The 52,999-nt window shown below is 64.3% G+C and carries 64 protein-coding genes and 1 other RNA gene (2 of these 65 running past the window's edge); 32 read left to right on the top strand and 33 right to left on the bottom strand.

Translation table 11 applies throughout. The features are described 5' to 3' along the window. Together CTR53_RS09015 and CTR53_RS09020 are read right to left on the bottom strand one after the other, a co-directional pair. Positions 1-968, bottom strand: the 5' portion of a protein-coding gene (locus tag CTR53_RS09015) for a MaoC family dehydratase (protein ID WP_290811701.1). It extends 58 nt beyond the left edge of the window; only the first 968 of its 1,026 coding nucleotides appear in the window; it begins with the start codon at positions 966-968; the stop codon falls past the left edge of the window. A gap of 119 nt (positions 969-1,087) precedes the next feature. Further along, positions 1,088-1,960 (bottom strand): CoA ester lyase, encoded by an 873-nt coding sequence (locus tag CTR53_RS09020; RefSeq protein WP_290811704.1) that lies wholly within the window; start codon positions 1,958-1,960, stop codon positions 1,088-1,090. 146 nt (positions 1,961-2,106) lie between these two features. On the opposite strand from CTR53_RS09020, the gene pdxY reads away from it, so the two are divergent. Further along, on the top strand, positions 2,107-2,976 hold the full coding sequence (pdxY, locus tag CTR53_RS09025) for a pyridoxal kinase (protein WP_290811707.1): 870 nt from the start codon (positions 2,107-2,109) through the stop codon (positions 2,974-2,976). 2 nt (positions 2,977-2,978) lie between these two features. Here pdxY and CTR53_RS09030 read toward each other — a convergent pair whose 3' ends face one another. From CTR53_RS09030 to CTR53_RS09050, 5 genes are all read right to left on the bottom strand, one after another. Beyond that, positions 2,979-3,485 (bottom strand): PAS domain-containing protein, encoded by a 507-nt coding sequence (locus CTR53_RS09030; protein WP_290811709.1) that lies wholly within the window; start codon positions 3,483-3,485, stop codon positions 2,979-2,981. Positions 3,486-3,595: 110 nt separating this feature from the next. Beyond that, positions 3,596-4,081, bottom strand: coding sequence for a DoxX family protein (locus CTR53_RS09035; protein WP_290811712.1), 486 nt, complete (start codon positions 4,079-4,081; stop codon positions 3,596-3,598). Further along, a complete protein-coding gene (locus CTR53_RS09040; protein ID WP_290811715.1) occupies positions 4,078-4,827 on the bottom strand; it encodes a DUF2063 domain-containing protein in 750 nt (249 codons plus the stop codon). The genes CTR53_RS09035 and CTR53_RS09040 overlap by 4 nt, the downstream gene beginning before the upstream one ends. A 1-nt stretch (position 4,828) precedes the next feature. Then, on the bottom strand, positions 4,829-5,674 hold the full coding sequence (locus CTR53_RS09045; protein ID WP_290811718.1) for a DUF692 domain-containing protein: 846 nt from the start codon (positions 5,672-5,674) through the stop codon (positions 4,829-4,831). 75 nt (positions 5,675-5,749) lie between these two features. Then, entirely contained in the window at positions 5,750-6,034 is a 285-nt protein-coding gene (locus CTR53_RS09050; protein ID WP_290811721.1) for a DUF2282 domain-containing protein, read from the bottom strand. Positions 6,035-6,221: 187 nt separating this feature from the next. On the opposite strand from CTR53_RS09050, the gene CTR53_RS09055 reads away from it, so the two are divergent. Together CTR53_RS09055 and CTR53_RS09060 are read left to right on the top strand one after the other, a co-directional pair. Then, a complete protein-coding gene (locus CTR53_RS09055) occupies positions 6,222-6,776 on the top strand; it encodes a sigma-70 family RNA polymerase sigma factor (RefSeq protein WP_290811724.1) in 555 nt (184 codons plus the stop codon). Next, on the top strand, positions 6,773-7,411 hold the full coding sequence (locus CTR53_RS09060; protein WP_290811727.1) for an NrsF family protein: 639 nt from the start codon (positions 6,773-6,775) through the stop codon (positions 7,409-7,411). The genes CTR53_RS09055 and CTR53_RS09060 overlap by 4 nt, the downstream gene beginning before the upstream one ends. A gap of 78 nt (positions 7,412-7,489) precedes the next feature. Here the strand turns inward: CTR53_RS09060 and CTR53_RS09065 are convergent, their stop codons facing one another. After that, on the bottom strand, positions 7,490-8,515 hold the full coding sequence (locus tag CTR53_RS09065; RefSeq protein WP_290811730.1) for an aspartate-semialdehyde dehydrogenase: 1,026 nt from the start codon (positions 8,513-8,515) through the stop codon (positions 7,490-7,492). Between the two features lie 205 nt (positions 8,516-8,720). Next, complete coding sequence (locus tag CTR53_RS09070) at positions 8,721-9,131, bottom strand: nuclear transport factor 2 family protein (protein ID WP_290811732.1); 411 nt, start codon at positions 9,129-9,131, stop codon at positions 8,721-8,723. Between the two features lie 98 nt (positions 9,132-9,229). Here CTR53_RS09070 and CTR53_RS09075 point away from each other — a divergent pair, with 98 nt between their 5' ends. The 4 genes from CTR53_RS09075 to CTR53_RS09090 all read left to right on the top strand — a co-directional run bounded on the left by CTR53_RS09075 (position 9,230) and on the right by CTR53_RS09090 (position 11,948). Continuing rightward, positions 9,230-9,694, top strand: a complete 465-nt coding sequence (locus tag CTR53_RS09075) for a nuclear transport factor 2 family protein (protein ID WP_290811734.1) — start codon at positions 9,230-9,232, stop codon at positions 9,692-9,694. Positions 9,695-9,802: 108 nt separating this feature from the next. After that, positions 9,803-10,363, top strand: a complete 561-nt coding sequence (locus tag CTR53_RS09080) for a TetR/AcrR family transcriptional regulator (protein WP_290811737.1) — start codon at positions 9,803-9,805, stop codon at positions 10,361-10,363. A 54-nt stretch (positions 10,364-10,417) separates the two neighbouring features. Beyond that, positions 10,418-11,338, top strand: coding sequence for a glutathione S-transferase family protein (locus CTR53_RS09085; RefSeq protein ID WP_290811740.1), 921 nt, complete (start codon positions 10,418-10,420; stop codon positions 11,336-11,338). Between the two features lie 4 nt (positions 11,339-11,342). Continuing rightward, positions 11,343-11,948 (top strand): 2-hydroxychromene-2-carboxylate isomerase, encoded by a 606-nt coding sequence (locus CTR53_RS09090; RefSeq protein ID WP_290811743.1) that lies wholly within the window; start codon positions 11,343-11,345, stop codon positions 11,946-11,948. Positions 11,949-12,053: 105 nt separating this feature from the next. Here the strand turns inward: CTR53_RS09090 and CTR53_RS09095 are convergent, their stop codons facing one another. After that, positions 12,054-12,689, bottom strand: a complete 636-nt coding sequence (locus tag CTR53_RS09095; protein ID WP_290811746.1) for a LysE family translocator — start codon at positions 12,687-12,689, stop codon at positions 12,054-12,056. Positions 12,690-12,822: 133 nt separating this feature from the next. Here CTR53_RS09095 and CTR53_RS09100 point away from each other — a divergent pair, with 133 nt between their 5' ends. The 5 genes from CTR53_RS09100 (at position 12,823) to CTR53_RS09120 (ending at position 17,071) form a co-directional block, all read left to right on the top strand. Beyond that, positions 12,823-13,986 carry an SGNH/GDSL hydrolase family protein gene (locus CTR53_RS09100; RefSeq protein ID WP_290811749.1) on the top strand — a complete coding sequence of 388 codons (1,164 nt, stop codon included), beginning with the start codon at positions 12,823-12,825 and terminating at the stop codon, positions 13,984-13,986. Positions 13,987-14,029: 43 nt separating this feature from the next. Continuing rightward, complete coding sequence (locus CTR53_RS09105; protein WP_290811751.1) at positions 14,030-14,533, top strand: 2'-5' RNA ligase family protein; 504 nt, start codon at positions 14,030-14,032, stop codon at positions 14,531-14,533. Between the two features lie 93 nt (positions 14,534-14,626). Further along, the gene (locus CTR53_RS09110; RefSeq protein ID WP_290811755.1) at positions 14,627-15,064 is read left to right on the top strand and encodes an SxtJ family membrane protein; all 438 of its coding nucleotides are present in this window, start codon (positions 14,627-14,629) and stop codon (positions 15,062-15,064) included. Between the two features lie 7 nt (positions 15,065-15,071). After that, entirely contained in the window at positions 15,072-15,224 is a 153-nt protein-coding gene (locus CTR53_RS09115) for a DUF5989 family protein (RefSeq protein WP_290811757.1), read from the top strand. 11 nt (positions 15,225-15,235) lie between these two features. After that, on the top strand, positions 15,236-17,071 hold the full coding sequence (locus CTR53_RS09120; RefSeq protein WP_290811759.1) for a carbamoyltransferase: 1,836 nt from the start codon (positions 15,236-15,238) through the stop codon (positions 17,069-17,071). 167 nt (positions 17,072-17,238) lie between these two features. Here the strand turns inward: CTR53_RS09120 and CTR53_RS09125 are convergent, their stop codons facing one another. The 4 genes from CTR53_RS09125 to leuC form a co-directional block, all read right to left on the bottom strand. Next, positions 17,239-17,865 carry a glutathione S-transferase family protein gene (locus CTR53_RS09125; RefSeq protein ID WP_290811762.1) on the bottom strand — a complete coding sequence of 209 codons (627 nt, stop codon included), beginning with the start codon at positions 17,863-17,865 and terminating at the stop codon, positions 17,239-17,241. 107 nt (positions 17,866-17,972) lie between these two features. Next, positions 17,973-19,085 (bottom strand): 3-isopropylmalate dehydrogenase, encoded by a 1,113-nt coding sequence (gene leuB, locus CTR53_RS09130; protein ID WP_290811765.1) that lies wholly within the window; start codon positions 19,083-19,085, stop codon positions 17,973-17,975. A gap of 114 nt (positions 19,086-19,199) precedes the next feature. Further along, a complete protein-coding gene (gene leuD, locus CTR53_RS09135) occupies positions 19,200-19,823 on the bottom strand; it encodes a 3-isopropylmalate dehydratase small subunit (protein ID WP_290811769.1) in 624 nt (207 codons plus the stop codon). Between the two features lie 18 nt (positions 19,824-19,841). After that, entirely contained in the window at positions 19,842-21,251 is a 1,410-nt protein-coding gene (leuC, locus tag CTR53_RS09140) for a 3-isopropylmalate dehydratase large subunit (protein WP_290811772.1), read from the bottom strand. Between the two features lie 145 nt (positions 21,252-21,396). Here leuC and gcvA point away from each other — a divergent pair, with 145 nt between their 5' ends. Beyond that, a complete protein-coding gene (gene gcvA, locus CTR53_RS09145; protein WP_290811775.1) occupies positions 21,397-22,293 on the top strand; it encodes a transcriptional regulator GcvA in 897 nt (298 codons plus the stop codon). Here the strand turns inward: gcvA and CTR53_RS09150 are convergent. The 3 genes from CTR53_RS09150 to CTR53_RS09160 are packed head-to-tail and all read right to left on the bottom strand — an operon-like array spanning position 22,290 to position 23,799. Next, positions 22,290-22,763 carry a DUF2867 domain-containing protein gene (locus CTR53_RS09150; protein ID WP_290811778.1) on the bottom strand — a complete coding sequence of 158 codons (474 nt, stop codon included), beginning with the start codon at positions 22,761-22,763 and terminating at the stop codon, positions 22,290-22,292. The two genes, gcvA and CTR53_RS09150, sit on opposite strands and share 4 nt — an antisense overlap. 53 nt (positions 22,764-22,816) lie before the next feature. Continuing rightward, positions 22,817-23,314 carry a DUF2867 domain-containing protein gene (locus CTR53_RS09155; protein WP_290811781.1) on the bottom strand — a complete coding sequence of 166 codons (498 nt, stop codon included), beginning with the start codon at positions 23,312-23,314 and terminating at the stop codon, positions 22,817-22,819. 56 nt (positions 23,315-23,370) lie between these two features. After that, positions 23,371-23,799 (bottom strand): 4-oxalocrotonate tautomerase family protein, encoded by a 429-nt coding sequence (locus CTR53_RS09160; protein ID WP_290811784.1) that lies wholly within the window; start codon positions 23,797-23,799, stop codon positions 23,371-23,373. 116 nt (positions 23,800-23,915) lie between these two features. Here CTR53_RS09160 and CTR53_RS09165 point away from each other — a divergent pair, with 116 nt between their 5' ends. After that, the gene (locus CTR53_RS09165; protein WP_290811787.1) at positions 23,916-24,776 is read left to right on the top strand and encodes a LysR family transcriptional regulator; all 861 of its coding nucleotides are present in this window, start codon (positions 23,916-23,918) and stop codon (positions 24,774-24,776) included. A gap of 47 nt (positions 24,777-24,823) precedes the next feature. On the opposite strand, the gene CTR53_RS09170 is transcribed toward CTR53_RS09165, so the two are convergent. Continuing rightward, a complete protein-coding gene (locus CTR53_RS09170; protein WP_290811790.1) occupies positions 24,824-25,222 on the bottom strand; it encodes a DoxX family protein in 399 nt (132 codons plus the stop codon). A gap of 133 nt (positions 25,223-25,355) precedes the next feature. Continuing rightward, on the bottom strand, positions 25,356-26,009 hold the full coding sequence (locus tag CTR53_RS09175; RefSeq protein ID WP_290811793.1) for a glutathione S-transferase N-terminal domain-containing protein: 654 nt from the start codon (positions 26,007-26,009) through the stop codon (positions 25,356-25,358). 109 nt (positions 26,010-26,118) lie between these two features. Here CTR53_RS09175 and CTR53_RS09180 point away from each other — a divergent pair, with 109 nt between their 5' ends. After that, positions 26,119-26,541 (top strand): helix-turn-helix domain-containing protein, encoded by a 423-nt coding sequence (locus CTR53_RS09180; RefSeq protein WP_290811796.1) that lies wholly within the window; start codon positions 26,119-26,121, stop codon positions 26,539-26,541. Positions 26,542-26,700: 159 nt separating this feature from the next. Beyond that, entirely contained in the window at positions 26,701-27,372 is a 672-nt protein-coding gene (locus CTR53_RS09185; RefSeq protein ID WP_290811799.1) for a hemerythrin domain-containing protein, read from the top strand. Positions 27,373-27,474: 102 nt separating this feature from the next. Here CTR53_RS09185 and rplS read toward each other — a convergent pair whose 3' ends face one another. The 7 genes from rplS to CTR53_RS09220 all read right to left on the bottom strand — a co-directional run bounded on the left by rplS (position 27,475) and on the right by CTR53_RS09220 (position 32,861). Beyond that, positions 27,475-27,858, bottom strand: coding sequence for a 50S ribosomal protein L19 (gene rplS, locus CTR53_RS09190; RefSeq protein WP_290811801.1), 384 nt, complete (start codon positions 27,856-27,858; stop codon positions 27,475-27,477). Positions 27,859-27,898: 40 nt separating this feature from the next. Further along, a complete protein-coding gene (gene trmD / locus CTR53_RS09195) occupies positions 27,899-28,648 on the bottom strand; it encodes a tRNA (guanosine(37)-N1)-methyltransferase TrmD (RefSeq protein WP_290811804.1) in 750 nt (249 codons plus the stop codon). Then, positions 28,648-29,211 (bottom strand): ribosome maturation factor RimM, encoded by a 564-nt coding sequence (gene rimM / locus CTR53_RS09200; protein WP_290811807.1) that lies wholly within the window; start codon positions 29,209-29,211, stop codon positions 28,648-28,650. Before rimM ends, trmD begins: the two co-directional genes overlap by 1 nt. 3 nt (positions 29,212-29,214) lie before the next feature. Then, positions 29,215-29,598 carry a 30S ribosomal protein S16 gene (gene rpsP, locus CTR53_RS09205; protein WP_290811810.1) on the bottom strand — a complete coding sequence of 128 codons (384 nt, stop codon included), beginning with the start codon at positions 29,596-29,598 and terminating at the stop codon, positions 29,215-29,217. A 71-nt stretch (positions 29,599-29,669) separates the two neighbouring features. After that, complete coding sequence (ffh, locus tag CTR53_RS09210; protein WP_290811813.1) at positions 29,670-31,058, bottom strand: signal recognition particle protein; 1,389 nt, start codon at positions 31,056-31,058, stop codon at positions 29,670-29,672. A 270-nt stretch (positions 31,059-31,328) separates the two neighbouring features. Next, positions 31,329-32,231 (bottom strand): DUF3108 domain-containing protein, encoded by a 903-nt coding sequence (locus tag CTR53_RS09215; RefSeq protein ID WP_290811816.1) that lies wholly within the window; start codon positions 32,229-32,231, stop codon positions 31,329-31,331. Between the two features lie 93 nt (positions 32,232-32,324). Next, positions 32,325-32,861 (bottom strand): hypothetical protein, encoded by a 537-nt coding sequence (locus CTR53_RS09220; protein WP_290811819.1) that lies wholly within the window; start codon positions 32,859-32,861, stop codon positions 32,325-32,327. 195 nt (positions 32,862-33,056) lie between these two features. On the opposite strand from CTR53_RS09220, the gene meaB reads away from it, so the two are divergent. The 4 genes from meaB to CTR53_RS09240 all read left to right on the top strand — a co-directional run bounded on the left by meaB (position 33,057) and on the right by CTR53_RS09240 (position 35,805). Further along, positions 33,057-34,046, top strand: a complete 990-nt coding sequence (gene meaB, locus CTR53_RS09225) for a methylmalonyl Co-A mutase-associated GTPase MeaB (protein ID WP_290811822.1) — start codon at positions 33,057-33,059, stop codon at positions 34,044-34,046. 1 nt (position 34,047) lies between these two features. Further along, positions 34,048-35,058, top strand: a complete 1,011-nt coding sequence (locus CTR53_RS09230; RefSeq protein ID WP_290811825.1) for an alpha/beta fold hydrolase — start codon at positions 34,048-34,050, stop codon at positions 35,056-35,058. Between the two features lie 109 nt (positions 35,059-35,167). Further along, complete coding sequence (locus CTR53_RS09235; RefSeq protein ID WP_290811828.1) at positions 35,168-35,392, top strand: AbrB/MazE/SpoVT family DNA-binding domain-containing protein; 225 nt, start codon at positions 35,168-35,170, stop codon at positions 35,390-35,392. 14 nt (positions 35,393-35,406) lie between these two features. Beyond that, positions 35,407-35,805: a type II toxin-antitoxin system death-on-curing family toxin gene (locus CTR53_RS09240; protein ID WP_290811832.1), complete on the top strand. Its 399-nt coding sequence runs from the start codon at positions 35,407-35,409 to the stop codon at positions 35,803-35,805. Positions 35,806-35,813: 8 nt separating this feature from the next. On the opposite strand, the gene CTR53_RS09245 is transcribed toward CTR53_RS09240, so the two are convergent. Together CTR53_RS09245 and nudC are read right to left on the bottom strand one after the other, a co-directional pair. After that, entirely contained in the window at positions 35,814-36,248 is a 435-nt protein-coding gene (locus tag CTR53_RS09245; protein ID WP_290811834.1) for a DOPA 4,5-dioxygenase family protein, read from the bottom strand. 325 nt (positions 36,249-36,573) lie between these two features. After that, positions 36,574-37,614: an NAD(+) diphosphatase gene (gene nudC / locus CTR53_RS09250; protein ID WP_290811837.1), complete on the bottom strand. Its 1,041-nt coding sequence runs from the start codon at positions 37,612-37,614 to the stop codon at positions 36,574-36,576. A 142-nt stretch (positions 37,615-37,756) separates the two neighbouring features. Between nudC and ffs the strand changes: the two genes are divergently transcribed. The 5 genes from ffs to CTR53_RS09275 all read left to right on the top strand — a co-directional run bounded on the left by ffs (position 37,757) and on the right by CTR53_RS09275 (position 41,482). Then, an RNA gene (gene ffs / locus CTR53_RS09255) (signal recognition particle sRNA small type) lies at positions 37,757-37,852 on the top strand. A gap of 53 nt (positions 37,853-37,905) precedes the next feature. Further along, the gene (locus tag CTR53_RS09260) at positions 37,906-39,654 is read left to right on the top strand and encodes a DNA polymerase III subunit gamma/tau (RefSeq protein WP_290811841.1); all 1,749 of its coding nucleotides are present in this window, start codon (positions 37,906-37,908) and stop codon (positions 39,652-39,654) included. 18 nt (positions 39,655-39,672) lie between these two features. Further along, positions 39,673-39,996: a YbaB/EbfC family nucleoid-associated protein gene (locus CTR53_RS09265; protein WP_290811843.1), complete on the top strand. Its 324-nt coding sequence runs from the start codon at positions 39,673-39,675 to the stop codon at positions 39,994-39,996. A gap of 9 nt (positions 39,997-40,005) precedes the next feature. Next, complete coding sequence (gene recR / locus CTR53_RS09270) at positions 40,006-40,599, top strand: recombination mediator RecR (RefSeq protein WP_290811846.1); 594 nt, start codon at positions 40,006-40,008, stop codon at positions 40,597-40,599. 112 nt (positions 40,600-40,711) lie between these two features. Further along, complete coding sequence (locus CTR53_RS09275) at positions 40,712-41,482, top strand: ABC transporter substrate-binding protein (protein ID WP_290811850.1); 771 nt, start codon at positions 40,712-40,714, stop codon at positions 41,480-41,482. On the opposite strand, the gene gloB is transcribed toward CTR53_RS09275, so the two are convergent. After that, on the bottom strand, positions 41,479-42,252 hold the full coding sequence (gloB, locus tag CTR53_RS09280; protein WP_290811853.1) for a hydroxyacylglutathione hydrolase: 774 nt from the start codon (positions 42,250-42,252) through the stop codon (positions 41,479-41,481). The two genes, CTR53_RS09275 and gloB, sit on opposite strands and share 4 nt — an antisense overlap. Positions 42,253-42,295: 43 nt before the next feature. Between gloB and CTR53_RS09285 the strand changes: the two genes are divergently transcribed. Continuing rightward, complete coding sequence (locus tag CTR53_RS09285) at positions 42,296-43,063, top strand: methyltransferase domain-containing protein (protein ID WP_290811856.1); 768 nt, start codon at positions 42,296-42,298, stop codon at positions 43,061-43,063. 32 nt (positions 43,064-43,095) lie between these two features. Here CTR53_RS09285 and metW read toward each other — a convergent pair whose 3' ends face one another. Together metW and CTR53_RS09295 are read right to left on the bottom strand one after the other, a co-directional pair. After that, a complete protein-coding gene (gene metW / locus CTR53_RS09290; RefSeq protein WP_290811859.1) occupies positions 43,096-43,725 on the bottom strand; it encodes a methionine biosynthesis protein MetW in 630 nt (209 codons plus the stop codon). Continuing rightward, positions 43,722-44,900 (bottom strand): homoserine O-acetyltransferase, encoded by a 1,179-nt coding sequence (locus CTR53_RS09295; RefSeq protein WP_290811862.1) that lies wholly within the window; start codon positions 44,898-44,900, stop codon positions 43,722-43,724. The genes metW and CTR53_RS09295 overlap by 4 nt, the downstream gene beginning before the upstream one ends. 236 nt (positions 44,901-45,136) lie before the next feature. Between CTR53_RS09295 and CTR53_RS09300 the strand changes: the two genes are divergently transcribed. The 3 genes from CTR53_RS09300 to CTR53_RS09310 are packed head-to-tail and all read left to right on the top strand — an operon-like array spanning position 45,137 to position 48,101. Beyond that, on the top strand, positions 45,137-46,018 hold the full coding sequence (locus tag CTR53_RS09300; protein ID WP_290811866.1) for a chorismate mutase: 882 nt from the start codon (positions 45,137-45,139) through the stop codon (positions 46,016-46,018). 24 nt (positions 46,019-46,042) lie between these two features. Then, on the top strand, positions 46,043-47,131 hold the full coding sequence (gene hisC, locus CTR53_RS09305; protein WP_290811868.1) for a histidinol-phosphate transaminase: 1,089 nt from the start codon (positions 46,043-46,045) through the stop codon (positions 47,129-47,131). A gap of 7 nt (positions 47,132-47,138) precedes the next feature. Then, complete coding sequence (locus CTR53_RS09310; protein ID WP_290811871.1) at positions 47,139-48,101, top strand: prephenate/arogenate dehydrogenase family protein; 963 nt, start codon at positions 47,139-47,141, stop codon at positions 48,099-48,101. Here CTR53_RS09310 and CTR53_RS09315 read toward each other — a convergent pair. Continuing rightward, entirely contained in the window at positions 48,070-49,101 is a 1,032-nt protein-coding gene (locus tag CTR53_RS09315) for a DUF2125 domain-containing protein (protein WP_290811874.1), read from the bottom strand. The genes CTR53_RS09310 and CTR53_RS09315 overlap by 32 nt on opposite strands. A 146-nt stretch (positions 49,102-49,247) precedes the next feature. On the opposite strand from CTR53_RS09315, the gene CTR53_RS09320 reads away from it, so the two are divergent. From CTR53_RS09320 to CTR53_RS09330, 3 genes are read left to right on the top strand one after another with little or no spacing between them, the layout of a single operon-like run. After that, positions 49,248-50,153 (top strand): DMT family transporter, encoded by a 906-nt coding sequence (locus tag CTR53_RS09320; protein WP_290811877.1) that lies wholly within the window; start codon positions 49,248-49,250, stop codon positions 50,151-50,153. Then, a complete protein-coding gene (locus CTR53_RS09325; protein WP_290811880.1) occupies positions 50,150-50,791 on the top strand; it encodes a gamma-glutamylcyclotransferase in 642 nt (213 codons plus the stop codon). Before CTR53_RS09320 ends, CTR53_RS09325 begins: the two co-directional genes overlap by 4 nt. 14 nt (positions 50,792-50,805) lie before the next feature. Beyond that, a complete protein-coding gene (locus CTR53_RS09330) occupies positions 50,806-51,786 on the top strand; it encodes an aldo/keto reductase (protein ID WP_290811883.1) in 981 nt (326 codons plus the stop codon). Between the two features lie 106 nt (positions 51,787-51,892). Here CTR53_RS09330 and CTR53_RS09335 read toward each other — a convergent pair whose 3' ends face one another. Continuing rightward, positions 51,893-52,999: the 3' portion of a class I adenylate-forming enzyme family protein gene (locus CTR53_RS09335; RefSeq protein ID WP_290811886.1), read on the bottom strand. The gene runs 435 nt beyond the window's last position; only the last 1,107 of its 1,542 coding nucleotides appear in the window; its start codon lies off the right edge, out of view; the stop codon is at positions 51,893-51,895.

Below are 52,999 nucleotides of genomic sequence, written 5' to 3' on the forward strand. Positions count from 1 at the left end.
GCGGCCGGTTGATCTTTCACCGCGACCGTGCGGATGCGCAGGGCTCCGACATCGCTGCGGCCGTCGATCTCGGCTTTGTCCAGGATCTGTGACCAGGCATAGACCGTGTGGCCGGCCAGCGTCGGGTTCACATGGCGACCGCCGTTGATGGCGGCAATGAAGGCGGCATTGCCCAGACCGTTGAAGCTGAGCGCGCGCGCCAGGCTGATGACATGGCCGCCGTAGATCAGGCGACGCCCCAGTTTGTCCTGGCCCTGGCGGTGCTGATTGAAATGCACCTTCGCGGTGTTCTGATACAGCCGCGTCGCCAGCATGTGCTCGGCCTCCTCGATGGTCATGCCATCGACATGGTCGATCTTCTCGCCGGGCTCGTAATCCTCCCAGCCGTGGCGGCTGCCGGCCAGCGTCCAGTCGTAATGCGCGAAATTCAGCCCGGTCGGGATGCGCAGCTGTTCCGGCGCGACATGGTCGTTCAGCCGCGGCACGCGCTCTTCGGCGATGACGGCGTTCTCGTCACGCTTTTTCACCATCACCCAGCGCACATAGTCCAGCACCAGTTCGTCGCCATCCTTGTAGCCCTGGCTGCGCACATAGACCACGCCGGTCTTCCGGTTGGAATTCTCCTTCAGGCCGATCACGCGCGACACGGTATGCAGTGTGTCGCCGGCATAGACGGGTGCGAGCCAGCGGCATTCGGCATAGCCGAGATTGGCGACGGCATTCAGCGAAATCTCCGGCACCGTCTTGCCGAACACCACATGGAAGGCCAGCAGATCGTCGACCGGCGCAGCGCGCAGACCTAAGCGGCGGGCGAAACTGTCGGCCGACTGGATCGGGAAACGCGGGCCGTAGAGCGCGGTATAGAGCGCGACATCGCCGGCAGTGACGGTGCGCGGCGTGGCATGGCGGATTTCCTGGTCGAGTTTGAAATCCTCGAAGAAATTGCCCGGATTGGTCTTGTCGCTCATCTCGTCTTTTATCCCTGCTTTTGTCATGCCCGGACCCAGGAAACGCCTCCTTGGCCGGGCATCCCATTATTTTTGTCAGTCCCAAATGGGATCCCCGGGTCAAGCCCGGGGATGACGATTTATCCCTGCATCTTCGCAATCGCCTCGGCCAGTGCGGCCAGCTTCTTCGCCTGTTCGACATGCAGGTTCTCCACCAGCTTGCCGTCCACCAGCACCACGCCCTTGCCTTCTTTCGCTGCCGCTTCGAAAGCGGCGATGATCTTGTGCGCCCAGGCCACCTGCGCCTCGCTCGGCGCGAAGACGCGGTTGGTGATCTCCAGTGTCTTGGGGTGGATCAGCGTCTTGCCGTCGAAGCCGAGTTCCAGCCCCTGTCTGCAGGCAGCTTCGAAACCGGAGTCGTCATCAAGATCGAGATAGACGCCATCGAGGATGGCCAGACCGTAAGCCCGCGCTGCCAGCAGGCAGAGGCCAAGCGCGGTGATCACCGGCAGGCGCAGCGGCGTGTGCTGCGCATTCAGATCCTTCACCAGATCCGACGTGCCCATCACCAGCGCCGCGAGGCGGGGCGAGCTTTCCGCAATCTGCTCGGCATGCAGGATACCTTTCGGCGTTTCCATCATGCACCAGATCGCGGTCTTCTGCTGGCCATGCTGCTGTAACAGCGCTTCGGCCGCCTGCACCTGTGCGGCACTCTCCACCTTGGGCAGCAGGATGGCATCGGGTGCGGCCCTGGCGGCGGCGATGATGTCGTCACGTCCCCAGGGCGTATCGAGCCCGTTGGTACGAATGACCAGTTCTCTCGCACCGTAACCGCCTTCGACCACGGCCTTGCAGACCTGTTCGCGCGCCAGTGCCTTGGCATCCGGGGTGACCGCGTCTTCCAGGTCGAGGATCAGGGCATCCGCCGCCAAGCCTTTGGCCTTTTCCAGCGCCCGGGCGTTCGAGCCGGGCATGTAAAGCACGCTGCGACGGGGGCGGGCGGTGGCGACCATGCGGGAAAGCCTCTTCTATTGCCGGATTGTTGCGGTGCAATAAGATTGGTTTGCGCCACTATAATCGCCGACTTAGGCGTGGCAAGGTTTCCCCAGACGTCTCTTCATGCGTCCTCCCTTCGTCGCCCTGCAGGAATGTCCGGTCCATGCGAGTCCTCAGCATCCAGAGCCAGGTGATTTACGGCCATGTCGGCAACAATGCCGGCGTGTTTCCGCTTCAGCGCAACGGCATCGAGGTCTGGGCTGTCCCCACCGGGGTGCTGGCCTTCAATCCCTCCTATGGCCCGCCGGCGCATCGGCCGACCGCGCCCGAGGAGATGGATGCCTGGATCGCGGCGCTGCAGACCCGGCCGGAATGGGCGCAGATCGATGCCGTGCTGCTCGGCTGGCTCGGCAGCCCGCGCACGGCGGAAGCCGCCGGCCGCGCCGCGCTGGCGGTGAAGAAGGCCAATCCAAATGCGATCTTCCTCTGCGATCCGGTGATGGGCGATACCGACAGCGGCCTCTATGTCGATCCGACGCTGCCGGAATATATCCGCGACCATCTGTTCCCGACCGCCGATATCGCCACGCCGAACGGCTTCGAGCTGGAATATCTGACCGGCGGCAAGATCGAGACATTGCAGCAGGCACTGGCCGCCTGTGATGCGCTGCGCGCCAAGGGGCCGTCCACCGTGGTTGCCACTACGCTGAAACGCACCGATGGCGGGCGCGACAAGAGCGGACAGCCGCGGCTGGAAGCCTTGCTCGTGAACAGGGAAGGCGCTTGGCTCTGCGCTGTGCCGGACCTCGGCGAGGGCCTGCCCAAGGGCGCCGGCGATATTTTCGCTGCGCTGTTCCTCACCCGCCTGCTGAAGGGCCGCACGCCGAAGAAGGCGCTGCTCTTCGCCATGTCGGCCACCTACACGGCGTTACGCGATGCGCGCGAACACCATGCGCCGGAGATGCGGCTGGAGCTCATCCAGGATCTGCTGCGTGCGCCGCAGTTCCTGCCGGATATCGAACGGGTGCGCTGAAGTCAGATCCGGCTTCTCAGCACACTGCCGATGCCGTCGTAGAAGACGGTGAAGCCCAGCAGCATATCGACATTGCGGCCATCGGCTGCCAGCGGCATCATCAGGCGCTCCAGTTCGGCGGTATCGGCATTCATGCGAAAGCGCGGCGGACCGCGGCGATGGCTGATCTGCGCATTCGTCGCGGCATCGACGAAGCTGCGTGACCGGCCGCTGACGCTGTCGAAACCGGTTTCCATCTCATGCAGCCAGGCACCGGTCATCGGTTCGCCGAAGCCGAGATCGACATGGCCGCCGACCAGACGGAAGCGGAAGCGCGGAATGTTCACCTCCCCGGCCGGCGGATGCACCTCCAGCAGCCAGGCGTGGGGCAGCAGCGCAGGCATGCCGAGCGGGTCGATATGCTGGCGGCCCGGCAGCAAGCCGGGGCCGGGTCCGGCGGCACGCCAATAGGCCAGTCCCTGCCGGATCACGGCATGGGAGTCGTCTGGCAGGATGAAATCATCGCTCATGGAAAGGGTGGAAGTAGCACCTTTGGCAGATGCGCAAGCATACGGAACTGTCGCAGTCATGCAAAGACCGGCAGTTCCATCGCCGCCCACTTAACAGTGATTTCCCGCAGTCACCCTCGGGAAAGCATATTGCGCGCCAGCAGGTGGTCCAGTGACAGCCGACCCGGCCCGCGCGCCACGATCACCAGCAAAGCAACCGCCCAGACGCCATGGGTCGGCCAGGCGTCGGGATAGACGAAAAGCTGAATCACCGCCGTCATGCCCAGCAGGGCGAGGGCGGCAAAACGACTGGCCAGACCTGCCACGAGCAGAAGCGGAAACAGATGCTCGCCAAGGGTGGCCAGATGCGCCGCCAGCACAGGATCGAGCAGCGGCAGGCGATATTCCTCGCGGAACAGTTCGATGGCGCTGTCAGAGACGTGCCAGCCTTCCAGCTTGGTCTGGCCCGACTGCCAGAAGATTGCAGCGATGAAAATGCGTGCCGCCAGCGCGATGGCATCCTGCGGGATGCTGTTCAGCGCGGCGATCAGGCGATGGACGAGTCCGGTGATGCCATGCGACTGGCCGGAGTGAGCGAAAGATGCGGGGTGGGTCATGACAGATCCTGATCGTTGACAGCGACGATGGCGCCGCGAAGGAACAGCGCGGCCAGTGCTCCGGCGAGGTCGAAACTCCCGGTCTCCTGCATCGCCATGGCGGCGGCATCACCCAGCGTTGCGCCGGCCTGCAACTGCAGCAGGAATGCGGCCTCGCCCGATGCAAGGGTGATGACGGTCATCTCGTAGTGCGGCCGCAGCACCAGCATATCCTGCGCGCTCCAGTCCGCGATTTCGCCCAGCAGCATGCGGCCGGTATTCATCGCCCAGATGGTGGCGACGGGAAACGCGCTGCGCAGGATCTGCAGCGAGGGATGCAGCGTAACGCGCAGCGTGCTGATGCGTGCGGGCGCGATGCTGCCCAGCCGGTCGGCCGGCAGCGGCGGGGCATCGGCCGCGTGGTAGGCGCGGGTGTAAGCCAGTTCCAGCCGGGCGACATCGGCAAGGTAGGGCAATCCGGCCGCAGGTTCGAACCGTGCCAGGAAATCCGGCAGCGTGGTGCCGTACTCCAGCAGCACCGGCGAGGGCGGCGGTGAGATGCGCACATAGATCGCCGCCATGGCGGCAAAGAATTCCGCGCCGACGATGGACTCGACGGCGGGAAATCCGGCGGCCAATGCGCGGCTCAGTCCATGCACCACATTGTTGCGGTAGACGGCGAAACGTTCGGCTGTATCCGAGGCCAGCAGCCCAGCCGGCAGCCGGCGGTCGGCATCGAGCAGCGCGGCGGCGAACTCCGTCTGCATCTCAGGCCGCTTTCGTGCTGTTTGCCGCGCGATCCAGCATGGCCTGCGCTGTCTGCGCCTCATGCAGCAATATCGTCCAATCCGGCACCTCGTTGTCCCATTCCACCAGGCTGGGCCGCGGGCCGGTACGCGCGATCAGGCTTTCATACAACTGCCAGGCCTGTGCCGATATCCGGCTGCCGTGATCGTCGATCAGCAGCGGTGCGCCGCGATCATCGGTCGTGTCGTGATGGCCGGCGAGATGGATTTCGCCGACGCAATGCAGCGGGAAGCACGCCAGATAGGCGGCGGGGGCTTCGCCACGATTGCTGCAGGCGACCAGCACATTGGTGACATCCAGCAGCAGACCGCAGCCGCTGCGCGCCGCGATCTCGGCCAGGAAATCGGTTTCCGGGATGGTGCTGGCGGCGAATTGCAGATAGGTGGCGGGATTCTCCAGCAGGATGCGACGGCCGAGCATGTCCTGCACCTGCGCCACATGCGCGACCACGCGCTTTAGGGTCTGCTCGGTATAGGGGAGCGGTAGCAGATCGTTCAGGAATATGCCGTCGTGGCTCGACCAGGCGAGATGTTCGGAGAAACTGTCGGGCTGGTAGCGGTCGCAGAGCTGGCGCAGGCGCCGCAGATGCGCGCGATCGAGTGCGGCCTCGCCGCCGATGGAGAGCCCGACGCCATGCAGCGAGAGCGCATGGTCGGCGCGCAGCCTGCTCAGCTGGGCATGCGGCAGGCCGCCATCGCCCATGTAATTCTCGGCATGCACTTCGATGAAACCTGGCCGCGTCTCACCGGCCAGCAGGGCGGTGAAATGCTGAGGCTTGAAAGCGGTGCCGGACCTGTTTGGAAGCATGGCGATCGTCACACAAGCAAGGGAGGGGCGGATACTGTCGTATCAGCGTCGAGGGTATCCGCCCCGAACCCCGTATCAGCCCTTCATCGGGGTCAGCGAGCCCATGCCCTTCGGGGTCTTCATGGTGGTGCAGGTGCCCTTGGCGACCAGCTTGAAGGCATTGCCCTGGTAATCGACCTTCGACGTACCGGCGCAGGTGGTGCCGGGGCCGGCGGCACAGTCGTTCTTGCCGGCCATCGAAACGCCGTAGCATTTCTCCTTGGCGGTATCCTGGGCGACGGCCGGGCTGGCGACGATGGCGAGGGCGGTGGCAAGCGAGCCGGCCAGCATGGCGGCGGTCAGATGCGTCTTGGTGAGCATGGGAGTCTCCTGTCGGGCCGGATGGGAAGAATGGGCGGGCGGTCGCGGCTTGCCCCGCCCATGTCTGTCCATTCGCGGCACGGCGGCGCTGTGTTACGCTGCTCACGCTTTCGTGTGACGGAAATCTTTCCGAATATTTTTTCCGTATCCGATGTAACGAAGCCGGACGGGGCGACGAATGCAGGGTGTGAGCGATCGTGAAGCCGAGTGGGCCGCGTTGATGCGGGCTGCATTGGGTGGCGACCGCGCAGCTTATCGGGATCTGCTCGTCGCGCTGACGCCGGTCCTGCGTGCGGCTGCGCGGCAGGGCTGCCTGCGCTTTGGGCTCGGGGTCGCCGAAGCGGAGGATGTGGTGCAGGAAACCCTGCTGGCGCTCCATCTCAAGCGGCAGACCTGGGACAGCAGCCAGCCGATCGGCCCGTGGCTCCGCGCGATTGCGCGCAACAAGCTGGTCGATGCGCTGCGACGCCGCGGCCGTCGCGGCACCGAGGTGGATATCGACGCGTTCAGCGAGGTGCTGGCCGCGCCCGTTCCGGAAGACAGCGGCATCCGCCGCGATGTGGCGAAACATCTGCAGGCGCTGGCGCCCGGCCAGCGCAGTGTGGTGCAGGCGATTGCGGTGGATGGCGCCTCGATCCGCGAAGCGGCGCAGCGGCTGACCATGACGGAAGGTGCGGTGCGTGTCGCGCTGCATCGCGGGCTGGCGACACTGGCATTGCGTCTGAGGAGCAGCGAAACATGAAGACCGACGACCTGATCCATGCCATTGCCGAAGACGCGGCTCCCACCGGCCTGCATCCGCAGCGCAGCCTGGCTCTGGCGCTGGCCGGCGCGGTGACGGCGGTCGCGATCCTGTTCTGGCTGCTGCTCGGGCCGCGCGGCAATGCGCTGGCGTCGCTGGCCGAACCACGCTTCGTGCTGAAATTCCTCGTCACGCTCGGGCTGGTCGCCGCGGCCATCGGCCTGGTGCAGCGGCTGATCCGTCCGGGTGCGGCAGTCGGCATCTGGCGCAGCGCGCTGCTGCTGGCGCCGGGCCTGCTGCTGATCGGCATTGCCGGCGAGCTGGTGACGGTGCCGTCCGGCAGCTGGATGACGGTGTTGATCGGGACTAACTCCCGGCTCTGCCTCACCTTCATTCCCCTGATGGGACTGGCGCCGCTCGGCCTGATCTTGCTGGCCTTGCGCAGCGGCGCACCGACGCGGCCGGCGCTGACCGGCGCCGTGGCCGGGCTGATCGCGGGGGGAATCTCGGCGGCCTTTTACGCATCGCATTGCCCGGATGACAGCCCGCTGTTCGTCGCCACCTGGTATGTGCTGGCGATCGCCCTGCTGGCGGGGCTCGGCGCGCTGCTCGGCCGTCGGCTGCTGCGCTGGTAACGCGCAAAAGAAAAGGGCTGCAACTCGCGTTGCAGCCCTTTGGGCAGAGGAGGAGAAAGTCTCTGCTGGTATTGAACTTTAAGCGGCCTGCTTCTTCAGATGGCGGGCGGCCAGTTCTTCGGCGATCTGCACGGCATTGAGCGCCGCACCCTTGCGCAGGTTGTCCGAGACCACCCACAGCGCCAGACCGTTCTCGACGGTGAAATCCTCGCGGATGCGCGACACGAAGGTGTTGTAGTCGCCGGCGCATTCCAGCGGCGTGATGTAGCCGGCGTCCTCGCGACGATCCAGCACCTGCACACCCGGCGCAGTGCTGAGAATCTCGCGGGCTTCCTCGGCCGAGATCGGCTGCTCGAATTCCAGGTTGACGGCTTCGGAATGGCCGATGAAGACCGGCACGCGCACGCAGGTGGCGGTCAGCTTGATCTTCGGGTCGAGGATCTTCTTGGTCTCGGCCGTCATCTTCCATTCCTCCTTGGTGTAACCGTCGTCCATGAAGACGTCGATGTGAGGAATGACGTTGAAGGCGATCTGCTTGGTGAATTTCTCGCGCACGACGGGATCATTGACCAGGATCTGCTTGGTCTGACGCTCCAGTTCGGTGACGCCTTCATTGCCGGCGCCCGAGACGGACTGGTAGGTCGCCACCACGGCGCGCAGGACCTTCGCGCGGTCATGCAGCGGCTTCAGCGCCACGACCAGTTGGGCGGTCGAGCAGTTCGGATTGGCGATGATGCCCTTCCTGGTGTAGCCGGCAATGGCGTCGGCGTTCACCTCGGGCACCACCAGCGGGACGTCAGGGTCCATGCGCCACTGGCTCGAATTGTCGATCACGATGGCGCCCTGGGCTGCCACCCTGGGGGCCCATTCCTTCGAGGTGGCGCCGCCGGCCGAGAACAGCGCGATGTCGGTGCCGCGGAAGTCGAAGTCTTCCAGCGCCTTCACCTTGATCTTCTGGTCACCGAACATGACATCGCGGCCGACCGAGCGGCGCGAGGCGAGGGCAACCAGTTCCGATACCGGGAATTTGCGTTCGTGGAGGATGTTGAGCATTTCGCGGCCCACCACACCGGTGGCGCCGACGACGGCGACCTTGTACGCCATTTCGGACCTTCTTTCTCTGCGTCCGGCAGGTCGACACCCGGCGGACAGTCAAAACACGAGGACTATGTTGGTGCCCGGCAGGCCGTGCCCGGCAGGCGAGGCGGAAAGTAGGCCCCCGCACCTCGGCAGGCAAGCGGGAAATTGTCGCGCTTGCACCCCTGTCGGGTGGGTCTAAATTACATAAGTAAAATCAAATACTTAAATATTATTCCATCAGGTCGTAATGAAACACCTTGGTGATGATCTGCCAGCGCCCATCCAGTTTGATGAAGGTGAGCAGATCGGTGAAGAATTTCGGCCCGATGGCGCATTCCACCCGGGCCAGCGCCGTCACCGGTCCGGCGAATTCGATGGAGACGATCCGGTCACGCCGGGTCTCGTTGCGGCTCGCCGGCGGCTCGCGCTTGTCCACCACCGGGAAATACTCGTCCATGCTGAGTTTCAGCAGCTTGCCCTCGGTGGCATTGGCATAGGTCGCCTGCGGATGGAACACGGCGGCGAGTTTTTTTGTATCGCAGTGATACAGCCCGTCGAAATAGTCGCGCAGCACGGCGCAGAGCGTGGCGTAATCGGCGGCATTGCGGTCAACAGTGCTGAGCGGCGTCTGCTGGTTCATGGTTGTCCTCCCGGTTTCGCAAAGTAAGTAGGGACCCGCTTGCAAAAGGACAGCGGAATCTGCATTGTACCTATCGGTACAACATGAGGATGTCCGCCATGCCCCGTCCGCCGCTGCCCCCTTTCACTGCCGAAACCGCCGCCCAGAAAGCGCGTATGGCGGAAGACGCCTGGAACAGCCGCGACCCGGCGCGGGTGGCGCAGGCCTATACCGCACAGAGCCAGTGGCGCAATCGCGCCGAATTCTTCTCGGGCCGTGACCTGATCGAGCAATTCCTGCAGCGCAAATGGCAGCGCGAGCTGGACTATCGTCTGATCAAGGAAGTCTGGGCCTTCACGGAGAACCGCATCGCCGTGCGGTTTGCCTATGAATGGCATGATGACAGCGGCCAGTGGTATCGCAGCCATGGCAATGAGCAGTGGGAATTCGATGCCGAGGGCCTGATGCAGCGCCGCGAGGCCAGCATCAACGATGTGCGCATCGCGGAGGCTGACCGCAAGTTGAAGTGGCCGCTGGGCCGGCGTCCGGACGAGCATCCGGGGCTGAGCGAACTGGGATTGTAATATAATATTGTCATGGCCGGCCTTGTGCCGGGCATGCACGCCTTTCTTCCTGTTTAAGACGTGGATGGCCGGCACAAGGCCGGCTATGACAGTGGAGATATAAGAGACATGCCCGCCGCCCTCATATCCCGCGACGACGCCATTGCCCGTATCGCGGAAGTGTTCCGCGAACAGGGTTTCGAGGGCGCGTCGCTCAGCGCCATCACCGAAGCCTCCGGGCTGGGCAAGGGCAGCCTGTATAATCATTTCCCCGGCGGCAAGGAGGAGATGGCAGAGGCCGTGCTCAGCCATGTCGATGCCTGGTTCGCGCGCGAGGTCTACCAGCCTCTGCGCGATGCCGCCGATACGCGCACAGCCATTGGTGACATGTTCCGCGCCGTGGATGGCTATTTCCGCAGCGGCCGGCGCATCTGCCTGGTAGGCGCCTTCGCGCTGGATGCCACCCGCGACCGTTTCGCCGCCGCCGTGCAGGACTATTTTGCGCAGTGGGTCGAGGCGCTGGCCGGCTGCCTGAAGCGCGGCGGGGCGAAACAGCCGCGTGCACTGGCCGAAGCCGTTGTTGCCGGCATCCAGGGCGCGCTGGTGCTGAGCCGGGCGCTGGACGAGCCGGCGGTATTCACGCGGCAGCTGCGCGATCTGCAGGCGCGACTGATCTCTGCGCTTGCCTGACGTTAGGTCAGCACGCTTAAGTTACCTCCAAGGTCATAAACGGAGGACACGGCGATGAGCGGCATCATCCTGCACCATTACGGCACCTCGCCGTTTTCCGAGAAGGTGCGCGTAGCATTCGGCATCAAGCAGGCCGCCTGGCAGTCGGTGAAAATCCCTGTCGTGATGCCCAAGCCGGATCTCACCCCGCTGACCGGCGGCTACCGCAAGACGCCGGTGATGCAGGTCGGCGCCGATATCTACTGCGACACCCAGATCATCCTGCGCGAGATCGAGCGCCGCATTCCCACGCCCACGTTCTATCCCGGTCCGGCGAAAGGCCTGGCCGAAGGCGTCGCCTTCTGGGCCGACCACCAGCTGTTCCAGGCCTCGGTCGCCGTCTTCTTCGGTGCGATGGGCGACCAGCTGCCCGATGCGCTGCTGGACGACCGTTCGAAATTCTCCGGCCGGCCGATCGATCGTTCCAAGCTCAAGATGCAGGGCGCGGTGATGAGCGGGCCTCTCAGGGCGCATCTCGGCTGGATCGAGGACGCGCTGCATGACGGCCGTAAATTCCTGTTCGGCGACGCGCCATCTCTGGCCGATCTCGCCGTCTATCATTGCGTCTGGTTCGTGCGCGAACGCGGCAACTGCAATGACATCGCCGACTATACCGCGCTGAATGTCTGGGCCGACCGCATGAAGGGGTTCGGCCATGGCCAGCGCAGCGATCTCGACTCGAAGGATGCCGTCGCCATCGCGAAGACTGCCGAGCCCGAAGCGATTGCTGGCGGCGTGGCGCCGAATGCGCTCGGGCTGAAAGCGGGCGCGATGGTCAGTGTGACGCCGGACGATACCGGCCGCGACGCCACGGTGGGCGAACTGGTCGGCCTGACGGCGCAGAGCGTGACGATTGCGCGCGACACGCCAGAGGCCGGCCGCCTGCATGTGCATTTCCCGCGTGCCGGCTTCGTCCTCGTACCTGCCAGGGTTTAGCCGCATGGGAAAGCAGATCGAATTCTTCTACGACGTCTCCTCGCCATGGACCTATCTCGCCTTCGTCAATGTACAGGCGCTGGCAAAAGAAGAGGGTGCCGAGATCGTCTGGCGGCCGTTTCTCGTCGGCGGCGTGTTCAACACGGTGAACCCGACCATGTACCGCATGCGCGAGAATCCGGTGCCGGCGCGCGACGCCTGGGTGAAGCAGGATCTGCAGGCTTGGGCGAAGCTGGCCGGCCTCAAGATCACCTTTCCGCCGAAAGTGTTTCCGGTCAATTCGGTGAAGGCTTTGCGCGGCCTGCTCTGGGCCAAGGGGGAAGGAAAAGAAGTCGAACTGGCGACGGCCTTCTTTGAACTCTACTGGTCGGAAGATTGCGATATCTCGCACGATGAAGTGGTAGCCGAAGCCGCGCGTCGCGCGTCTCTCGACCCGGTCGCACTCGCAAAGGCGGTCACCGAACCCCGCGTGAAGGAACAGCTGAAGGCGAATACCGATGAAGTGATTGCGCGCGGCGGTTTCGGTTCGCCCACCATGTTCGTCAACGGTGGGATGTTCTTCGGCAACGACCGCCTGCCGCTGGTGCGGGAAGCGCTGCGACGGTCGTGAACACTCACCGTCATGGCCGGGCTTGTCCCGATCATGCACGTCTTTTCTTGAGTGTCGCGGTGGAAGGCGTGGATGCCCGGCACAAGGCCGGGCAAGACAAATGGTTTAATTCTGCCGCAGCAGGCCCGCGCCGGAGTGGACCAGCGCCTGCAGGCCGAAGCCCAGGAAGATCACGCCGGAGATGCGCGTCACCCAGAGTTCGTGGCGGCGATAGAGCCGCCGCACTGGCGCGGCGCCGATCACCCAGACGAGAATGATATCGCCGATGATAAAGCCGACGCAGGCGGCCAGCAGCAGCGGCGGCAGGCTGGCCCAACTGAGTTCGCCGGCATGAGCGGCCAGCAACGCCGTGAACATGGCAATCGCCACGGCATAGCTTTTCGGGTTGGTAATCCCGAAAGCGAGGCCGCGGCGCAACGGCTGCGTCACCTCGGTATTCAGGGCGCCGTCTTCCCGGCGCTTCACGGTCACCGCGCGCCAGCCGAGCAGCAGCAGATACGCGCCGCAGATGACGCCGAGAATGTCGAAAACCAGCGTGCCGAGGCTGGCCGAGCCGATGATCGCCACCAGTGCCAGCGCGCCCCAGACGATATCGCCGGCGAAATGACCGGCGAGGAATTTCACGCCCGCGATACGCCCCTGCCCGGCGCCGATGCCCAGCAGGGCCAGGAAGGCAGGGCCCGGCGTAAGCGTGTATGCCGCACCGGCAATGGCGGCGGCGAGAAGCAGCGAAAAGGACATGAACCGTACTCCAAAGTGGTTCGGCAGGCGACGACAGCCGTTGCGGGCTATATCCGGAGGCAGACAAGCCTGATTGACCGGTTAATATACTATGACTTAGAACCCGCATCGTGCAGCATCGAGAGCAGGCGATATGAACAGATTTGAGCGTCACCCACGGCTGATGGTAGCCGGGATTCTGGGCGTTTTCCTTCTGCTGTGTTTGGGCGCGCTCGAATCCATTCTGCGTTTCACATCGCTGGGCGATGTCCTGGTCAATGATCCGTGGTCCTTCGCCACGCTGCGGCATCTGGAACTGCGCGAGTATCCACCCAATACCACCTTCCGGTTCAGCCCGCCCAGTATCCGCCGATCCTCGGGCGATCCGGTCTCGGACGTCTACCTGCTGGAAACGGATGAGCAGGGTTTCATCCAGCCTGGCCGGATGCATCGCGACCCGGATATCACGATTGCATTTCTCGGAGGCTCGACGACAGAGTGCCTGTATGTCGAGGCGCAAGAGCGATTCCCGGTTCTGCTGGGGCGCGCGCTCGAGGCCCAGCTGGGCCTCAAGATCAATATCATCAACGCAGCGCGGTCGGGCAGCAATACGCAGCATATGCAACTGGTTCTGCAGGGGAAGATTCTGCCCCTCAAACCCGACATCGTCGTGCTGATGGAAAACGTCAATGACCTTGGGGTTCTCAGCCGTTACGGCAGTTACTGGAACGATGATCCGACCTACCGGCTAGTGCGCGAGGAGTCTCGCAGCATCGGCGCCGGCATCCGCTTTTTGCGGGATGGCTTGTTCGGATACAGCTATCGGTTGCTGCGTCACGCGGGAGCGCAAATCTCGACCGCGTTTGGTCTGTCCTCTGCACAAGCCCAGCCCAATGGGGGGGCCGTCAAGAATGAGGATTGGGCGCGGCAATATGAGGCATCGCTCACGCAGTTCGTGCATACAGCAAAATCCTGGGGCGCTCGGCCGGTTCTGATGACCCAGGTCGTGCTGAGCAGCGGTGACCGTCGGCGCGATGATGGTGCGGGCGGAAATTATCTCGCAGATGCCCTGCTCGCGCGGCAGGGATTCTCCGCTCAGTCCTTCGACGACATGCACAGCTATTTCAATGAAATCGTCCGCTACGTGGCCGTCCGGCATCAGGCAGGCCTGGTCGAACTGTCGCGTGCGGGCGGGTGGAACGAGACGATGCTCTATGACGGGTTGCACTTCAGCACCCCGGGCGCACGACGCGTGTCTGCCCTTGCCGTGCCCGTACTCGCCACTGAAATCCTGCGCATTCGTCAGGAGCAGCAGTAATACCAACCGCCCACCCACAGGCACCAAATAGCCGGATTTCACCATGCTCGCGGTGATCGCCGTTCCAGAATTCGCAGACAGTGATGCCGCTTGGATCGATGCGATCCGGCGCGCGCACGATCCGCAGTATGAGTCCGTGCCCGCGCATGTCACGCTGGTCTTTCCGTTTGAATCGGCCGATCCCGACTGGTTCGCGGGACATGTCGCATCAATTGCCGCCGTGTCCGCACCGATGGAGGTCGATTTCGACCGGCTGGCGCGGATCGAGAATCCGCATCAGCCGAAATATCGCTTCCTCAACGTGCTGCTGGCCGATGCGGCGAGCGCTATCCCGCTGACGGCCTTATACAGGTCACTGGGTGGCAAGGGAGGCTGCGAGCCACATGTCACCCTGACGCGTTTCGGCGCGGTGTTCAGCGCGAAAGCACTCGAAAAACAGATGGGGGAACTCGGCCGCCCGGTACAGGGACGCGTCGCGGCGCTGGAATTGCTCAGCATCAGTCACGGCGCGATCCGCCGCGAGCAGCGATATGAACTAGCCATCTGAGTTTGGTAACCCGGCTGAGTTTTGAGCATCATTTTGCAACTTAAGATAAATATGATAACAGCAGTTGTATATGCAGGCATGGGTGGGTAAGTCATGGCGGGTCGAAATATCGGCATTCACGAACAGTTCGATCGGGAAGATGTGGTCGAAGGCCCCTCCGATCGCAGTTTCGGGTTGGTTTTCGCAGGGTTTTTCATGATCCTTGCTGCCCTGGGCTGGTGGCGTGACTCGACGAGCTGGATCTGGCTGGCGGGTGTAGCTGTCATTTTTGCTTTTGTGGCACTGGTTTGGCCGGCGCTGCTGGCGCCGCTGAACCGGCTTTGGATGAAGTTTGGCCTGCTGCTGTTTCGGGTTACCAATCCGCTGATTCTGGGCCTGCTATTTTATGGTGTAATCACGCCTATGGGCTGGTTCATGCGCCTGGCCGGCAAAGACCCGATGCGACGTTGCTTCGAGCCGGACTCGGCCAGCTACTGGATCGGTCGCACGCCGCCAGGCCCTGCACCGGACAGCATGAAAAATCAGTTCTGAGGTCGTTATGCTCGCTTTTGTCACGGAACTCTGGGCCTTCATGCGGGCGCGTAAAAAGTTCTGGCTGCTACCGATCATGATCATGATGGTACTGTTCGGTGCGCTGATCGTGCTGGCTAAAGGCAGTGCGGTAGCGCCCTTCATTTATACCCTTTTCTGATTTCACCATCCGTGCGCATTCTGGGCATCTCCGCCTTCTACCACGACAGCGCTGCCGCGCTGATTGAGGACGGTCGCATTGTTGCGGCCGCGCAGGAAGAGCGCTTCACCCGTAAGAAACACGATAGTAGATATCCGAAACGCGCCGTGGACTACTGCCTCGAAGCAGCAGGCATTGACCTTGGCGATATCGACGGCGTGGCTTTTTACGACAAGCCGTTTCTGAAATTCGAGCGCCTGCTCGAGACCTATTTGTCGTTTGCGCCGCGCGGCTTCACCTCGTTTCGTATGGCCATTCCACTATGGCTGCGCGAGAAGCTGTTTCAGAAGCATTTGCTGGCCGAAGAGCTGAAAGCGGCGGCGCCGGATTTCGACTGGATGGGAAAGCTGTGGTTTGCCGAACACCATCTCAGTCATGCCGCTTCCGCCTTCTTTCCGTCTCCCTTCGAGGAAGCAGCGATCCTCACCATGGACGGTGTGGGCGAGTGGGCAACCACATCACTGGGCGTCGGACGCGGGAACAAGATCGAGATCGTCAAGGAAATTCATTTTCCACATAGCCTTGGACTCCTGTATTCAGCCTTCACCTACTATACGGGCTTCAAGGTCAGTTCCGGCGAATACAAGCTCATGGGGCTGGCGCCCTATGGCCGGCCGATCCATATGCAGAAAATTCTCGGTCATCTGATTGACCTGAAGGACGACGGCTCCTTCCGGCTTAATATGGATTACTTCGACTACTGCACTGGCCTGACCATGACGAGCAGGCGTTTCAACAGCTTGTTTGGCGGACCGCCGCGCAAGCCGGACGAACCGCTGACCCAGCATCACATGGATCTGGCGGCCTCGGTACAGGCGGTGCTGGAAGGCGTGGTGCTTCGGTTGACACGGCATGCAGTTGCAGCAACAGGGCTAAAGAATCTTTGCCTCGCAGGCGGCGTCGCGCTCAACTGTGTCGCCAATGGCAGGATTCTGCGCGAGCGGGTTGTGGAGAATCTGTGGATCCAGCCGGCGGCAGGCGATGCCGGCGGTGCACTCGGCGCTGCCCTGGCAGCCTATCATGGCTACAAGGAGCAGCCGCGCCAACGTATGGCCACGGGCGACGCCATGGCCGGCAGCTATCTCGGTCCGGCCTTTGTCCAGGCCGATATCGAAAAGCGGCTGCAGGCGGTGGGGGCGCGGTTCGATGTCCTGGGTGACGAAGCGCTGATTGATGGTGTCGCCGCGGCTCTGGCCGATGGCAAGGCGGTAGGCTGGTTCCAGGGGCGCATGGAATTCGGCCCACGTGCGCTCGGTGCCCGTTCCATCCTCGGCGATCCGCGCAGTCCGAGCATGCAAAAGGTGCTGAACCTGAAGGTGAAGTATCGGGAAAGCTTCCGTCCCTTTGCGCCTTCGGTGCTGAGGGAGGATGTCGGCGACTGGTTCGAGCTGGACGGCGACAGCCCCTATATGCTCCTCGTCGCCGGCGTGAAGCCCGAGCGGCGCCGAGCCATGACTGAGGCAGAGGAGGCACTCTTTGGTATCGACAAACTGAATGTGCCCCGGTCCGACATCCCGGCGGTAACCCATGTTGATTATTCAGCGCGAATCCAGACCGTGCATGCCGAGACCAATCCGCGCTACTACCAGCTGTTGCGGCGTTTCAAGGTGCTGACCGGCTGCCCCGTGCTGGTGAATACGAGTTTCAACGTGCGTGGCGAACCGATCGTGGGGACACCGGAGGATGCCTTCCGCTGCTTCATGGGTAGCGAAATTGACGTGCTGGCCGTCGGCAATTGCCTGCTGTTCAAGGATGCGCAGGATTCATCCTTCAAGCTCGATTACAAGAACGCGTTTGAGCTGGATTAGGTGGGCTGCCAAGAGCGGTTGTGGCTACCGGCTGTGTACTGGTATGCCGAGCGCCTCGCCTAGGTTCAGTTCAAAATGTGCCATACAGCCGGGAAACATGTTGCCGAATCAGGAGTGCCGGCCTCTGGGGCGGGGCTTGCATCTGCACGCGCATCCAGTGCACTGGCTTACGGTTTCTCCAGCGGATGCGCCTGGAAAGGCGGCAGGGCCTCGGCCCGTTCGGTGAGGGCGTAGAGAGCGGGATATAAACCTTCCGTCACCAGTTCCGGCACCATCACGCGCAGGAAAGTGACGGCGACCGCCGCCGTAATATCGGCCATGCCGATCTGGTCGTTGAGCAGCCATGCGCCGGCGCGTGACGCGGCGCGCGCATCCAGCGCTGCAAGGCCGCCGGCCGACTGGCGCAGCAGATGCTGACGCCACGGCTCATGCACCTTCTCGGCCGGGCGGCGCCGGACCTCGTAGATTGCATTGACCGACTTATCCAGCACGCCGCTGCCGATGGCCATGAACTGAATGCAGTCGCGCCGCGCCCTGCCATGCGGCGGGATCAGGCTTTTCGCCGGGCCGACCAGTTCCATCAGGTAGTCGAGGATGGCGGCGGATTCGATCAGGCGCTCGCCGTCTTCCAGTTCCAGCACCGGCACACGACCGACCGGGTTCACTTCCAGCCCGCGGTCGGGATCGGCGGTGACCGAGAGGTATTCGCGGCTGTGCGGAATATCCAGCAGCGTCATCGCCACGGCGACGCGCCGGGAATACGGCGACAGGTTGCGACCGATCAATTTCAGCATGACATTCCTCCGTCCGCGTCACAGTCGCCAATGCCGCGCAGTGATGCAAGCAAAGAAAAAGGCCGGAGGTTCACTCCGGCCTTGGTCGTCTTTTGTGACAGTGCTGTTTACGCCGCGAGCTTGTCGAGTTCCTTGAGCAGCGCATCGCCCATGCCGGTGGTGCCGACCTTGGCGGAACCGCCGCCGAGATCGGCGGTGCGCACGCCGCTCTTCAGCACATTCTCGGCCGCCTGGTCGATCAGGTCAGCGTCAGCGCCGAGATCGTAGGCATAGCGCAACGCCATCGAGAAGCTCTGGATGGTGGCGAGCGGATTGGCGATGCCCTTGCCGGAAATATCCGGCGCCGAGCCATGCACCGGCTCGAACAGCGCCATGCGGCGGCCGGTGGCGGGATCCGCCGCGCCTAGCGAGGCAGACGGCAGCATCCCGAGCGAACCGGTCAGCATCGCGGCGGCGTCCGACAGGATGTCGCCGAACAGGTTGTCAGTCACCATGACGTCGAACTGCTTGGGCGCGCGCACCAGCTGCATGGCGCCGTTGTCGGCATACATATGCTCCAGCTGCACGTCCTTGTACTTCTCCTGGTGCAGCTTGGTGACTTCCTCGCGCCAGAGCACGCCGGATTCCATCACATTGGCCTTTTCCAGCGAGGTGACCTTGTTGCCGCGCTTCTGCGCCAGTTCGAAGGCCACGGCCGCCACGCGGCGGATTTCGCTGGTGGTGTAGACCTGCGTGTTGATGCCGCGGCGCTCGCCATTGGGCAGCGTCTCGATGCCGCGCGGCTGGCCGAAATACACGCCGCCGGTCAGTTCGCGCACGATCATGATGTCCAGGCCGCGCACGATCTCGGGCTTCAGGCTGCTGGCCTCCACCAGCGCATCGAAGCACTTGGCCGGGCGCAGGTTGGCGAACAGGTCCATTTCCTTGCGCAGGCGCAGCAGGCCGCGTTCCGGCTTCTGGTCGAAGGGCAGGTTGTCCCATTTCGGGCCGCCGACGGCACCGAGCAGCACCACGCCGCTGTCCAGCGCGGCTTCCATCGTCTTGTCATGCAGCGGCGTGCCGTGCTTGTCGAAGGCCGAACCGCCGACCAGGTCTTCCTTCACGTCGAAGGAGACATGGCGACGCTTGTCCATCCAGTCGATGACGCGACGCACTTCGCCCATCACCTCGGGGCCGATGCCATCGCCCGGCAGCATCAGCATGGTACGGTTGGAAGCCATTTCGTTTTCCTCTGTCCTTTAATGTGTCATGCCCGGGCTTGACCCGGGCATCCACGTCTTCGGTTAAAAACTCGTGGATGGCCGGAACAAGTCCGGCCATGACACGAAAAGGAGTTACCGCCCCGCCTGGGCATAGAGCCAGGACTGGGTGCCATGCTGCTTGGTCTCGTAGCTGTCGATCTTCGACTTCTTCTCAAGAGTGAGTCCGATATTGTCGAGACCGTTCAGCAGGCAGTGCTTCTTGTGCGCATCCAGTTCGAACTTGATCACCTCGCCATCGGGGCGGGTGATTTCCTGCTTGGCGAGATCGACGGTGAAGCGCGCATTCTGGCCGCGCTTGGCATCGTCCATCAGCTTGTCGACCTCGGCCTGCGGCAGCTTGACCGGCAGGATGCCGTTCTGGAAGCAGTTGTTGTAGAAGATGTCGGCGAAGCTGGTCGAGATCACGCAGCGGATACCCTGATCCAGCAGCGCCCAGGGCGCATGTTCGCGCGACGAGCCGCAGCCGAAATTGTCGCCGGCCACCAGGATCTGGGCGTTCTTGTACTGCGGCTGGTTCATGAAGAAATCCGGCACCGGCTTGCCGTCCGGCGTGTCGCGCAGTTCGAAGAACAGGCCTTTCGCAAGGCCGGTACGCTCCACGGTTTTCAGGAACTGCTTGGGAATGATCATGTCGGTGTCGACATTGATCATCGGCAGCGGGGCGGCGACAGCCGTCAGGGTGGTGAACTTGTCCATGGTTTTCTCTCCTGCCCCTTAAATCTTGCGCACGTCGGCCAGCTTGCCGGTGATCGCGGCAGCGACAGCCATGGCCGGGCTCATCAGATGGGTGCGACCGCGCGCGCCCTGGCGGCCTTCGAAGTTGCGGTTCGAGGTGCTGGCGCAGCGCTCTTCCGGCTTCAGCTTGTCGGCATTCATCGCCAGGCACATCGAGCAGCCGGGCTCGCGCCATTCAAAACCGGCTTCGACGAAAACCTTGTCGAGGCCTTCTTCCTCGGCCTGGTGCTTCACCAGACCCGAACCGGGCACCACCATGGCCTGCACGCTGGCCGCCACCCTGCGGCCCTTGGCCACTACGGCAGCGGCGCGCAGGTCTTCGATACGGCCATTGGTGCAGGAACCGATGAAAACGCGCTGCACGGGCACGCTGTCCAGCTTCTCGCCGGCCGTCAGTCCCATGTATTTCAGGGCGCGCTCAAGGGCGATGCGCTTCTGCTCGTCTTTCACATCGGCCGGGTTCGGCACGATGCCGGTGATCGGCGCCACATCCTGCGGGCTGGTGCCCCAGGTGATATGCGGCGCGATATCGTCGGCCTTCAGTTCCACGACCGTGTCGTAATGCGCGCCGTCGTCGCTCGGCAGCGTCTTCCACCAGGCCAGCGCCTGTTCGAAGGCGGCGCCCTTGGGCGCATGCGGCTTGCCCTTCACATACTCGAACGTTTTCTCATCGGGAGCGATCAGCCCGGCGCGGGCGCCGGCTTCGATCGACATGTTGCAGACCGTCATGCGGCCTTCCATGGTCAGGCCGCGGATGGCGCTGCCGGTATATTCCATCACATAACCGGTGCCGCCGGCGGTGCCGATCTTGCCGATGACGGCGAGGATGATGTCCTTGGCGGTCACACCGGGGCCAAGCTGGCCATCGATGTTGATCTTCATGTTCTTGGCCTTGCGCTGCGGCAGGGTCTGGGTGGCGAGCACATGCTCGACTTCCGAGGTGCCGATGCCGAAGGCCAGGCTGCCGAAGGCGCCATGCGTCGAGGTATGGCTGTCGCCGCACACGATGGTCATGCCCGGCTGGGTGTAGCCCTGTTCGGGACCGACGATATGCACGATGCCCTGGTTGATGTCGTTCATCGGATAGTAGTTGACGCCGAATTCCTTGGCGTTGCGGTCCAGCGTCTCGACCTGGATGCGGGCTTCCTCATCCTCGAACACGAACTGGGCGCGGTCCGGCGTGGTCGGCACGTTATGGTCGGGCACGGCGACGGTGCGGTCCGGGCGGCGCACCTTGCGGCCGGCGGCCTTCAGGCCGGCAAAGGCCTGCGGCGAGGTCACTTCATGGACCAGATGCAGGTCGATGTAGAGCAGGCCGTTGCCGTCGGCATCGATATCGACGAGGTGGCTGTCCCAGATCTTGTCGTACAGGGTGCGGGGCGCGGTCATGGCTGCTGGTCCGTTCATGAAGACTGTATTGCGGGCGAATGGGCATTTAAGGGAGCGGATTCAAGCCCAGCGGGGCCTCCCCGTCCAGCGGGATTGCAGCCCGGCCGGTGGATTTAAATTCGCCCCCGGCTTAAAAGATTTTCCCATGGCCCATTTGCCCAGCCGCCGCCTGCTGCCGCTCAATGCCCTGAAAGCCTTCGAGGCCGCCGGACGGCATCTCAATTTCACCGCCGCCGCCGAGGAACTCTCGGTCACGCTGTCGGCGATCAGCCACCAGATCCGCCAGCTGGAAGAGCTGTTGGGGGTGCCGCTGTTCCATCGCACCCGCAAGGGCCTCGTGCTGTCGACCGAGGGACAGCTGATCCTGCCCGACGTGCAGGAAGGCTTCGACCACCTGGCCAGCGCGCTCAGCAAGCTGGAGGCCCGGCGCGGCGAAGGTACGCTGACGCTCAGCATGCTTTCGACCTTCGCCATGCGCTGGTTCATCCCGCGGCTCCCGAGGTTCCAGGAAGCCTATCCGGATATCGAGGTGCGCATCACCACCTCGCTCAAGCCGGCCGACCTGGAGCGCGAAGGCATCGACTGCGCGATCCGCTATGGCGATGGCGCCTGGCCCGGCCTGAAATCGACGCGGCTGTTTGCCGAAGCGCTGGTGCCGGTGGCGCATCCGAAATTCAAGGACACCATCACCAAGCCGACCGACCTCAAGGGCCAGAAGCTGCTGCACAGCCAGAACCGCCGCGAGGACTGGCGCGTCTGGCTCAAGGCCGCCGGCCAGACCGACATCGATCCGGTCGTCGGCCAGATGTTCGAGACGCGCAGCTATGCGATTCAGGCGGCCGTGCAGGGTATGGGCATTGCCGTGATGGACCCGGCGATGGTGGCCGAGGAAATCGCCGGCGGACGCCTGGTGCCGTTGTTCGACACGCCGCTGCCGCTGACCAACGCCTACTGGTTCGTCTGCCTGGATCACATGGGCGATGCGCCGCGGATCAAGGCGATGCGCGAATGGCTGGTGGAAGAAGTGAAAGTGGCGGTCTAGGCTGCAGCCTGGTTCAATTTCGCCGCCATCCGCCGCACCATGCTGCGCACGATCAGCTTGTGGAACGGCATGATCAGCGTCAGGTAACTGCGGCCGATCCAGTTATGGGTGGCGACGGCCGTGGTCAGCGTAATGCGGCTGCCGTTTCCTTCGGTAGTGATCCGCATCAGCGCGCGGAAATTCAGATGCCCGTCATCCAGTCCGGACACCACTTCACCGGCCGACTCGCGCAGCACCGGAAACCCCTTTCGGATCGCAGGCGCCTTGTAGCCGAACCGGCCCATGATGGCATTGCGCGTCGCCAGCAGGGCGCTGGCCCAGGCCGGTGGCGTGCTGAAGAACATGGCCGAAACCTCGCGCGCATCCAGATCGCGGCGCGCCACGACCACGCTGAAGGCATCGGCGAAATCGCAGCCCGGCAGGCTGGCGATAAAGGCCGGATCGGCGGGCACAGTGGTTACGGTCTGCATCGCGGCAGTATGCGCCTGAATGGGCAGGGCGTCGCGGCGCAGGTTGTCGCAGCTTACGTCGCGGAGTCCATGAGTTTGCCCGCCACCCGGGCCAGCAGGCTGCGCACCACCAGTTTGTGGATCGGCATGACGGCGGCGAGGTAGATGCGGCCGAGCCGGTTATGCGTCCGCACGACGGTGGTGACGGTGACCAGGCCGAGATGCGGGCCGTCGGGGCCGAGCCGGATGGTGTCGGTGCGGAACTGGGTGCGGAAGTCCAGATGATCGTCGTTGACGCCGACCACCACATCGGTCGGGCCTTCCTGCAGCACCGGCAGTCCCTGCATGATCTCGTCGGTCTTCAGGCCGAAAGGCCGCATGGCGAGATTGCGGATTTTTATCAGCCAGCCGGCCCAGTCGGGCAGGCTGCTGAAGGCGAGCGCTGCGACGGCGCGCGCATCCAGGTCGCCGCGCGGCACCACCACGGTGAAGGCGTCGGAGAAATCCGTCCCCGGCAGGCTTGCAATGAAGGCCGGATCTGGCGCGGCATCGGTGACGGTCGGGCTGCGCATCGGCGCAGCATGACGGATTTCATGCCGCGCCGGCCATTGTTCATTAGGCGGAGAGGTCAGGCCACTGCGACACCGAGCTTGCCGGCGATATAGCGCCGTTCCTGGGTCAGACCGCCGAAACCGTAGGCCGTGGCGGAGACATCATGCACATAGACGTAGCTCTCATGATGCAGGTCGCCGAGCAGCTCGCCCATGATGGCAAACACGGCGGCGATGAAGTCGGCCTTCTCGTCCTTGGTATTGGTACCGTCGACGATCTTGATGTCGAGGAAGAAGCTGGCCTTGTTCTGCTCGGCGAGCGACACGCCGCCGGCGAACCAGTTCTCGGCTGCCACGGTCTCGACGGTGACGGCAGTGACGTCGGGATTCTTGCGCAGGTGCTGCGCCGACAGCCGGCTGGCGGCGGCAGCAATCTCCTTCACGAGACCGGGCTTCTGGCCAGAAGTCTCAAGGGGGGTGGAATACTTCACCTGGATGATCGGCATGGGAGGCGCTCCTTTTGGGTGGCACGCGCGATGGCGTCCGTGGAGCTGAAGATAGGCCGGACTTGATCATTACAGAATACTATCTATTCTTATATCAGTCATAACGGATGTATATCATGAAGCCTGCCCTGGATATCGACGCCCTGCGCGCCCTGGTGTTGGTGGCGGATTACCGCAGTTTCACCCGCGCCGCCGAGGCGCTGGAGGCCACTCAGGCCGCCATCAGCCTGCGGCTCAAGCGGCTGGAGACCCGGCTCGGCCGCCGCCTGCTGGAACGCACGCCGCGGCTGGTGCAACTGACCCCCGACGGCGCCGCCCTGCTGGCCGAGGCGCGGCATGTGCTGGCAGCGCATGATGCGGCGCTGGCCGCGCTGGAGGCCAAGCCGCAGCGCCCGTTGCTGCTTGGTGTCAGCGACCAGGCGGTGGGTGCGCAGTTGCCCGGCCTGCTGGCGCAATTGCGCATCCGGCTGCCCGGACTGCGGCTCGAAGTCCGCATCGGCCTGTCGCGCGATCTGTCGGAGGCTTTCGACGCCGGCAGGATCGATGCCGCCATCCTGCATCATGTCGGCAAGAAAACGTCGCGCGGCGCCGAACTGCTGCTGCAGGACCGGCTTGGCTGGTTCGCCGCACCGGGTTTCGAATGGCGCGCCGGCGAACCGCTGCCGCTGATCGCGCTGGCGCCGCCCTGCATCGTGAGGGCCTCCGCCATCAAGGCGTTAGACACTGCGAAAATCCGCTGGTCGGAAAGTTTCACCGGCGGCGGCGTCGGTGCGCTGACGGCGGCCGTCGCCGCCGGCCTCGGTGTCGCCGTGCTGGGGCGGCGGGCGCGCCTGCCTGGTATGCTGGAGCTGACGAAAAAGCAGCGCCTGCCCGAACTGCCCGAGACCGCCATTGTGCTGCAGTCCCGCGTCAGCGACCCGGTGCTGTCGCGGGCGCTGCGCGAGATCGCCTCGGCGATCCGCGCCGATCAGTCATAGAAAAGCCGCCGGTTTTTACACCGACGGCTTTCTCTGAAGCTTCAGGCTTAGCGACGATCCACGCTGAGCGAGCCCGGGCCGAAGCCGACGAAGGCCAGCAGGCCGCCGACGATGGCGAGATTCTTGAAGAAGTTGGTCTTCTGCAGCATCACCTGCGCCTCGGGCACCGCCCAGTAATTGTGGAAGATCACGGCGGCGGCCAGGGTGAACAGTGCGAGGATCAGCGCGGCATAGCGCGTCTTGAAGCCGACCAGCAGCGCCAGCGCGACCACGACCTCGACGAAAATGGTGCCGGCGGCGGCCACCTGCGGCAGCGGCAGGTTCTTGGATGCGATATAGCTCACCGTGCCGGCGAAGTTGCCGATCTTGCCGATGCCGAAGGGGATGAAGAGCAGGGCGATCAGGATGCGGCCGAGCAGCGGGCCGAATTTTTCGAGCAGAGCCATGGGAGTGTGTCCTGTTATTTCGCGGTTCTCGGATCGTTTGGTCGAAGCAGGCAGGATCGACTCAGACAGAGCCAAATCATACTGGGCGGTGCGAGTCTATCGCACCGCCCCGAAGTCGTGACTCACGTTTGCGTCAGGCAGCCTTGTCCATTGCGGCCAGCGCTTCGGCCTCGCGGGCCAGCGCACGCTGCACGGCGGGACGCTTCTGCATCCGCTCGAAATGCTTGGCATAGTTCGGGAAGGCCGAAACATCGAGGCCGAGCTTGGTCGCCCAGTTGAAGAAGACGAAGATATAGCCGTCGGCCACCGACCAGTCGCCGAACAGCCAGTCCTTGCCGTGGCTGAGTGCCTTTTCGATGATGGCGAAGTTGGCGGCATTGGCTTTGGTCGCCAGCGCCTTCACATTGTCGGCGCTGTCGGGCAGGTCCGTGAAGTTCTGCGGACCGAAGAAGCGCCCGAGCACCGGATGCACGCCCGAAGCGCACCAGGCGACAAAGGCCAGCGCCTCGGCTTCCTTCAGCACGTCGCCGGCCGGCAGCAGCTTGGCATTCGAATGCGTGCGATTGAGGTAGGTCAGGATCGCGGTGTTCTCGGTCAGCACCTTGCCGTCGATCACCAGCACCGGCACCTTGCCCTTCGGATTCATCGCCAGATATTCCGGCGTGCGGGTCTGGCCCTTGCGGGTATAGGTCGGCTTCGGATTGAAGGCGGCGCCGGTTTCCTCCAGCGCGATATGGGTGGCCAGCGAGCAGGCGCCGGGCGAGAAGTAGAAATCGAGATTGGCCATGCGGGAATTCCTCCGGTTACTGTCCGGCCATGCGGATGCCGGACCAAAGGCTTAAGCCATAGGTGCTATCAATTTGCAAGCAGGCACCCAAAACCTCTATACTTACCGAATGGCTACTGACAAAGACCTCGATTTCCGCCACGCCCTCACCGCCGATGGCCAGCCGCTCTGCGCGCGCATGATCTCTGCCACGCTCGACCTGATTGCCAACAAATGGGCGGTGCCGATTATTCTCACGCTGGCGCGCGCCCGCGCCGCCTCGGCCGATCAGCCGCTGCGCTTTTCCGAACTGTCGCGCGCCATTCCGCTGATCACGCAGAAGGAGCTGACCAAGCAGCTGCGTGCGCTGGAGGCCGCCGGACTGGTCGGCCGCCGCGTGCATGCCGCCGTCCCGCCGAAGGTGGAATACTGGCTCACCGATCTCGGCCTCTCGCTGCGGCCGGTGCTGGACGAACTCGGCAAATGGGCGGCGAAGAACGGGCCGAGCCTGCGGCAGTCCAGAGACTCGACGCGACAGGAAGCAGCGGAATAACGCGCCGTTTTTCTGCTCAAAAGACACCAGTTACTGTTGCCGGATCGCGCCGACGCGGTCACAGCGTCTGACAATTCCATGGCAAGACTCTGAAGCGCGGAACAAAAATTTGCCGCGCGCTGTTTGGATGCCGTCTATGCCTCAAGCCCCGGAGGAAACATGGCACAGCGTACCAAGACCAAATCCCAGACCAGCAGCCGCAAGAAAACCGCTTCGCGGTCCACGACGCGGCGCAGCACCACGGCGAAACGCGCCGCTGCCGGCCGCAAGGGCGGTCGCGCCCGCGCCGCCCAGCGCAAGACCGCCTCGCGCCGCCGCAGCCTGCCGCCCGCCATCGCCAAGGCGGCGCGGGAGATGAGCCGGATGATGGAGGGCCTGTCGGCGCCGTCGGATGCCATCGCCCTGCTGAAGCAGGATCACCGCGAGGTGGAGGCGATGTTCCAGCAGTTCGAGCAGCTCGACAGCAAGCCGGAGAAGGCGAAACTGGCGGCCAAAATCTGCCTGTCGCTCACCGTGCACGCCCTGATCGAGGAAGAACTGCTCTATCCGCCGGCGCACGAGGAGATCGAGGAAGACCTGGTCGATGAGGCAATCGTCGAACATGCCGGCGCCAAGCAGCTGATCGCCGAGATCGAGGCGATGAAGCCGAGCGAGCATCTCTACGACGCCAAGGTCAAGGTACTCAGCGAATACGTGAAGCATCACGTGAAGGAAGAAGAGAACGAGATGTTTCCGCAGCTGCGCAGCAGCGGCATCGACCTGGAAGATCTGGGCGAACAGCTGATGCAGCGCAAGGTCGAACTGCTGGCCCGGATGGGCGGCAAGGCCTGACGCCGGAAAACGAAAAGCCGCCCGCACCCCCGGATAGGGGGTGCAGGCGGCTTTGCCGTTCAGGTCGGGATCGCGCCGGCTGAAATCGCCGGCGGCGAAACCTTACGCCTTGTCGGTGCTCGGACGCGGCTCGCGCTTTTCGGTGATGCGCGCCGACTTACCGGTACGACCACGCAGGTAGTACAGCTTGGCGCGGCGCACGTCGCCGCGGCGGACCACGACGATCGAGTCGATGCGCGGGCTGTACAGCGGGAAGACACGCTCCACGCCTTCGCCGTACGAAATCTTGCGCACGGTGAAGGAGGAGTTCACGCCGCGGTTCGAGCGGGCGATGCACACGCCTTCATAGGCCTGCACGCGCTCGCGGCCACCTTCGACCACCTTCACGTTGACGGTCAGGGTATCGCCGGGGCCGAAATCCGGCACCGCACGGGCGGCGACGAGGGCATCCGACTGCTCTTTCTCGAGCTGCTGCATCAGGTTCATGGCACTCTGCCTTTCTTCTTCCAAAGTTCAAAAACGCGTTTCAATTCTTCCCCGCAGGCTTGCGCTTGCGGTAACTCTCCCACAGGTCCGGCCGGCGCCCGGCGGTGATCTTCTCCGCCATCTCGCGCCGCCAGGCTGCGATCTTCTCGTGGTGGCCGGACAGCAGCACATCGGGCACTGCCAGGCCTTCCCACTCCTGCGGCCGGGTATACTGGGGATATTCCAGCAAACCGTCCGCGAAACTCTCCTCGGTGCCGGACGCTTCGGCACCCATCACCCCGGGCAGCAACCGCACGACTGCATCCAGCAGCGCATATGCGGCGATCTCGCCACCCGACAGGACGAAGTCGCCGAGGCTGACCTCGACGACGGGGCGCGCCTGCAGCAGACGCTCGTCCACCCCCTCGAACCGGCCGCAGAGCAGCGTTGCGCCGCCTGCCGCCTTCACCTCATGCACCAGCGCCTGATCCAGGCGCCGGCCACGCGGCGAGAAATAGATCAGCGGCTGACTCTTTGCCGCTGCCGCGTCCGTCGCACCGTCCAGCGTCGCATCGAGCGCACTGGCCAGCACATCCGGCCGCATCACCATGCCCGGCCCGCCGCCAAACGGCGTGTCGTCGACGGTGCGGTGTCTGTCGCGCGCGAAGTCGCGGATATCCACCACCGTCAGCGACCAGCGGCCTTCACTCAAGGCGCGCCCGGCCAGACTCTGTCCCAGCGGACCGGGGAACATCGCGGGATACAGTGTCAGTATCCGCGCTGTCCACGGCGATGCCGGAACGGTACTCATCACTCTCCGGCTTCCGCTGCACGCTCCGCAGCTTCTGCCTTGCGGTCCTCCTCGGTTTCCGGTCTGCCCAGCCAGAAGGCGGGCTCCACCGTCACCGTGCCGGCGGCGAGGTCCACAACGGGAACCGCGTCGTCGGTAAAGGGCACCATCGCCGAACGGCCGCTCTCGGTTTTCACCTCCAGCATGTCGCCGGCGCCGTAGTTGTGAACAGCAGTGATGCTGCCCAGAACCCGACCCGACATCATCGCCGTCAGGCCCACCAGGTCTGCGAAGTAGAACTCGCCTTCGCTGGCCTGGGGCAGGGCGGAGCGCAACACATACAGCTCCGTCCCCTTCAGCGCCTCGGCCGCGTTGCGGTCCTCGACGCCCTTGATACGCGCAATCACCACGTCGCCCTTCGACAGGCGCAGCACCTTCAGCTGAAACGTCCGCGTCGCACCGGCATCCTGGAGAGGACCGTAATCCCCCACCGCCTCGGGCTCGCCGGTGAAGGTCTTCACCTTCACCTCGCCCTGGATGCCCTGCGCGCCGATCACGACGCCCAGCAGAAGAGTACCGCTCATGCCTTAGGAAGCGGCGGCTTCGTCAGCGGGCGCAGCCGGCTTCTCGGCAGCGGCCTTGGCGGCTTCTTCAGCAGCCTTGATACGCTCCTGCGCCTTCGCCTTCGGCTTGCCCTTTTCCGGGTTGCTGCCGTGGGTCCACTTCACCAGGCCGGCCTTGTCGAAGAAGCGGGCCACGCGATCGGACGGCTGCGCGCCCTGGCTCAGCCAGTACTTGCAGCGCTCGACGTCGAGCTGCACGCGCTCGCGGTCCTTGGGCAGCATCGGATCGTAGGAACCGATCTTCTCGATGAAGCGGCCATCGCGCGGGCTGCGCGAGTCGGCCACGACGATGCGGTAGTAGGGGCGCTTCTTGGCACCGCCGCGGGTCATGCGGATCTTGACTGACATGGTCTTCCTTTCTTCGAACTGTTGAAACTTGCGAATTACCGAATACGAAACTCTCTCAGTGCAGCCCAGGCTCAATGCAATTTTGGCATGCCGGGCATCCCCGGCAGCATCGCGCCCATGCTGCGCATGAAACCTTTCTGCCCCAGCTTCGACATGCGCTTCATCATGTCGGCCATCTGCAGATGCTGCTTCAGCAGCTTGTTCACATCCTGCACCGTCGTACCGGAGCCAGAGGCGATGCGCTTCTTGCGCCCAGCCTGGATCACCTTGGGATTCTTGCGCTCGGCTTTGGTCATCGAGCCGATGATGGCTTCCTGGCGCTTCAGCACGCCTTCGTCGACATTGGCGGCAGCCATCTGCTGCTTCACCTTGCCGACGCCGGGCAGCAGGTTCATCACACCCGACATGCCGCCCATCTTGCGCAGCTGCTTGAGCTGGCTCGCCATGTCGTCCATGTCGAACAGGCCCTTCTGCACGCGGGCAGCGAGCCGTTCGGCCTCTTCCTTCTCGATCGTCTCGGCGGCCTTCTCGACCAGCGAGACGATGTCGCCCATGCCGAGGATGCGCTGCGCGATACGCTGCGGATGGAACGGCTCGAGGGCATCGACCTTTTCGCCGACGCCGATCAGCTTGATCGGCTTGCCGGTGACGGCGCGCATGGAGAGTGCTGCGCCGCCGCGGCCGTCGCCATCGACGCGGGTCAGCACGATGCCGGTGACGCCGACACGCTCGTTGAAGCTCTTGGCGACATTGACCGCGTCCTGCCCGGTCAGGCTGTCGGCGACCAGCAGCGTTTCATGCGGCTGCACGGCGTCGCGCACGGCAGCGACTTCCTGCATCAGCACATCGTCGACATGCAGGCGGCCGGCGGTATCCAGCATCAGCACGTCATAGCCGCCGAGTTTGGCAGCCTGCAGCGCACGCTTGGCGATATCGACCGGCATCTGGCCGGTGACGATGGGGAGCACCGGGATGCTGTTCTGCTCGCCGAGAATTTTCAGCTGTTCCTGCGCCGCCGGGCGATAGACGTCGAGCGACGCCATCAGCACCTTCTTGCGCTCTTTATTCATCAGGCGCAGCGCGATCTTCGCCGTCGACGTTGTCTTGCCCGAACCCTGCAGGCCGACCATGAGGACGGGCACCGGCGGCACGGCATTCAGGCTGATGCCTGCATCGTCTTCACCGGCCTCGGCGCCGCCGCCGAGCATCTCGACGAGATGATCGTGGACGATCTTGATGACCTGCTGGCCCGGCGTGATCGAGCGCAGCACGTCATGGCCGACGGCCCTGGCTTTCACGCCATCGATGAAGGTTTTCACGACAGGAAGCGCGACATCGGCTTCCAGCAGGGCGACACGGACCTCGCGCAGCGCTTCCGAGACATCGGACTCCGACAGCGCGCCGCGTTTGCGCAGCCGCTCGAAGACGTCTCCCAGTTTGCCGCTCAGAGATTCGAACATGTCGACCCTGAAATTCCTAAATAAAAGGCCACAAGCAAAACGACGCCCGTGCGCGACACTCGCGGACGGACGGCGGTCCTCGGACCGGATGGCTTCCAAAGCTTCAGAAAGCGGGCGGACTAAAGCGGTTATGGCGGGGGAAGTCAACCCTAACCGGCCCCGGTAACTGTCACCCTCGGGCTTGACCCGAGGGTCCCATTTAATGGGATGCCCGGGTCAAGCTGGGCATGACATAATATTAATAAAATCAATAACTTAAATGAAAGCCACTCAGGGCGTTGTGGGCGCCGGCACCTCGGCGCGGATGAAACCGAGCGGCTGCAGCCAGTCGCGGCCATTCAGTTTCGCGCCGTTGATCCAGGTGCTGGCGGTGGCAAAGCGCGATACGCCCTCCATCTGCACCGGCAGCCAGGCGTCGAAACCCGGCGGCTGCGCCAGCCAGATATAGGTCGGCTGCTCGTCCTTCTCGCTCCATTCCGCCATGTATTTGCGGTCGTAGCCGGCCACCGGTTCCAGCTTCACCATGCATTTGAAGGCGACGCCGCTATAGGCCGAGCGGTTATGGGCTTTCAGCATCTCCGGGCCGAGGGCCGAGAAATGCATGTTGTAGCGGCGGCGGCCGTCATAGATCGCGTCGCTGCCGGTGCAGGGCGGTGTCGCCCCGCCGCGCAGCACGCGCGATACCATCGCCATGGTCGGGTCCAGCGTGTCGCGCTTCAGCAGGTCGGGCACCTCCTCGCGGTCGTCCTCGTCGTTGGGCGGAAATACCTCGGCAACGGGCAAACCATCCGGGCCCCAGCTCATGCGGGTCAGCCGCTTCGACCAGGCGCCGTCGCTGTCGGTGATATAGCGCACCGGCATCACCCGGCCGTCCGGCGCAATGCGCGCCGCCGACTGGCCGGTCATCACCATGCGCATCGCCCAGTCGACCATGCCGGCGGTGCGCAGCGCCACTTCGACCTGCAGATCCTCTGCATCGCGCCGCATGGTCACTTTGATGTCCAGTCCCTTGGCGCCGAGCGCATAGAGGCTGAAGCCGAGTTCGGCCTGCTGGATGGCAGGAAGCCTGGTGCCACTCTGCGGCGGCGGCACAACGGAGACTTGCTGGGCCTGCGACCGGGTCGCGGGCAGGAGCAGCAGCGGGCCGGCAAGAACGGCAGCCAGGATGCGCATGACCAAAGTCTAAGCCTGCAAGCAGGCTTTTCCGAGGCGAAAATAGTGTCTGGAAACCGAGCTTTAAGCGGTCAGCGGAGCGTCGCCTGCCGGTCAGGCGTCCGTGGCGGGCAGTTCCCGGGCGGTCGCCAGCCGCAGGCCGCGCAGCAGGTCTTCGCCGGCGCGGCCCATATCCGGCCGCGTTTCGGCGCGGCGCAGCGCATAGAGCGCATCGATCAGCAGGCCGATCAGGTCGAGATGCTTCGCCTCGCCCGGCATGGCGCGGCGCAGCGACCGGTGCAGCAGCTCGATACCGGCCGACATCAGCGGCCAGCGGTTGATCGCGGCGGCCTCGGCCAGCGCATCGCAATCCTGCTGCGCGTCGCTCAGGAACAACAGGGCAGAGATCGCGTCCTCGCGGGCCTTGCCGAAACGGCCGCGCATCAGGTCGATGCGCGCCGCCACCGCAACGGAATCATACGTGGCCGGGACAGGCGCCGGCACATCGGTGTCAATGTCCGGCTGCGATGCTGTTGCCCTCTGTGCCGCAGACCGCGCCATGCGCGACAGATCGGCGCGCGCCTGCTCCAGCCGGGTCTGGGCGCGTGCATGGTCGCTGTGGAGCGGCAGATCGTCAGGGTGATTCGCCATGGCTGCTACTGGAAATACGAATCCCGGGGAGTCGCTGTCAATGTGGTTCGCGTCAGGAGGCTGACAATTTTGCCAGAATGCGAGTCCTTGCCCGGCTGGCGGGATTCGTGGCGCCCGGGCGAACAACGACGCGGCGACTCTCCAGCACTGCGTCTCCCGGTAGCGTCGCTGAACCGGCTTCGCTAAGGTCGCGGCATGTCCGCGCGCCGCACCAGCGACCCCGACCAGCTTGCCGAGCAGCTGCTCAGCGGCGACCGCCGCGCGCTGGCCCGCGCCATCACGCTGGTGGAATCGCGCCACGAAGCCGACCGCACCGCCGCCGACGCGCTGCTGCAGAAGATTCTGCCCCGCACTGGCAAGGCCATACGCATTGGTATTTCCGGCACGCCGGGGGTCGGCAAATCCAGTTTTATCGAACGCTTCGGCCTGTATCTGACTGCGCAGAAGAAAAAGGTCGCGGTGCTCGCCGTCGATCCGTCCTCCACGCTGTCGGGCGGTTCGATCCTCGGCGACAAGACGCGCATGGAACAGCTTGTCCGCGATGCCAATGCCTTCATCCGGCCATCGCCCTCGGGCGGCTCGCTCGGCGGCGTGGCGCGGCGCACGCGCGAGGCGATGCTGCTGGCCGAGGCCGCCGGCTTCGATGTCGTGCTGGTGGAAACCGTCGGCGTCGGCCAGTCGGAAACCACGGTGGCCGAGATGGTCGATATCTTCCTGTTGCTGCTGGCCCCGGCTGGCGGCGACGATCTGCAGGGTATCAAGCGCGGCATCATGGAACTGGCCGACCTCGTCGTGGTCAACAAGGCCGATGGCGACCTGCTGCCCAAGGCGCGCCTGGCCGCCGCCGATTATCGCATGGCGCTGCATCTGATGCGGCCGCGCCATGCCGACTGGCAGCCGCAGGTGCAGATGGCTTCGGCGCTGCTGAATGAAGGCATCGACGCGGTCTGGACCACGATCGAGGACTTCCGCGGCAAACTGGAAAAGAGCGGCGCCTTCCAGGCGCAGCGCCGGCATCAGGCCGAAGGCTGGCTGTGGCGCGAATTGCAGGACGGCCTGCTCGACTGGCTGAAGCAGGATGCTGCTGTGGCCGCTGAACTGCCGAAACTCCAGAAGGCGGTGAGCGCCGGCAAGGCGACGCCGCATGCAGCGGCGAAGAAGATTCTCTCGCTCTTGGGGAAGTGACATGACCTGGCCGCAGCAGTCCGGACGTTTCGAGCTGGGCGATCTGACCACCCAGTCGGGCGAGACGATCAAGGGTGCGTTCATCAGCTGGAAGACGCATGGCAGGCTGAATGCGGCACGCGACAATGTCGTGCTCTATCCGACCAGTTATTCGGCACAGCATCCTGATCTGGAATGGCTGATCGGACCGGACGGTGTGCTCGATCCGACGCGCTGGTTCATCGTCATCCCCGACATGTTCGGCAACGGCCTGTCGTCCAGCCCGTCGAACACGCCGGACTATCCGAAGCTGGTGCGTGCCACCGACAACGTGCAGGCGCAGCGCAGATTCCTGCACGAACAGTTCGGCATCGACAGGCTGCACGCCGTCTATGGCTGGTCGATGGGCGCGCAGCAGGCCTATCACTGGGCGGCGCTGTTCCCCGAGGCTGTGTCGCGGATCATCGTGAATTGCGGCAGCGCGCGCACCGCCGTGCATAATAAAATCTTTCTCGCCAGCCTGATGGCAGTGCTGGAGGCTGCGCCGGAGCATATCGGCGACGGGCGATTCAATGCGCCGCCGAAAGCCGCGATCCGCGCCTTCGGGCGGATCTACGCCAGCTGGGCGCTGAGCCAGGATTTCTATCGCGCCAATCTGCACAGGACCGCGCTGAAGGCGCCCGATCTCGAAACCTATTACCGCACCGACTGGGAAGAGCGTTACGCGCGGCGCCATGCAGCCGATCTCTATGCGCAGCTGCGCACCTGGGATGCCGGCGATATCAGTGACAATGCGCTCTATAACGGCGACCTGACCAAGGCGCTGAACGCGATCAAAGCCCGCGTGCTGCTGATGCCGGGCGCGACGGATTTATATTTTCGCGTCGCCGACAACGAGGCCGAACTGCCGCATCTGCGGTCGGCCGAACTGCTGCCGATCCCCAGCATCTGGGGCCACCGCGCCGGCAATCCGGTGCTGAATCCGGAAGACGCGGCGTTCATCAGGCAGGCTGTAAGGCGGTGTCTGGGATAATCTGCGCCAACTAAATGGTTGATTTTAAAGTATAAAAAACCATCCAAATTTCTCTGCGGAAAGCATATATTAGTTATAACTATAGTTATAACACCGTGAGGATGACCGAATGTTCGCGCTCAAACTGACCCAGATCGGAAACTCCACCGGCGTGGTTCTGCCCAAGGATGCGCTTGCGCAGTTGAAGGTGGAGAAGGGCGATACGCTTTACCTGACCGAAACGGCCGATGGCTTCCGGCTCACGCCCTATAACCCCGAATTCGAACGCCAGATGGAAGCCGCGCGGAAGATCATGAAAGAACACCGCGACGTGCTGCGCGAGCTCGCCAAGTAAATCCTCGCTGACTCATGAACTGGATCTGGATCGACGCCGGCGTGATTGTCGCCGTGCATGACATGCAGATCGCCGAGCATGGTGGCGGTGAAGCGTTGCGCGATGCCGGGCTGCTGGAATCGGCGCTGGCCCGTCCGCAGAATCTTGCTGCCTATGGCACGCCGGATGCCGCCCAGCTGGCCGCCGCCTATGGATACGGCATCGCGCGCAACCATCCGTTTGTCGATGGCAACAAGCGCTTGGCCTTCATCGCGGCGAAGCTGTTTCTGCGCCTGAATGGCTGGGATTTCGTCGCCGGCGATGTCGAGCATGTCAGCATCATGCTGCGCCTGGCCGAAGGCAGCCTCAGCGAGGAGGATTTCGCGGCCTGGATCCGCGCGCATCTCGAACCCTATGCGCTGCCCACGCCTTGAGCCGGGCGTCAGGCGTTTTTCGTCGGCGCCGTATTCACCACCACCGGATCGATCAGCTCTTCGCCGGCTTTCAGTTTGCGCGGCAGCACGTCTCCGTTGAGCGCCAGCGTCTCGCCCAGCCACAGTGCATGCACCAGATGATCGTCGTAAGGACTGTCGGTATTGGGATGCACCAGCACGCTTAAACCCTGCCGGTTGATCATCATCCACGGCACCAGACGCGGGAATATCTCAACATCGAAAGCGATCTGGTACATCGGGCGATGGTGCGGGCCCACCGGTTTGTCGTGCCAGCGGCCGAGCTGCACCGGGAAGCGTTCGGCGACGCGGTCGCGGATCCATCCGGCGAGGCCACGCTGCTCCGGTCCGTCGAAATAGACATGGGCGTGATAGCTGGCGATCTCAGCCAGAAGCCGGGGCGCGGGGTGGGGTGTGCCGGTCATGTAGGCAGCAGAGCAGGGTGAGGATGGTCCCACAAGCGAGCTTGCGTCATCTGGCATAATGTTCTATGATTGTTCTCTTCTCGCCGAGTATGGTTACTGGCGGGATACTACTGTTGGACATCGTCAAAATTACGGAGTGCAAAATCGTGGGTTTTGCGGTTTTCCGCCAAACGGTCACTGAAAAGCTGGCGCAAACGGGTTGAAACGGGACGGAACAGGCGGAAACAGGCCGCAACGGGACGGAACGGGCCCCGAATGGGCCGTCACTGGCTCCCGAACGGGCTCAAACAGGACGTAACAGGCCAGCCCAAGCGCGGAAAAGCGCTTACTCGCCCCCCAGCCAGCGTTTGGCGATCTGGTGCGCCAGGCTCAGCGGCGGCGGCATCCAGGGCTCGTTCTGCGGGTTGTCGGCCGGCGGCGGATCGGTCGGCGCCAGCCGCTGCTTGCCGCGTTCCAGCATCTCGGCGGCCTGGGCACGGCTGAACCATTTCGCGTCTTCCAGCTCGTCCTGGTCGACCGTGATCCGGTCATCCAGCGCCTCGGCGATGCAGCCGATCATCAGCGAGGACGGAAACGGCCAGGGCTGCGACACCAGATAGCGCACCGCGCCGGTGATCACGCCGGATTCTTCCTCGATCTCGCGGCGCACCGCCTCTTCGATGCTTTCGCCCGGTTCCATGAAACCGGCCAGCGCCGAATACATGCCGGGCGGCATGCGGCCCTGGCGGCCGAGCAGTACTTTCTCTTCGCCGGTTGCGGCATCGCGATGCACCGCCAGCATGATCACCACCGGATCGGTACGCGGGAAATGCGCCGCATTGCAGCTTGCATTGATGCAGCGCCGCGTATAGCCGGCTTCCGCCATTTCGGTCTGGCTGCCGCACTGGGCGCAGAACCGGTGGCGCTGGTGCCAGTCGATCACGCTGCGCGCCTGCGCCAGGATCGCGGCTTCCTCGGGGATCAGCAGCGCGGCAATCGAGCGCACGTCGATGAACTTGTCGGCCTCGCCGTGCATGCCGGCCACGCTCTCGTCGCCGCCTGCAGCGTCGCCGTCGAGCACGAAATGCGGAATGTCGTTTTCATCCAGGCCGAGAAACACGCAGGGCAAAGCCGCATGCGCATCGGCCCAGGCAAGGTCGAGCCAGCGGATCGCCGCCGGCTTCTGCGTGATGGCGATCAGCGCTTTCAACTCGCGCAGCAGCAGGAAGCGGGCGTCCCTGCGCTGACGCTGGCTGGCCAGCCATTCGGGCTTGCGGCGCGGATTGCCGGCACGGTCGAGGTGCGATCCGGTGAAGCCGATCGGACGCGCGCGGCGCGGTTCGCTGCGGCGATCTGTCGGTGGAGTCGGGGTATCGGGGCTAACCATGCCGAAACGCTGGCATATCCGCTGCGCCCCGTCCATCGCCCCGGCTTGCGAAATAATGGGTCTGCGACAGCTCGCGAATCGCCCCGGAATCGCTGGCCCTACCCATTGAAATGCCGGGGCCGATGCTTGATATAAGGCCCCGGGAGGTTGGTGGTGGACGAGCGCCTCGCCAACCCGGTCAGGTCCGGAAGGAAGCAGCCGTAACGAGTTCCCGTTCGGGTCGTTGTCAGCCTCCCACCTCTTTAAATCCCAGCACTTTAAATCCGGGCCCGCGCACGGCATGGTAAGCATATGACTCAGCCGGCGCCTTATCGCGTTCTTGCCCGCAAATACCGCCCGAGCAACTTTGCCGAGATGATCGGCCAGGATGCCCTGGTGCGGACACTGACCAACGCCATCGCCACCGGGCGTATCGCCCAGGCGTTCATCCTCACCGGCGTGCGCGGCGTGGGCAAGACCACCACCGCCCGCATCATCGCCCGGGCGCTGAACTGCACCGGGGCGGACGGCAGCGGCGGCCCGACCATTTCGCCCTGCGGCGTCTGCGACAATTGCAAAGCCATCGCGGAAGACCGGCACCCCGATGTTTTCGAGATGGACGCCGCCTCGCGCACCGGCATCGGCGACATCCGCGAGATCATCGAGGCCGTGCGCTATGCGCCGTCGATGGCGCGCTACAAGATCTACATCATCGACGAAGTGCACATGCTGTCGACCGCGGCCTTCAACGGCCTGCTCAAGACGCTGGAAGAGCCGCCGCCGCATGTGAAGTTCGTCTTTGCCACCACCGAGATCCGCAAGGTGCCGGTCACGGTGCTGTCGCGCTGCCAGCGTTTCGATCTGAAGCGCGTCGAGATCGCCGTGCTCAATGCGCATTTCAAGCGTATCGCCGAGACCGAATCCGCGCAGATCGACGAGGAGGCGCTGACCTTGATCTCGCGTGCCGCCGAAGGTTCGGTGCGCGACGGCCTGTCGCTGCTCGACCAGGCGATTGCCCATGGCGCCGGCCAGGTGAATGCCGAACTGGTGCGCGACATGCTCGGCCTCGCCGATCGCGGCCAGGTCTTTGCGCTGCTGGATGATCTGCTGCATGGCCGGCTCCCGGAAGCTTTGGACAACCTGCAGGCGCAGTATCGCGTTGGCGCCGATCCCGCCGTGGTGCTGCAGGACCTGCTCGATCTCACCCACTGGCTGACGCGGGTGAAGGTCATCGGCGGCACGCCCGACGATGTCACCTTGCCCGAGGCGCAGCGCACACGCGGTCGCGACCTCGCCGGCAAGCTGGGCATGCCGGTGCTGGCGCGCAGCTGGCAGATGCTGCTCAAGGGCCTGCAGGAGGTGCGCGGCGCGCCGGTGCCGCTGGCGGCTGCCGAAATGGTGCTGGTGCGCTTTGCCTATGCCGCCGATCTGCCCAGCCCGGCCGATCTGGCGAAGGAATGGAAAGAGAAAGGCGGTCCGGGCGTGTCCGCGCCGGGGCCGCGTCCGACCGGCAACGGCGGCGGTGGAGCTTCGGCCGGCCTGGCCGTGTCCGCCCAGCCGCGTGCGATGATGTCGCCTGCGCCGCAGCCCGGCGAGACCGTCGCGCTCGCCGCCATGCCGCAGAATTTCCCTGCCGTGGTCGCGCTGGCCAAGGATATGCGCGAAGGCCTGCTGGCCGGCGAGCTGGTCAATGACGTGCATCTGGTCAGTTTCGAACTCGGCCGTATCGAACTGCGCCTCAACCCGGGCGCGCCGCATGACCTGCCCGGCCGTCTGACCGAGAAGCTGAAAGCCTGGACCGGCCAGCGCTGGGTCGTGTCCTTGAGCAAGCTGCCGGGCGAGCCGACCCTGGCCGAACAGGAGCAGGCCGAAGACAGTGCGCGTCGTGCCCATGCCCAGGCGCATCCGCTGGTGCAGGCGGTGCTGATCGCGTTTCCGGGCGCGATGCTCGACACGGTGCGCGAAGTCGCGCCGCCGCCGGTGGAAGCCGATCCGGCCATTGATGAGGCGGCGGAAGGCTATGCCACCGACGATGTCGATCCGCTCGACGAACTCGACTGAGTATTTGAGGAGTCTGCCATGAAGAATCTCGGCAACATGCTGAAGCAGGCGCAGCAGATGCAGGCCAAGATGCAGGAGATGCAGGCCGAGCTGGAGGCGCGCGAAGTGCAGGGCGCAGCCGGCGGCGGCATGGTGAACGTGACGCTGAACGGCAAGAGCGAGCTGAAAAGCATCAGGATCGATCCCGCGCTGATGAAGGAAGACGAGCGCGAGGTGCTGGAAGACCTGATCAAGGCCGCCCATGCCGATGCCAAGGCGCGTGTGGAGCGCGAGATGGCCGAGCAGATGCAGAAGCTGACCGCCGGCATGCCGCTGCCGCCGGGCATGAAGCTGCCCTTCTGAGTTTTCCCGATGGCCGGACCGGAGATCGAGCGGCTGATCCAGTTGCTGGCACGTTTACCCGGACTTGGTCCGCGGTCTGCGCGACGGGCCGTGCTGCATCTGCTCAAGAAGAAAGACACATTGCTGCTGCCGCTGGCCGCCACCCTGCACGAGGTCGGCGACAACGTGCATGCCTGCAAAACCTGCGGCAATCTCGACAGCCGCGATCCCTGCGCCATCTGCACGGACCAGCGCCGCGACGAGACCCTGCTCTGCGTGGTGGAAAGCGTCGCCGATCTCTGGGCGCTGGAACGCGCCGGCGTGTTCCGCGGCCGCTACCATGTGCTGGGCGGCACGCTCTCGGCGCTCGACGGCATCGGTCCGGACGACCTCAATGTCGATGGCCTGATTGCGCGCATGCAATCGGGGAAGGTGCGCGAAGTGATCATCGCCACCAACGCCACCGTCGAAGGTCAGACCACGGCGCATTACATCACCGACCGGCTTGCCAGCCAGAATGTGCAGATCACCCGGCTGGCGCATGGCGTGCCGGTCGGCGGCGAACTCGATTATCTGGACGATGGCACCCTCGGTGCCGCGCTGAAAGCACGCCGCCCTCTTTGAGCCTGTACGAATAAAAATTCTCGCCAGCGGTAAGCGTTTCAGGGGTTTAGCAGCGCAGCCTAACCGAAAGATAACTGCGTGGCAGCGACGCGCGGGGGTAGGGTGTCGGCCCATGAGAAGCCTCGGTCTCCTTGCGATTCTGCTGTGCGTCGGTGCCTCGCTGCCCGCCGGCGCGGTCGAACTGCGGCTCGCCTATATCGATCAGGAACTCAAACCCTTTCTCATCGGCGATGGGCCGGACATTCCGGCGCGGCCGGGCATGACGGTGGAACTGGCGCAGCGCGCCGCCGCCAAAGTCGGCGCCCGCCTGCAGCTGACCCGCCTGCCGCTGCCCCGCCTGATCGAGGAAGTGCGCGCCGGTCGTCAGGATGGCGTGCTCAGCCTGCGCCATTCGCCCGAACGCGCTGCCGAACTGGTCTTCCCGCTGCTCGCGGGCCAGCCCGATCCCAACCGCCATGTCGCGCGGCTCGCCTATTCGCTCTACAAGCGCAAGGGCGAGGCGGTCAGCTGGGATGGCGCGCATCTCACCGGGCTGCAGAATCCTGTCGCGGTCGGCGGCTCGCCGCTGATCGCCAGGCGCCTGAAGGCGCTTGGCGCACAGATCGTACGCAGCGACACCGGCACGCAGATGTTCGGCATGCTGGCGATGTATCGCGTCGATGCGGCCGTCACGCTGGACGCGATGGCCGACCGCCTGCTGCCCGAACAGGGCTATACCCAGATCGAGAAGATGATGCCGGCGCTGGTGGTCGAGGAATTCTACGTGCCGGTCTCGAAAGGCTTCTATGCCGCGAACCGCGATCTGGTCGAACGCTTCTGGCAGGCGCTGGGCGATCTGCGCAACAACACCTATGCCGAACTGACCTCGGGTTATCTGTACTAACCCCGGAACGTATCTTTCCGTTTGCGCACCTCGGCGAAGACGGCGACGTCGTCGGCCTCTGCCATGTTCAGATGCAGGCGGATATTGTCGCTCATCGGACGCAGGAAGGGATTGGTCGCCTTTTCCTCGCCCAGCGTCGACGGCACGGTCGGTTTGCCTGCCGCACGCAGTTCCCTGATGCGGTGATAGCGCTGGTGCAGCGTCTCGTTGCCGGGTTCGACGGTGACGGCGAAGCGCGCATTCGACTCCGTATATTCATGCGCGCAGTAAACCCGCGTGTCGTCGGGCAGGCGGCGCAGCTTGCTTAAGGAAGACCACATCTGCGCCGGCGTGCCCTCGAACAGCCGTCCGCAGCCGAGTGCGAACAGCGTGTCGCCACAGAACAAGGCTTTTGAGTCGGCGAACCAGTAGGCGATGTGGCCTTTGGTATGGCCCGGCACATCGAAGACCCGCGCGGTCTCATTCCCCAGATTGATGCCCTCATTGTCGGCCACCGCCATGTCCAGTCCAGGGATGCGGTCGGCGTCGGCTTCGGGGCCGATGATCCTGCAGCCGGTGGCCTGTTTCAGCGCCATATTGCCGCCCACATGATCGGGATGATGATGGGTGTTGAGGATATGCGTCAGCACCCAGTTGCGGCGCTGCAGTTCTGCCAGCACCGGCTCGTGCACGGCGGGATCCACCACGCCGACCGCACCCGATTGCGGCTCGCGCGCAAGGTAGACGTAATTGTCATTCAGCACGGGAATCTGGACGATCTCGAGGGGCATGGCGCACTCTATGCTGGAACGCGGAAAGGGCTAATATAGCGCGATGCTGCGCCCGGACATCATCGATCTGCGCGAATTCTACGCCAATCCGCTCGGCCGGGCGGTACGCCGCCTGCTGCGCCAGCGCCTGCGCGATTTCTGGCCCGATGTGAAGGGCATGACGGTGCTTGGCCTTGGCTATGCCACGCCTTACCTGCGCATCTTCGAGGGCGAGGCCGACCGCGTGCTGGCGGCCATGCCTGGGCCGCAGGGAGTCGTGCGCTGGCCGCGCGGCCTGCCCGGCCGCGTCATGCTGGTGGATGAGGACGACCTGCCGCTGCCGGATGCGAGCGTCGATCGCCTGCTGCTGCTGCATGCGCTGGAGAATTCGGAAAACACCCGTCTGCTGCTGCGCGAGGTCTGGCGTGTGCTGACGCCGCAGGGCCGGCTGCTGGCGGTGGTGCCGAACCGGCGCGGACTCTGGGCACATATCGAGGCGACGCCGTTCGGCCAGGGCCATCCCTATACGCCGCCGCAGCTCACCAGACTGATGCGCGATTCGATGTTTTCGCCCACTGCCTCGCAGCAGGCGCTGTGGCTGCCGCCATCCGACGGCGCCTTCGTGATCAAGGCGGTGAATGCCTGGGAGCGGGCCGGCGAGATCCTGTGGAAACGCTTTTCCGGCGTGCTGCTGGTCGAAGCCGAGAAGCAGGTCTATGCCGGCATGCCGGTCAAGGCCGTGAAGACCAGGCGCCACTTCCTGCTCAAGCCGGCGGCGACACCGGCCTTGCCGACCGGCGCGCATCGCAACGACAAAAGCAAAGCCGACTAGCGGCGGTGCCGCAGGTATGCAGCCCGCATCGCCTATCGGCGATGCAATAAGTATACAGCTTGTGCGCCGAACCAGTTGGCCGGCGCACCGCCCAGCCGCTTGCCATGGCCGTCCACGGCAATGCGCTGTTCCACCGCGATGCCGTCGCGGGCGCAGAGCTGGTCGAAATCCTTGATCGTGCAGAGATGGATATTCTGCGTCTCGTACCAGGGATCGTCGAGCGCCGCCGTCATCGGCATCCGCCCGCCCAGCAGCAGCTGGGCGCGGACGCGCCAGTAGGCAAAATTGGGGAAAGACACGATGGCGCGCCGGCCGATGCGCAGCATCTCGTGCAGCACCTTGCGCGGGTTGCGGGTCGCCTGCAGCGTCAGGCTCAGCACCACATAATCGAAGGCGGCATCGGGATAGTCCGGCAGGTCGCTGTCGGCATCGCCCTGAATGACGCTCAAGCCACGCGCAACGCAGGCGTTCACGCCACTCTGGCGGATTTCGATGCCGCGGCCGTCGACCTGCTTTTCGCTGGCGAGATATTCCAGCAGCGATCCGTCGCCGCAGCCGACATCGAGCAGGCGGCTTTGCGGCGTCACCATCTCGGCGATCAGCAGCAGGTCGCGGCGGATATCCTGGTGTCTGGTCGGAACCAGAGCGCGCGTCTCGTTCATGACCGCGCTCCCTTCGCGAGGCCGCGCTGTTCGGCGCAGCCGTCGATGAAGCCCTGCAGGGTGGCGAACATCACCGGCTCATCGAGCAGGAAGGCGTCGTGGCCCTTGTCGGTCTCGATCTCCACGAAGCTGACATTGGCCGCGGCGGCATTCAGCGCGCGCACGATTTCCTTGTTCTCGGTGGTCGGGAACAGCCAGTCGGAGGTGAATGACACGACACAGAATTTGGTCTTGGTGCCCTGGAACACGTTGGCCAGTACGCCGCCCGCCTGGCCGGCGAGATCGAAATAGTCCATCGCGCGGGTGATGTAGAGATAGGAATTGGCGTCGAACCGCTCCACGAAGCTGGAGCCCTGGTGCAGCAGATAGCTCTCGACCTGGAATTCGGTCTCGAAGCCGTAGGTGATGCGTTCGCGGTTCTGCAGGTTGCGGCCGAACTTGCGATGCAGGGCGGCTTCCGACAGGTAGGTGATATGGGCCGCCATGCGCGCGACGGCGAGGCCGGCGCGCGGAATGGTGTTCTGCTCGAAATAGTCGCCCTTGTGCCATTGCGGATCGGCATAGATCGCCTGGCGGCCGACTTCGTGGAAGGCGATATTCTGCGCCGAATGCTTGGCGGCGCAGGCGATCGGGATCGCCGCGAACACGCGCTCGGGATAGCTCGCCGCCCATTGCAGCACCTGCATGCCGCCCATCGAGCCGCCGATGGCGCAGAACAGCTGCTGGATGCCGAGATGGTCGAGCAGCATCGCCTGCGCATTCACCATGTCGCGGATGGTGATGACCGGGAACTGCAGGCCATAGGGCTTGGCGGTCGCGGGATTGATCTCTTTCGGACCCGACGAGCCGAGGCAGCCGCCCAGCACGTTGCTGCAGATCACGAAGAAGCGGTCGGTGTCGATCACCTTGCCGGGGCCGATCATGGTGGTCCACCAGCCGGGCTTGCCGGTGATCGGATTGACGTTGGCGACATGCTGGTCGCCGGTCAGCGCGTGGCAGACCAGCACCGCATTCGACCTGTCGGCATTCAGCTTGCCGTAGGTGGTGTAGGCGATCTGGTAGGGACCGAGATCGAGCCCGCAATCCAGCTTCAGCGGCAGCGTCTCGCCAAGCGTGACGCGGTGGCCGGGGCCGATGGGATCGAGACTGTGCAAGGGGGGGAGTGCGGCACTCATAGGCAGCCGTTATATCCTACAGGGCTTGGGAAGAAGGTTTCCGAACCCCGCCGGGCCCTGTCCGGCGCGGGGACCCCGTGATTACGGACCCCGGGCCCCCCTGTCAACGGCTGAGTTGTCATCCTGACGGTTCCGTGAGGCAGCCCCGAGGGTGGCTTCCGGGGAGGCCTCGGCCTTGCGGGCCGGACCGGCTGACCCTATGACTATGCAGCATTTTTTAAAGATCAGCAGCCCCCATGAGTGACCATATTCCGAGCCTGGCCGACCTGCGGCACGACATCGATGTGCTGGATGACCAGATTCTCGATCTGCTGCGTCGTCGTGCCGAAACCGTGCAGCGCATCGCCGAGGCCAAAAGCCGTGAGCCGGCTGCTGTCGCCGGGCAGCCGGACGGTTTTTTGCGCACCGGCCGCGAGGCGCAGATCCTGCGCCGGCTGGCCAGCCGGGCGCGCGGCGGGCTGCCGGCGGCGGCGCTGACCCGTATCTGGCGCGAATTGATCTCGGCGCTCTATCTCTACCAGGCTCCGGTCAAGGTGGCGGTGCATGCGCCCAATAAGTCGGCGGCACGCTGGGATCTGGCGCGCGACTTCTATGGCTCGACCACGCCGATGCAGCTCTGCACCACGGCAAGTGCCGTGTTGCGTGCGCTGGCCGAGCCGGCCACGCTTGGCATCATGGCGCTGCCCGAAGATGGCGAGAAGGAATGCTGGTGGCCGCTGCTGGCCAGCCGCTCGGCGGAAACACCGCGGATCGTGGCGCGCCTGCCATTCGTGCCCAATCCACGCGGTCGCTTCGCCGAACTGGGCGCTTATGTCATTGCCAGCGCGCAACCTGAGGAGTCGGGCGACGACGTTACCCTGCTGGTGCTGCAGATGAGTGAGGCCTCGCCCAGCCTGGCGCGGCTTTCCAGCCTGCTGGCCCAGGTCGGGCTGGCGGGGCAGCCGGTGGCGCAGTATCGTCGCGGCGAGGATGGCGCCCGGGTACTGCTCGAACTGCCCGGCTTCATCACGGCCGAAGATGCACGCATTGCCGCGCTGGCAGCCGTCGATCCTGCCCAGATCCTCGATGCCGTGGTGATCGGCGCCTATGCCGTGCCGCTGCCTGCCGAAACAGAGTAAGCGAGTCCTGGAGGAGTATCCGTCGTGACTGCACCGAAGCCGCAACCCGGAATTCTCGATATCGCGCCCTACAAGGGCGGCGAGGCTGCCGTGCCGGGTGTGACCAAGGTGCATAAGCTGTCGTCGAACGAGACGCCGATGGGTCCGAGCCCGAAGGGCATGGAGGCATTCCGCCAGCTGGCCGGCGAACTGCATCGCTATCCCGACGGCGCCGTCGACATCCTGCGCAATGCACTGGCCAAGCATTATGGCATCCCGGCCGAGAATATCGTCTGCTCGAACGGCTCGGACGAGATGATCTCGCTGATCTGCGCCTCTTACGTGGGCGTCGGCGACGAGGTGGTCTATTCGCAATACGGCTTCATGATGTATCCGATCGCCACGCAGGCGCGCGGCGCGACGCCGGTGATGGCGAAGGAAAAGAACTTCACCTCCGACGTGGACGCGCTGCTCGCCGCCGTCACGCCAAAGACGCGCGTGGTCTTCCTCACCAACCCGAACAATCCGACCGGCACGTATATTTCGGGCAGCGAACTCCAGCGCCTGCGCGACGGCCTGCCGGCCGACGTGCTGCTGGTGATCGACGCGGCCTATGCCGAATACGTCTCGCGCAACGACTATTCCAACGGCATGGAAATGGTGGCCGCGCGCGACGACACCATGGTGCTGCGCACCTTCTCCAAGATTTACGGGCTTGCCGCCCTGCGTCTGGGCTGGGCCTATGCGCCGGCCAATATCGTGGCGGTGCTCAACCGCGTGCGCGGGCCGTTCAACGTCAATGCCGCGGCCCAGGCCGCCGGCGCAGCGGCGCTGGAAGATACCGCCTGGCTGCAGAAAAGCCGCGACCATAACGATGCAGAGCTGGCGCGTGTCGGCGCGGCACTGAAAGGCCTCGGCATCGAGGTCGTGCCCAGCGTGGCGAATTTCCTGCTCATGCGCTTCCCCGGCGGTGCCGAACAGGTCAAGGGCGCCGATGTGGCCTTGCGCCAGGCCGGCCTGATCCTGCGCGGCATGGCCGGCTACGGCCTGCCGGATTGCCTGCGTCTGTCCATCGGCACGGTCGAGGAAGACGACATGGTGATCGCCACGCTGACCAAATTCATCAAGGGCTGACACGCCGATGACGCAGCCGATCTTCAACCGGATTGCCATCATCGGCATCGGCCTGATCGGCTCATCGATCGCGCGCGCGGTGCGTGAGCACAGTCTGGCCAAGCATATCGCGGTTGCCGATGCCTCGGATGCGCATCGTGCCCAGGCGCAGGAGCTGGGCCTGGGCGATTCCGTGCATGGCGATGCGGCCGAGGCTGTGCAGGATGCCGATCTGGTGATGCTCTGTGTGCCGCTCGGCGCCAATGCCGCAGTTGCCAGCCATATCTCGGCGGCGCTGAAGAAAGGCGCCGTTGTTTCGGATGTCGGCTCGTGCAAACAGGCCGTGATCCGCGATGTCGCGCCGCATCTGCCCACCGGTGTGCATCTGGTGCCGGGGCATCCGGTGGCCGGCACCGAGCATTCGGGGCCCAGAGCCGGTTTTGCGGCTTTGTTCCGCAATCGCTGGTGCATCCTGACGCCGGAATCCGGCACGGATGCTGCTGCCGTCGAGAAGATGAAAAGCTTCTGGGCCGCCTTCGGCAGCAAGGTGGAGATGATGGAGCCGCGGCACCATGATCTCGTGCTGGCGATCACCAGCCATGTGCCGCATCTGATCGCCTACAACATCGTCGGCACGGCGGACGATCTGGAAGCCGTGACAGAATCGGAAGTGATCAAATATTCCGCCGGCGGTTTCCGCGACTTTACCCGCATCGCCGCCTCGGACCCCACCATGTGGCGCGATGTCTTCCTCAACAACCGCGAAGCCGTGCTGGAAATGCTCGGCCGCTTCACCGAAGACCTGATCGCGCTGCAGCGTTCGATCCGTTGGGGCGAGGGCGACGAGCTGTTCAACCTGTTCACGCGCACGCGTGCGATCCGCCGCGCCATCATCGATGCCGGCCAGGAAACCGCCGCGCCTGATTTCGGCCGCCAGAGCCCTGATCAGGGCGCAGAGATTACCGACCCGGCAAAACCGAAGGCAGACTGAGCAGCGGCACTGCCCCGAGCGACAGCCGGCCGTCCTGCGCGGTGAGAGCGATATCGCGCAGCGGAAGGCCTTTGCTGTTGGGGCGTTCTTCCTGCTCAAGCAGCGACCGCTTTGCCGCCTCGGCGTTCGACGGATCGATCAGTCCGCTGGCCTGCAAGGCATCGATCACACGCAGCGCACCGGCTGCGGAGCCGCTCATGGCACCGAGCGGGCGGAAGTCGCGGTCGATGGCCAGCGAGCCGGTTCCGTTGATGACAAGGTCGCCCCAGGTCAGCGCAATGGTGCTCATATCGATCACGCCGCCAGCGTCGCGCCAGCTGGCCAGCCGGTCTTCCAACGTTGTGCCGTAAAAGCCGCTGCGCAGATTGCCGGTCAGGCGCAGGCCCTGCACCGCGCGGCCGAACGGCTTCTCCGCCTGCGGCGGCAGGAGGCCCTGATCGACCTGCAGCGCGAGGTCCAGGTCGGGTGGAACATTGCCGGCCCGGCGAGCATGCAGCAGCAGTTTGTCGGCAATCCATTCGCCGCGCATCGCACTGTCGGCTGGGCCCTGCAGGTGCGGTTTGGTCAGGTCGGTGGCGATACGCAGCCAGTTGCCGGCGCCATCCACCACCAGGCTGGCGCGGAACCGATCGGCCGCCAGGCTGGCCTTGCGCTCTGCGCCGCCTTCGCTGCGCCAGGTCACGCTCTGCCTGCCGGGCAGGTCGAAGATGACATGCTCGCGCTGCCACAGCTGCAGATGGGCGGTGATTTCGTCAGCTTCCAGTCGCGGTGCCAGCGGCAGACGCGGATCGCTCCACTTCGCCTTGTTCAGCGTCAGCGACAGGCGATACGGGAAGCCCCAGATGCGGCGGCTTTCGTAGGAGACCTCGCGGCCCTGGCGGCGCTGGCCTTCGATCCAGGTTTCAGCCTGTGCCGCGACCAGGTCTGCAAGATGCGACCACAGGATGTAGTAGCCGAGCAGGCCGCCAATGATCAGGCCGATCAGAACCAGATAGCGCATGGCCATCCTATAGCAGCCCCGTTGTCGCTTGTCAGGGGGCGTGCTTGTCAGGGAGCGTCTTGTCAGACGGGCTGCCTTGCCATAGCTGGTCATCCGGTCAATAGTGACCGGAAAACCACCTCCCACGGCATCCTGTCTCACACGCCATGATCGATTCCGTTTCGCGCCCGGCACCATTGCTCAGCAGCTGGGCCATCGCCGCAATGCCAGGCGTGTTCGTGCTGCTGTGGTCCACCGGATTCATCGGCGCCAAATTCGGCCTGCCCTATGCCGAGCCGATGACCTTTCTGGTGCTGCGTTTCGCTGCGGTCACCGTGCTGCTCTGCGTCTTTGCCGGACTGACGCGCGCGCCCTGGCCGAAAAGCTGGGCCGAGGCGGGCCACATTGCAGTGGCGGGTCTGCTGCTGCAGGCCGTCTATCTCGGCGGCGTATTCGCCTCGATCTTTCACGGCGTGCCAGCCGGCATCTCGGCCCTGATCGTCGGCATCCAGCCGCTTCTCGTCGCGGCCGCTGCCGGTCCTGTTCTGGGCGAGCGTGTCACCGCGCGGCAATGGCTCGGCCTGACCCTGGGGCTCGGCGGCGTGGTGCTGGTGGTCTGGACCAAGCTCGATCTCGGTGTCGGCACGCTCTGGGGTTATGCGCTCTCGGTGATCGCGCTGGTCGGCATCACCGTGGGTACGCTGTATCAGAAGCGCTACTGTCCGGCCATCGACCTGCGGTCGGGCACTGCGATCCAGTTCGCCGCCACCACCGTGGCGCTGGCGCCGCTGGCGCTGCTGTTCGAGACGCGGCAGGTGCAGTGGACTGGCGAGTTCATCTTCGCGCTCGGCTGGCTCTGCATCGTGCTGTCGCTCGGTGCCATCACGCTGCTGTTCATCCTGATCCGGCGCGGCGCGGCGGCGAAAGTCTCCAGCCTGTTCTTCCTGGTGCCGCCCTGTACGGCGCTGGTGGCCTGGCCGTTATTCGGCGAGCAGCTCAGTCCGCTGGCACTCGCCGGTATGGCGGCCACCATGGCCGGTGTCGCGCTGGTCAATATCGGCCCGAAGAAATGACCCCCGAGAAAGCATCGTCCGGGCGGCGGCATATTCCCTTCGATCACGAAGAGCCGCTGCCCGGTGAGGAAGCGCCGCCATTCCCGCAGATCCAGGTCGCGCGCGGCCAGCCGCTCTGGGTCTTCGGCTATGGCTCGCTGATGTGGGATCCGGGCTTTCCGTTCACCCGGCAGGTCAATGCGCGGCTCTGGGGTTTCCATCGCGGCTTCTGCGTCTGGTCGCATCGCTATCGCGGCACACCGGAACAGCCCGGCCTGGTGCTTGGCCTGATGTCGGGCGGCTCCTGCACCGGGCGGGCGTTCCGCGTGCGGCGCGGCGACGAGGCGGCCGTGATCGACTATCTTTATCGCCGCGAGATGGTGACCGGTGTCTATCGGCCCGGTTTCCACCGCGCCGAAATCGACGGCGGCGAGCGCATCCCGGCGCTGGCCTTTGTGGCCGACCCGCATCACAAGCAGTATGCGGGTTACTTAAGCGAGCGGCAGGTGGTGGACACGATCTCGACCTGCTGCGGCCAGCGCGGCCCGAATGCGGTCTATCTCGCCAATACGGTGCAGCATCTCGATGCGCTCGGCATCGCCGACGGCCCGCTGCACAAACTGCTCAAGCAAGTGAAGAAACGCTGCCCTGATATCTGAGGAAGGAATGCGCCATGCAGATGGTCCGTCTCGGCCAGACCGGTGTGAAGGTCTCAAAACTCTGTCTCGGCTGCATGACCTACGGCGATCCGAAATGGCGCAGCTGGGTTCTGCCTGAAGCGGAGAGCGAGCCCTTCTTCCGCCGCGCCGTCGAGGCCGGGATCAATTTCTTCGACACGGCAGATGTTTATTCCATCGGCGTCAGCGAAGAGATCACCGGGCGCATGCTGAAGAAATATGCGAAACGCGACGAGATCGTGGTCGCCACCAAGGTCTACAATCCGATGGGGCCGCATGCGAACCAGCGCGGCCTGTCGCGCAAGCATATCCTACAGGGCATCGACGACAGCCTGTGCCGGCTGGGCATGGATTATGTCGATCTCTACCAGATTCATCGCTACGATCGCGACACGCCCATCGAAGAGACGCTGGAAGCACTGCATGACGTGGTGAAGGCCGGCAAGGCGCGCTATATCGGCGCCTCGTCGATGTTCGCCTGGCAGTTTGCCGATGCGCTGCATCGCCAGCAGCAGAACGGCTGGGCGAAATTCGTTACCATGCAGAATCACTACAACCTGGTCTATCGCGAGGAAGAACGCGAGATGCTGCCGCTCTGCGCCGCGATGGGCATCGGCGTGATCCCGTGGTCGCCGCTGGCGCGCGGCTTCCTCGCCGGTGGCCGGGTCAAGCAGGGCTGGGGCGAAACCGAGCGCGCCAAGACTGACGATATCGCCCAGCGCATGTATTACCAGCCCGGCGATTTCACTATCGCCGAACGCGTGGCCGCGCTGGCGGAGAAACGCGGCATCAAGCCGGCGCAGATGGCGCTGGCCTGGATCCTGTCAAAACCGGTGGTGACGGCGCCGATCATCGGCGCCAGCAAGATGTACCAGTTCGACGATGCGCTCGGTGCGCTCGATGTGCAGCTCACCGCGGACGAAGTCAGGCAGCTGGAAGAGCCTTACCAGCCGCATCCGGTGTTGGGGCATACTTAAAAAAAGAAATTGTCATGCCCGGCCTTGTGCCGGGCATCCACGCCTTCCCTGCTGGATGGGTAAAGACGTGGATGGCCGGGACAAGCCCGGCCATGGCACATTTGCTTTAGGTATTCGCTGCCTTCGCATATTCATCGCGCAATTCGCGCTTCAGCACTTTCCCAATCGCACTGTGCGGCAGCTGATCGCGGAACTCGATGGCCGAGATGCGCTGCATCTTGCCCAGCTTCGCGTTGGCCCAGAGCAGCAGCTCCGGTGCGGTGATCTTCAGCCCCGGCTTCGCCACCACGAAAGCCACCGGTGTCTCGCCCCACTGCTCGCTGGCGACACCGACCACGGCGACATCGGCCACGGCATCATGACCGCGCAGCACGGCCTCCAGGTCGCTGGGATAGATGTTGAAGCCGCCGGAAATGATCATGTCCTTGCGGCGGTCCATCAGCTGCATGAAGCCGTCTTCATCGAAACGCCCCATATCGCCGGTACGGATGAAACGCCTGCCGGTGTCGTCATACCATTCGGCTTCCGCCGTCTTGCCCGGCTGCTTGTGGTAATGCGTCATGGTCGCGCCGGAATGGCCGACGATCTCGCCGATCTCGCCAGGCGCCACCGGCTGGCCGTCCTCGGTGATCAGGCGGATGTCATGTCCCTCGGCGGGCCGGCCCACGGTGTGCAGCTTGTCGGGGAATTCGTCGGCCACCAGAATGCAGGTGCCGCCGCCCTCGGTCATACCGTAATACTCGATCAGCTTGCCGGGCCAGCGTTTCAGGATGTCGGCCTTCAGTGCGCCGCTGAACGGTGCGCTGGTGCAGAATTTGGCGCGGAAGGCGCTCAGGTCGTATGTGCCGAAATCGGGATGCGCCATGATGCGCGAATACTGCACCGGCACCAGCATCGTGTGCGTCACACGATGCTTCTGCGCCAGTTCGAGATATTTCGCCACGTCGAATTTCGCCATCAGCACGGCGGTGCCGCCGCCGGCCATGGTGGGGAACAGGCTGACCAGCGTGGTGTTGGAATAGAGCGGCGTGGAGAGCAGCGTGACGGCGGCGCGGTCGTAGCCGTAGAGATTGGCGCGCTGCATGTGCAGCCAGCGCATGCCATGCGACTGCACGATGCCCTTCGGCGTACCCGTGGTGCCCGAGGAATAGATAATGTTGAACGGCATGTCCGGTGTGACGGGCGCCGGCGCAGGCTTTGTGCCTTCGGGCGC

Source organism: Ferrovibrio sp. (genome assembly GCF_002796975.1).
GTDB lineage: Bacteria > Pseudomonadota > Alphaproteobacteria > Ferrovibrionales > Ferrovibrionaceae > Ferrovibrio.

Coding starts and splice junctions, on each gene's coding strand:
- CTR53_RS09045 (WP_290811718.1), bottom strand. CDS start 5,674: ATGCTTCCAAACAGGTCCGGCACCGCTTTCAAGCCTCAGCATTTCACC.
- CTR53_RS09165 (WP_290811787.1), top strand. CDS start 23,916: ATGAAGCCTGCCCTGGATATCGACGCCCTGCGCGCCCTGGTGTTGGTG.
- CTR53_RS09260 (WP_290811841.1), top strand. CDS start 37,906: ATGACTCAGCCGGCGCCTTATCGCGTTCTTGCCCGCAAATACCGCCCG.
- trmD (WP_290811804.1), bottom strand. CDS start 28,648: ATGAGTACCGTTCCGGCATCGCCGTGGACAGCGCGGATACTGACACTG.
- CTR53_RS09330 (WP_290811883.1), top strand. CDS start 50,806: ATGCAGATGGTCCGTCTCGGCCAGACCGGTGTGAAGGTCTCAAAACTC.
- gloB (WP_290811853.1), bottom strand. CDS start 42,252: ATGCCCCTCGAGATCGTCCAGATTCCCGTGCTGAATGACAATTACGTC.
- CTR53_RS09020 (WP_290811704.1), bottom strand. CDS start 1,960: ATGGTCGCCACCGCCCGCCCCCGTCGCAGCGTGCTTTACATGCCCGGC.
- CTR53_RS09220 (WP_290811819.1), bottom strand. CDS start 32,861: ATGGCGAATCACCCTGACGATCTGCCGCTCCACAGCGACCATGCACGC.
- CTR53_RS09325 (WP_290811880.1), top strand. CDS start 50,150: ATGACCCCCGAGAAAGCATCGTCCGGGCGGCGGCATATTCCCTTCGAT.
- CTR53_RS09285 (WP_290811856.1), top strand. CDS start 42,296: ATGCTGCGCCCGGACATCATCGATCTGCGCGAATTCTACGCCAATCCG.
- CTR53_RS09310 (WP_290811871.1), top strand. CDS start 47,139: ATGACGCAGCCGATCTTCAACCGGATTGCCATCATCGGCATCGGCCTG.
- rpsP (WP_290811810.1), bottom strand. CDS start 29,598: ATGTCAGTCAAGATCCGCATGACCCGCGGCGGTGCCAAGAAGCGCCCC.
- gcvA (WP_290811775.1), top strand. CDS start 21,397: ATGGCCCATTTGCCCAGCCGCCGCCTGCTGCCGCTCAATGCCCTGAAA.
- CTR53_RS09300 (WP_290811866.1), top strand. CDS start 45,137: ATGAGTGACCATATTCCGAGCCTGGCCGACCTGCGGCACGACATCGAT.
- CTR53_RS09050 (WP_290811721.1), bottom strand. CDS start 6,034: ATGCTCACCAAGACGCATCTGACCGCCGCCATGCTGGCCGGCTCGCTT.
- CTR53_RS09275 (WP_290811850.1), top strand. CDS start 40,712: ATGAGAAGCCTCGGTCTCCTTGCGATTCTGCTGTGCGTCGGTGCCTCG.
- CTR53_RS09080 (WP_290811737.1), top strand. CDS start 9,803: ATGCCCGCCGCCCTCATATCCCGCGACGACGCCATTGCCCGTATCGCG.
- CTR53_RS09295 (WP_290811862.1), bottom strand. CDS start 44,900: ATGAGTGCCGCACTCCCCCCCTTGCACAGTCTCGATCCCATCGGCCCC.
- ffh (WP_290811813.1), bottom strand. CDS start 31,058: ATGTTCGAATCTCTGAGCGGCAAACTGGGAGACGTCTTCGAGCGGCTG.
- CTR53_RS09090 (WP_290811743.1), top strand. CDS start 11,343: ATGGGAAAGCAGATCGAATTCTTCTACGACGTCTCCTCGCCATGGACC.
- CTR53_RS09180 (WP_290811796.1), top strand. CDS start 26,119: ATGGCTACTGACAAAGACCTCGATTTCCGCCACGCCCTCACCGCCGAT.
- CTR53_RS09185 (WP_290811799.1), top strand. CDS start 26,701: ATGGCACAGCGTACCAAGACCAAATCCCAGACCAGCAGCCGCAAGAAA.
- leuC (WP_290811772.1), bottom strand. CDS start 21,251: ATGACCGCGCCCCGCACCCTGTACGACAAGATCTGGGACAGCCACCTC.
- meaB (WP_290811822.1), top strand. CDS start 33,057: ATGTCCGCGCGCCGCACCAGCGACCCCGACCAGCTTGCCGAGCAGCTG.
- CTR53_RS09030 (WP_290811709.1), bottom strand. CDS start 3,485: ATGAGCGATGATTTCATCCTGCCAGACGACTCCCATGCCGTGATCCGG.
- CTR53_RS09075 (WP_290811734.1), top strand. CDS start 9,230: ATGCCCCGTCCGCCGCTGCCCCCTTTCACTGCCGAAACCGCCGCCCAG.
- rplS (WP_290811801.1), bottom strand. CDS start 27,858: ATGAACCTGATGCAGCAGCTCGAGAAAGAGCAGTCGGATGCCCTCGTC.
- recR (WP_290811846.1), top strand. CDS start 40,006: ATGGCCGGACCGGAGATCGAGCGGCTGATCCAGTTGCTGGCACGTTTA.
- CTR53_RS09150 (WP_290811778.1), bottom strand. CDS start 22,763: ATGCAGACCGTAACCACTGTGCCCGCCGATCCGGCCTTTATCGCCAGC.
- CTR53_RS09155 (WP_290811781.1), bottom strand. CDS start 23,314: ATGCGCAGCCCGACCGTCACCGATGCCGCGCCAGATCCGGCCTTCATT.
- CTR53_RS09070 (WP_290811732.1), bottom strand. CDS start 9,131: ATGAACCAGCAGACGCCGCTCAGCACTGTTGACCGCAATGCCGCCGAT.
- leuD (WP_290811769.1), bottom strand. CDS start 19,823: ATGGACAAGTTCACCACCCTGACGGCTGTCGCCGCCCCGCTGCCGATG.
- CTR53_RS09110 (WP_290811755.1), top strand. CDS start 14,627: ATGGCGGGTCGAAATATCGGCATTCACGAACAGTTCGATCGGGAAGAT.
- CTR53_RS09085 (WP_290811740.1), top strand. CDS start 10,418: ATGAGCGGCATCATCCTGCACCATTACGGCACCTCGCCGTTTTCCGAG.
- leuB (WP_290811765.1), bottom strand. CDS start 19,085: ATGGCTTCCAACCGTACCATGCTGATGCTGCCGGGCGATGGCATCGGC.
- nudC (WP_290811837.1), bottom strand. CDS start 37,614: ATGGTTAGCCCCGATACCCCGACTCCACCGACAGATCGCCGCAGCGAA.
- CTR53_RS09315 (WP_290811874.1), bottom strand. CDS start 49,101: ATGCGCTATCTGGTTCTGATCGGCCTGATCATTGGCGGCCTGCTCGGC.
- CTR53_RS09265 (WP_290811843.1), top strand. CDS start 39,673: ATGAAGAATCTCGGCAACATGCTGAAGCAGGCGCAGCAGATGCAGGCC.
- metW (WP_290811859.1), bottom strand. CDS start 43,725: ATGAACGAGACGCGCGCTCTGGTTCCGACCAGACACCAGGATATCCGC.
- CTR53_RS09035 (WP_290811712.1), bottom strand. CDS start 4,081: ATGACCCACCCCGCATCTTTCGCTCACTCCGGCCAGTCGCATGGCATC.
- CTR53_RS09115 (WP_290811757.1), top strand. CDS start 15,072: ATGCTCGCTTTTGTCACGGAACTCTGGGCCTTCATGCGGGCGCGTAAA.
- pdxY (WP_290811707.1), top strand. CDS start 2,107: ATGCGAGTCCTCAGCATCCAGAGCCAGGTGATTTACGGCCATGTCGGC.
- CTR53_RS09095 (WP_290811746.1), bottom strand. CDS start 12,689: ATGTCCTTTTCGCTGCTTCTCGCCGCCGCCATTGCCGGTGCGGCATAC.
- CTR53_RS09125 (WP_290811762.1), bottom strand. CDS start 17,865: ATGCTGAAATTGATCGGTCGCAACCTGTCGCCGTATTCCCGGCGCGTC.
- CTR53_RS09060 (WP_290811727.1), top strand. CDS start 6,773: ATGAAGACCGACGACCTGATCCATGCCATTGCCGAAGACGCGGCTCCC.
- CTR53_RS09320 (WP_290811877.1), top strand. CDS start 49,248: ATGATCGATTCCGTTTCGCGCCCGGCACCATTGCTCAGCAGCTGGGCC.
- CTR53_RS09040 (WP_290811715.1), bottom strand. CDS start 4,827: ATGCAGACGGAGTTCGCCGCCGCGCTGCTCGATGCCGACCGCCGGCTG.
- CTR53_RS09230 (WP_290811825.1), top strand. CDS start 34,048: ATGACCTGGCCGCAGCAGTCCGGACGTTTCGAGCTGGGCGATCTGACC.
- CTR53_RS09235 (WP_290811828.1), top strand. CDS start 35,168: ATGTTCGCGCTCAAACTGACCCAGATCGGAAACTCCACCGGCGTGGTT.
- rimM (WP_290811807.1), bottom strand. CDS start 29,211: ATGAGCGGTACTCTTCTGCTGGGCGTCGTGATCGGCGCGCAGGGCATC.
- CTR53_RS09215 (WP_290811816.1), bottom strand. CDS start 32,231: ATGCGCATCCTGGCTGCCGTTCTTGCCGGCCCGCTGCTGCTCCTGCCC.
- CTR53_RS09105 (WP_290811751.1), top strand. CDS start 14,030: ATGCTCGCGGTGATCGCCGTTCCAGAATTCGCAGACAGTGATGCCGCT.
- CTR53_RS09065 (WP_290811730.1), bottom strand. CDS start 8,515: ATGGCGTACAAGGTCGCCGTCGTCGGCGCCACCGGTGTGGTGGGCCGC.
- CTR53_RS09245 (WP_290811834.1), bottom strand. CDS start 36,248: ATGACCGGCACACCCCACCCCGCGCCCCGGCTTCTGGCTGAGATCGCC.
- CTR53_RS09160 (WP_290811784.1), bottom strand. CDS start 23,799: ATGCCGATCATCCAGGTGAAGTATTCCACCCCCCTTGAGACTTCTGGC.
- CTR53_RS09175 (WP_290811793.1), bottom strand. CDS start 26,009: ATGGCCAATCTCGATTTCTACTTCTCGCCCGGCGCCTGCTCGCTGGCC.
- CTR53_RS09100 (WP_290811749.1), top strand. CDS start 12,823: ATGAACAGATTTGAGCGTCACCCACGGCTGATGGTAGCCGGGATTCTG.
- CTR53_RS09240 (WP_290811832.1), top strand. CDS start 35,407: ATGAACTGGATCTGGATCGACGCCGGCGTGATTGTCGCCGTGCATGAC.
- CTR53_RS09170 (WP_290811790.1), bottom strand. CDS start 25,222: ATGGCTCTGCTCGAAAAATTCGGCCCGCTGCTCGGCCGCATCCTGATC.